Origin of the sequence: Ureibacillus suwonensis (genome assembly GCF_042655065.1) — a bacterium.
Lineage (GTDB): Bacteria > Bacillota > Bacilli > Bacillales_A > Planococcaceae > Ureibacillus > Ureibacillus suwonensis.
In genome coordinates this window covers 1-45171 of the sequence record NZ_JBHSNQ010000028.1, presented here as the reverse complement: position 1 = coordinate 45171, position 45171 = coordinate 1, and the positions used below count along the sequence as shown (strand labels likewise).

The 45171-nt window shown below is 39.2% G+C and carries 41 protein-coding genes and 5 pseudogenes; 39 read left to right on the top strand and 7 right to left on the bottom strand.

What is annotated here, in order from left to right:
- Window positions 1-248: 248 nt before the first annotated feature.
- Window positions 249-1145, bottom strand: coding sequence for an accessory Sec system S-layer assembly protein (locus ACFPOH_RS02175; protein WP_342581003.1), 897 nt, complete (start codon window positions 1143-1145; stop codon window positions 249-251).
- Window positions 1132-3504: an accessory Sec system translocase SecA2 gene (secA2, locus tag ACFPOH_RS02170; protein WP_390308752.1), complete on the bottom strand. Its 2373-nt coding sequence runs from the start codon at window positions 3502-3504 to the stop codon at window positions 1132-1134. The genes ACFPOH_RS02175 and secA2 overlap by 14 nt, the downstream gene beginning before the upstream one ends.
- A 271-nt stretch (window positions 3505-3775) precedes the next feature.
- On the opposite strand from secA2, the gene ACFPOH_RS02165 reads away from it, so the two are divergent.
- Together ACFPOH_RS02165 and ACFPOH_RS02160 are read left to right on the top strand one after the other, a co-directional pair.
- Window positions 3776-4840, top strand: a complete 1065-nt coding sequence (locus ACFPOH_RS02165) for a glycosyltransferase family 4 protein (RefSeq protein ID WP_342581005.1) — start codon at window positions 3776-3778, stop codon at window positions 4838-4840.
- A 208-nt stretch (window positions 4841-5048) separates the two neighbouring features.
- Entirely contained in the window at window positions 5049-6791 is a 1743-nt protein-coding gene (locus ACFPOH_RS02160; RefSeq protein ID WP_390308751.1) for a DUF4097 family beta strand repeat-containing protein, read from the top strand.
- Window positions 6792-7055: 264 nt separating this feature from the next.
- Here the strand turns inward: ACFPOH_RS02160 and ACFPOH_RS02155 are convergent, their stop codons facing one another.
- Both ACFPOH_RS02155 and ACFPOH_RS02150 read right to left on the bottom strand, forming a co-directional pair.
- Window positions 7056-8129: an LCP family protein gene (locus ACFPOH_RS02155; protein ID WP_390308750.1), complete on the bottom strand. Its 1074-nt coding sequence runs from the start codon at window positions 8127-8129 to the stop codon at window positions 7056-7058.
- Between the two features lie 216 nt (window positions 8130-8345).
- On the bottom strand, window positions 8346-8981 hold the full coding sequence (locus tag ACFPOH_RS02150; RefSeq protein WP_390308749.1) for a YigZ family protein: 636 nt from the start codon (window positions 8979-8981) through the stop codon (window positions 8346-8348).
- 168 nt (window positions 8982-9149) lie between these two features.
- Here ACFPOH_RS02150 and ACFPOH_RS02145 point away from each other — a divergent pair, with 168 nt between their 5' ends.
- From ACFPOH_RS02145 to ACFPOH_RS02130, 4 genes are all read left to right on the top strand, one after another.
- Window positions 9150-10304 (top strand): sensor histidine kinase, encoded by a 1155-nt coding sequence (locus ACFPOH_RS02145; protein WP_390308748.1) that lies wholly within the window; start codon window positions 9150-9152, stop codon window positions 10302-10304.
- Between the two features lie 40 nt (window positions 10305-10344).
- A complete protein-coding gene (locus tag ACFPOH_RS02140) occupies window positions 10345-11019 on the top strand; it encodes a response regulator transcription factor (protein WP_342470174.1) in 675 nt (224 codons plus the stop codon).
- Window positions 11020-11479: 460 nt separating this feature from the next.
- Window positions 11480-12025 (top strand): nuclear transport factor 2 family protein, encoded by a 546-nt coding sequence (locus ACFPOH_RS02135; protein ID WP_390308747.1) that lies wholly within the window; start codon window positions 11480-11482, stop codon window positions 12023-12025.
- A 439-nt stretch (window positions 12026-12464) separates the two neighbouring features.
- Window positions 12465-12821: a hypothetical protein gene (locus ACFPOH_RS02130; protein ID WP_390308746.1), complete on the top strand. Its 357-nt coding sequence runs from the start codon at window positions 12465-12467 to the stop codon at window positions 12819-12821.
- Window positions 12822-12908: 87 nt separating this feature from the next.
- On the opposite strand, the gene ACFPOH_RS02125 is transcribed toward ACFPOH_RS02130, so the two are convergent.
- Both ACFPOH_RS02125 and ACFPOH_RS02120 read right to left on the bottom strand, forming a co-directional pair.
- The gene (locus tag ACFPOH_RS02125) at window positions 12909-13532 is read right to left on the bottom strand and encodes a hypothetical protein (protein ID WP_390308745.1); all 624 of its coding nucleotides are present in this window, start codon (window positions 13530-13532) and stop codon (window positions 12909-12911) included.
- Between the two features lie 105 nt (window positions 13533-13637).
- Complete coding sequence (locus tag ACFPOH_RS02120) at window positions 13638-14504, bottom strand: HD domain-containing protein (protein WP_390308744.1); 867 nt, start codon at window positions 14502-14504, stop codon at window positions 13638-13640.
- A 220-nt stretch (window positions 14505-14724) separates the two neighbouring features.
- Here ACFPOH_RS02120 and ACFPOH_RS02115 point away from each other — a divergent pair.
- The 32 genes and pseudogenes from ACFPOH_RS02115 to ACFPOH_RS01960 form a co-directional block, all read left to right on the top strand.
- Window positions 14725-15582: pseudogene (locus tag ACFPOH_RS02115) on the top strand (DegV family protein).
- Between the two features lie 79 nt (window positions 15583-15661).
- The gene (locus tag ACFPOH_RS02110; RefSeq protein WP_390308743.1) at window positions 15662-17095 is read left to right on the top strand and encodes an ATP-dependent helicase ComFA; all 1434 of its coding nucleotides are present in this window, start codon (window positions 15662-15664) and stop codon (window positions 17093-17095) included.
- Window positions 17096-17212: 117 nt separating this feature from the next.
- Window positions 17213-17911 (top strand): ComF family protein, encoded by a 699-nt coding sequence (locus ACFPOH_RS02105; protein WP_342581014.1) that lies wholly within the window; start codon window positions 17213-17215, stop codon window positions 17909-17911.
- A 173-nt stretch (window positions 17912-18084) separates the two neighbouring features.
- Window positions 18085-18513 carry a TIGR03826 family flagellar region protein gene (locus ACFPOH_RS02100; protein WP_342470166.1) on the top strand — a complete coding sequence of 143 codons (429 nt, stop codon included), beginning with the start codon at window positions 18085-18087 and terminating at the stop codon, window positions 18511-18513.
- Between the two features lie 136 nt (window positions 18514-18649).
- Window positions 18650-18913 carry a flagellar biosynthesis anti-sigma factor FlgM gene (gene flgM / locus ACFPOH_RS02095; protein ID WP_342581015.1) on the top strand — a complete coding sequence of 88 codons (264 nt, stop codon included), beginning with the start codon at window positions 18650-18652 and terminating at the stop codon, window positions 18911-18913.
- A gap of 60 nt (window positions 18914-18973) precedes the next feature.
- Complete coding sequence (locus ACFPOH_RS02090) at window positions 18974-19471, top strand: flagellar protein FlgN (RefSeq protein ID WP_390308742.1); 498 nt, start codon at window positions 18974-18976, stop codon at window positions 19469-19471.
- Window positions 19472-19732: 261 nt separating this feature from the next.
- Window positions 19733-21400 carry a flagellar hook-associated protein FlgK gene (flgK, locus tag ACFPOH_RS02085; protein WP_390308741.1) on the top strand — a complete coding sequence of 556 codons (1668 nt, stop codon included), beginning with the start codon at window positions 19733-19735 and terminating at the stop codon, window positions 21398-21400.
- Window positions 21401-21441: 41 nt separating this feature from the next.
- On the top strand, window positions 21442-22317 hold the full coding sequence (gene flgL, locus ACFPOH_RS02080; protein ID WP_390308740.1) for a flagellar hook-associated protein FlgL: 876 nt from the start codon (window positions 21442-21444) through the stop codon (window positions 22315-22317).
- 82 nt (window positions 22318-22399) lie between these two features.
- Window positions 22400-22963, top strand: a complete 564-nt coding sequence (locus tag ACFPOH_RS02075; protein ID WP_390308739.1) for a DUF6470 family protein — start codon at window positions 22400-22402, stop codon at window positions 22961-22963.
- A 15-nt stretch (window positions 22964-22978) separates the two neighbouring features.
- Window positions 22979-23422: a flagellar assembly protein FliW gene (gene fliW, locus ACFPOH_RS02070; protein ID WP_390308738.1), complete on the top strand. Its 444-nt coding sequence runs from the start codon at window positions 22979-22981 to the stop codon at window positions 23420-23422.
- Window positions 23422-23643 carry a carbon storage regulator CsrA gene (gene csrA, locus ACFPOH_RS02065; RefSeq protein ID WP_208651731.1) on the top strand — a complete coding sequence of 74 codons (222 nt, stop codon included), beginning with the start codon at window positions 23422-23424 and terminating at the stop codon, window positions 23641-23643. The genes fliW and csrA overlap by 1 nt, the downstream gene beginning before the upstream one ends.
- 177 nt (window positions 23644-23820) lie before the next feature.
- A complete protein-coding gene (locus ACFPOH_RS02060; RefSeq protein WP_390308737.1) occupies window positions 23821-25068 on the top strand; it encodes a flagellin N-terminal helical domain-containing protein in 1248 nt (415 codons plus the stop codon).
- A 223-nt stretch (window positions 25069-25291) separates the two neighbouring features.
- Window positions 25292-25773, top strand: a pseudogene (gene tnpA, locus ACFPOH_RS02055) (IS200/IS605 family transposase).
- Between the two features lie 131 nt (window positions 25774-25904).
- Window positions 25905-27523, top strand: a pseudogene (locus tag ACFPOH_RS02050) (IS1182 family transposase).
- Window positions 27524-27760: 237 nt separating this feature from the next.
- Complete coding sequence (locus tag ACFPOH_RS02045; protein WP_390308736.1) at window positions 27761-28111, top strand: glutathione S-transferase family protein; 351 nt, start codon at window positions 27761-27763, stop codon at window positions 28109-28111.
- 15 nt (window positions 28112-28126) lie between these two features.
- The gene (locus ACFPOH_RS02040) at window positions 28127-29983 is read left to right on the top strand and encodes a motility associated factor glycosyltransferase family protein (protein WP_390308735.1); all 1857 of its coding nucleotides are present in this window, start codon (window positions 28127-28129) and stop codon (window positions 29981-29983) included.
- Complete coding sequence (locus ACFPOH_RS02035) at window positions 29980-30975, top strand: NAD-dependent 4,6-dehydratase LegB (protein WP_390308733.1); 996 nt, start codon at window positions 29980-29982, stop codon at window positions 30973-30975. Before ACFPOH_RS02040 ends, ACFPOH_RS02035 begins: the two co-directional genes overlap by 4 nt.
- Window positions 30972-32132 (top strand): LegC family aminotransferase, encoded by a 1161-nt coding sequence (locus ACFPOH_RS02030; protein WP_390308732.1) that lies wholly within the window; start codon window positions 30972-30974, stop codon window positions 32130-32132. Before ACFPOH_RS02035 ends, ACFPOH_RS02030 begins: the two co-directional genes overlap by 4 nt.
- Window positions 32133-32139: 7 nt before the next feature.
- Entirely contained in the window at window positions 32140-33354 is a 1215-nt protein-coding gene (locus tag ACFPOH_RS02025; RefSeq protein ID WP_390308731.1) for a polysaccharide pyruvyl transferase family protein, read from the top strand.
- 2 nt (window positions 33355-33356) lie between these two features.
- Entirely contained in the window at window positions 33357-34250 is an 894-nt protein-coding gene (locus ACFPOH_RS02020) for an ATP-grasp domain-containing protein (RefSeq protein WP_390308730.1), read from the top strand.
- A complete protein-coding gene (locus tag ACFPOH_RS02015) occupies window positions 34231-34884 on the top strand; it encodes an HAD family hydrolase (RefSeq protein WP_390308729.1) in 654 nt (217 codons plus the stop codon). The genes ACFPOH_RS02020 and ACFPOH_RS02015 overlap by 20 nt, the downstream gene beginning before the upstream one ends.
- Window positions 34881-36041 (top strand): UDP-N-acetylglucosamine 2-epimerase, encoded by a 1161-nt coding sequence (gene neuC, locus ACFPOH_RS02010; protein WP_390308728.1) that lies wholly within the window; start codon window positions 34881-34883, stop codon window positions 36039-36041. The genes ACFPOH_RS02015 and neuC overlap by 4 nt, the downstream gene beginning before the upstream one ends.
- Complete coding sequence (locus tag ACFPOH_RS02005; RefSeq protein ID WP_390308727.1) at window positions 36038-36706, top strand: PIG-L deacetylase family protein; 669 nt, start codon at window positions 36038-36040, stop codon at window positions 36704-36706. Before neuC ends, ACFPOH_RS02005 begins: the two co-directional genes overlap by 4 nt.
- Complete coding sequence (gene neuB / locus ACFPOH_RS02000) at window positions 36703-37779, top strand: N-acetylneuraminate synthase (RefSeq protein WP_390308726.1); 1077 nt, start codon at window positions 36703-36705, stop codon at window positions 37777-37779. Before ACFPOH_RS02005 ends, neuB begins: the two co-directional genes overlap by 4 nt.
- Complete coding sequence (locus ACFPOH_RS01995) at window positions 37772-38398, top strand: acetyltransferase (protein ID WP_390308725.1); 627 nt, start codon at window positions 37772-37774, stop codon at window positions 38396-38398. The genes neuB and ACFPOH_RS01995 overlap by 8 nt, the downstream gene beginning before the upstream one ends.
- Window positions 38399-39457, top strand: a complete 1059-nt coding sequence (locus tag ACFPOH_RS01990) for a nucleotidyltransferase family protein (RefSeq protein WP_342581026.1) — start codon at window positions 38399-38401, stop codon at window positions 39455-39457.
- Window positions 39439-40128 (top strand): acylneuraminate cytidylyltransferase family protein, encoded by a 690-nt coding sequence (locus tag ACFPOH_RS01985; protein WP_390308723.1) that lies wholly within the window; start codon window positions 39439-39441, stop codon window positions 40126-40128. The genes ACFPOH_RS01990 and ACFPOH_RS01985 overlap by 19 nt, the downstream gene beginning before the upstream one ends.
- A 269-nt stretch (window positions 40129-40397) precedes the next feature.
- The gene (gene flaG / locus ACFPOH_RS01980; protein ID WP_390308722.1) at window positions 40398-40757 is read left to right on the top strand and encodes a flagellar protein FlaG; all 360 of its coding nucleotides are present in this window, start codon (window positions 40398-40400) and stop codon (window positions 40755-40757) included.
- A gap of 12 nt (window positions 40758-40769) precedes the next feature.
- Window positions 40770-42620 (top strand): flagellar filament capping protein FliD, encoded by a 1851-nt coding sequence (gene fliD / locus ACFPOH_RS01975; protein WP_390308720.1) that lies wholly within the window; start codon window positions 40770-40772, stop codon window positions 42618-42620.
- Window positions 42621-42656: 36 nt separating this feature from the next.
- Entirely contained in the window at window positions 42657-43016 is a 360-nt protein-coding gene (fliT, locus tag ACFPOH_RS01970; protein ID WP_342470151.1) for a flagellar protein FliT, read from the top strand.
- A 52-nt stretch (window positions 43017-43068) separates the two neighbouring features.
- On the top strand, window positions 43069-43473 hold the full coding sequence (gene fliS / locus ACFPOH_RS01965) for a flagellar export chaperone FliS (protein WP_390308719.1): 405 nt from the start codon (window positions 43069-43071) through the stop codon (window positions 43471-43473).
- Between the two features lie 292 nt (window positions 43474-43765).
- Window positions 43766-43999 (top strand): annotated as a pseudogene (locus tag ACFPOH_RS01960) (flagellin N-terminal helical domain-containing protein); the annotation flags it as partial.
- A gap of 136 nt (window positions 44000-44135) precedes the next feature.
- Here the strand turns inward: ACFPOH_RS01960 and ACFPOH_RS01955 are convergent.
- On the bottom strand, window positions 44136-44675 hold the full coding sequence (locus ACFPOH_RS01955; protein WP_390308717.1) for a hypothetical protein: 540 nt from the start codon (window positions 44673-44675) through the stop codon (window positions 44136-44138).
- A gap of 105 nt (window positions 44676-44780) precedes the next feature.
- On the opposite strand from ACFPOH_RS01955, the pseudogene ACFPOH_RS01950 reads away from it, so the two are divergent.
- A pseudogene (locus ACFPOH_RS01950) lies at window positions 44781-45171 on the top strand (IS21 family transposase); the annotation flags it as partial.

Genomic DNA, 45171 nt, shown 5'->3' with positions numbered 1-45171 from the left:
GGAGGCAACCAGATGGTTGCCTACTAACTGTAAATTTTTGGTTCGATAACTTTATGACATTGGGCTCGAGCCTCCTCGGAGCTCAATCCTTCGCTCCTGCGGGGTCTCGAGAGGGCTCGTCGCAGGAGTCGCCCCGTCACTCCAATCAATTTTTTACAAAAATTCTTTTTGCAGCTCGTTCACTTTATTAGTTATGTCCCAGCCTCTTTTCAAACAAACTCCTATTGAACATGCCCATGCAATCCCTATTACTGCGGCACTACAGCTCTCCAGCGGGATAAATCCGCGCCATCCGCATCCACCAGTTCCGCCGGGAAGATGAATGACCATGGCTTCGTTGTGCGGGGTTGCACCGTCAAAGGCGGTTCAAATTTGAATGTTCCTTTGGCCACCCGCTTACCGTTTGCATCGATGATTTCCAATGGCAATTGCTCAAAATTGATGGCCCGGTCGCTTCCGTTCCGGATAAAGAGGGAAACCGTAAGACTCCGGTCATCCCGGAATTTCGCCTGGAAGCCCGTGAAATTCACTTCATTTTGTTTCAATTCAGGCAATTGGCTGACGATTTTTTCAAGATATTCCTGCTGCTCCGCGGACAGTTGGCTTTTCCAGGAATCATCCAAATCCAATGTGTGTTTTTTCAATGTATTCAAATTAAAAGCGAGTTTCCATCCTTCGCCAGGAAGTTCATCCGCCTGGATATGTTCCTTCTCGAACGTAAACACCCAAGGCCGGCAGCTTTCAGGAGGAATGGTCCCCAATTCTTTGAAATCAAACATTTTGGAAGCTATTGGATGATTGTCTTTATCCAATAAAATCAGCCCGACTTCCCCTAATTCAATCTCTTGGGGAAGGGATGAACGGAAGAAGGCGCGCACATACCAATTCCCTGTATTTTTATCCGCATCGATATCGATGGCGGCAAGGGATAATTGGTTTGGACGGAGCGGCGCCAATTGGTTCGCCAGGAAGCTGAACACATATTTCTGTTCTTGCGGCACGATCCAGTTTGGATGCAAGGAAAGTTTCGTTTTGACCAATTTTGTTTCGGTTGATGTTTCCGCATCTTCTATTAAATTGCTTGAGTCGATTGCACTGTCGGATTTCACTTTATCGTTTTTCTTAAAGAAATCAAATAGCCCCATTCTCTGTTTCCTCCTCGTTCCGGCGAATTTTAATAAATGCTGCCAATTCTGATACGATTTGACGGCGAAGTTCTTGGAAGTTTTTGCCGAATAATTTCAATCCTTCCCGTTGATAGATCCGCATCGGGTCTTCGCCTTGATAGCTGCGCAAGCCGATTCCTTCTTTTAAATAGGTCATTTGCGCCAAGTGGTTGATCCACATCCGATCGATGTAGTTCAGCATCACTTGTTGGGAAGTGGCAATGACACTTTCATCGTTTTCGAAGGATTGGATGAATTCCTTCAATTGTAAGTGACTCGGTTCGACTTGGTCAAATATTTGTTTTGTTTTTGTGACGGAGCGGTCCAAGACGATTTTTTCCGGGAAGATGGAATTCAAAGTGTTTTCGATTTCATCCCAATTCCATTCTTCATGGCCAAGCCCTTCGTCCGCATTTTCACGGATGGCAAAGTCGATGGCATCCGCAAGCAGTTTTTGAATGATGTCGATAATGTCTTCCTGATGGAGCACTTTGTTACGCAATGTATACATAATTTTCCGCTGGTCATTGATGACATCATCCAGCTGCAAGTTGTATTGGCGCATGGAGAATTGCGCACCTTCGACGATGCGTTGCGTGCGGTCGATCAATTCCTGCACATCTTTGTTGAGCACCAGCTTTTTCTCGTCCACCGTCATTTTCTTTTTGAATTTTTCCACATCCTCTTTGGCGAAGCGGCGGAACATATCGTCTTCCAATGAAATGATGAAGCGGGTTTCCCCAGGGTCCCCTTGTCGACCGGAGCGGCCACGAAGCTGATTGTCGATTCGGCGGCTTTCATGTTTTTCCGTTCCGATAACATAAAGTCCTCCAAGTTCATGGACGCCTTCGCCCAATTTGATGTCCGTACCGCGTCCTGCCATGTTGGTGGCAACGGTGATTCTTCCTTTTTGTCCCGCTTGGGAAATCAATTCCACTTCCTGCTCGACGGTCTTCGCGTTGAGCAATTGGTAATCCAATCCGTATTTATCCAAATATTTCGCCACTTCTTCCGATTGCAGAATGGAAGTGGTTCCGATCAAAATCGGTTGTCCTTTTTCATGGCGGCGTTTTGCTTCCTGGGCTACGAATTCATATTTGGCATCCCGCGTTTCAAACACCATGTCCGGCTGGTCGATACGGATGACCGGCCGGTTGGTAGGCACTTGGACAACCCGCATGTTGTACACTTCCTGGAATTCTTTTTCCTGGGTTTTGGCCGTACCGGTCATCCCGGAAAGAATCGGATACATGCGGAAGTAGTTCTGGATGGTGATTTGGGCTTGGGCTTTGTTTTCATCTGTAATCGTTACCCCTTCTTTTGCCTCGATGGCCTGGTGCAATCCATCAGACAAGGAACGCCCTTCCAGGATACGCCCGGTGAACATGTCCACCAGCTCGATTTTATCGTCCTTCACGATGTAGTCGACGTCGCGCTCAAACATCACGTGGGCGCGCACCGCCTGGATGACATAGTGGTACAATACTTGGTGATCCAAATCATACAAGTTGTCGACGCCGAACGCTTCTTCCACTTTATCGATGCCTTGATCGGTGAGGGAAGTCGCTTTTGTTTCTTCATCGTATTCGTAGTCTTCATCTTTTTTGAACGTTTTCGCAAGCATGGCGGCGATGCGGTGCAATTCTTCCTGGGAAGGGGTTTTTCCGGCGATGATGAGCGGTGTTTTCGCTTCGTCGATGAGAACGGAGTCCACTTCGTCAATGATGGCAAAATGATATGGGCGTTGCACTTTATCTTCCAATTTATAGGCCATGTTGTCGCGCAAATAGTCGAAGCCGAATTCCGTACCGACACCGTATGTGATATCCGCGTTGTAGGCTTTTTTCTTTTGCTCCAAATCCATCATTGGCAGGTTCAGGCCGACCGTCAATCCCAAAAATTGATGAATTTGTCCAATTAATTCGAAGTCCCGTTTTGCCAGGTAATCGTTGACGGTGATCACGTGTACCCCTTTTCCTTCGAGGGCTCTCACATAGGATGGCAGGGAAGCGACCAATGTTTTCCCTTCGCCGGTTGCCATTTCCGCAATGTTTCCTTCCGTCAAAACAAGACCACCAATTAATTGAACGTCAAAATGGCGCATGTCAAGAACGCGTTTGGAAGCTTCCCTTACGACCGCAAAGGCGTCAGGGATGATGTTTGTTAGCGGTTCGCCCTTCGCCAGGCGTTCTTTGAATTGAACGGTCATATGTTTAAGCTCATCGTCGGACATGGATGAGTATGTATGTTCCAATTGATTGATTTTATCCACTATTTTATAGTAATGTTTTAATTCCCGTTTACTCGTTCTTTCCTTGTTTTTGAAAATAGAGAACATTTTTTTACGCTCCTTCTAAAGGTCTAATATAGACACCCATGTTATTCTATCAAACTTTTGGGGGTATGACTACTTTAATCCCGGGGAAAATAAAGGATGAAAAGGGCTTTTGGAAATTAGTATCTTCGATGCAACGCCATTTGATTCTTCATTTGAAATTTATTGGATTTTTAATTACATTTTATAGTAAAGACTAGGTTTTCTTTTATAATCGTGCTATAATAGCATAGGTTTATATGATGGTACGTATCATTTTTTGAGGAGGATAGACATGGTTTACGTGTCTTTGGTAGTGGCGCTTGTTGCGTCCGTAGTACTGACTCCTATCGTTAGACGATTAGCGTTTCGCATAGGTGCAGTGGACGCACCGAATTATCGGAAAGTGCATCAGAAAATCATGCCACGTTTAGGTGGTTTAGCTATATTTATATCGTTTTTAATGGGACTGGCAATCCTGAGACCTGCCAGCCCTCCCTTTGAAAGTTCATTGATGCCTTTATCCCTTGTGTTGGGGGCAACGGTGATTGTGATTACGGGCATTTTGGATGACAAGTACGAGATCAGCGCGAAGGCGAAAATGTTGGGACAATTCATCGCCGCTTCGATTGTGGTGTTTTTGGGCGGTGTGCAAATCGATTTCATCAACTTGCCTTTCGATAATGGAATTTTGAATTTTGGATTTTTGAGTATTCCATTGACGCTGTTGTGGATTGTCGGAATCACGAATGCGGTAAACTTGATCGACGGTTTGGATGGACTGGCAGCGGGTGTGTCAACGATCGCGTTGATCACGCTTGCAACGATGGCCTTCATCATGGGCAACGGTTTCGTACTTGCCGTTGCTGCAATATTAGCATGTAGTACGATTGGATTTTTATTCTTTAACTTTCATCCTGCAAAAATTTTCATGGGAGATACAGGAGCCCTGTTTTTAGGGTTTATGATTGCGGTACTTTCTTTGTTGGGTTTCAAAAACTTGACGTTGGTATCATTCATCATCCCGGTTATTTTGTTGGGGGTTCCGATTTCAGATACATTCTTTGCCATCGTGCGTCGCGTACGCAATAAGCAAAAATGGTCCGATCCGGATAAATCCCACTTGCACCATTGTTTGATGAAAATGGGCTTCTCCCATCGTCAAACGGTGTTGATTATTTATGGAATTGCCGCAATGTTCGGTGTGGCGGCCATCATCTTCTCCATGGCGAAACTTTGGGGGGCCATTTTATTGATTACCGTGATTTTGGTTGCCCTCGAATTGTTCGTGGAAGTGATCGGGTTGGCGGGCAAAAACTACAGACCGCTGATTAATTTAGTGAAGATGTTCAGCAAGTAATTGGATAGCGTTTTTGAAATGGACGGGTTATATGACCGCTGCTTCGTGGGAAGTGGCGGTTTTTTAGTGTGGAAATGAATGTGAGGGACTCATCCGGCAAGTGGAATCTGCATTGGGGCAAAAGAGAGTTTTTTCTGTGCAAGAGTTGAAGTTATCCGCGCGTGAGGAGTAGTCATTCGCGCAAAGTGGTCGTATCCGAGCAAGAGGAGTGATTATCCGAGCAAGTAGTGGTCGTATCCGGGCAAGAGGAGTGATCGTCCGAGCAAGAGTAGTGCGTATCCGAGTAAGCAGTGGTCGTATCCGAGCAAGAGGAGTGATTATCCGAGCAAGTAGTGGTCGTATCCGGGCAAGAGGAGTGATTATCCGAGCAAGTAGTGGTCGTATCCGGGCAAGAGGAGTGATCGTCCGAGCAAGAGTAGTGCGTATCCGAGTAAGCAGTGGTCGTATCCGAGCAAGAGGAGTGCTTATCCGAGCAAGCAGTGGTCGTATCCGGGCAAGAGGAGTGATTATCCGAGCAAGCAGTGGTCGTATCCGAGCAAGAGGAGAGGTTATCCGAGCAAGAGAAGTAGTTATCCGAGCAAGAGAAGTAGTTATCCGGGCAAGAGGAGTGATTATCCGAGCAAGCAGTGGTCGTATCCGAGCAAGAGAAGGAATTATCCGAGCAAGAGTAGTGCTTATCCGAGTAAGCAGTGGTCGTATCCGAGCAAGAGGAGTGATTATCCGAGCAAGTAGTGGTCGTATCCGGGCAAGAGGAGTGATCGTCCGAGCAAGAGTAGTGCGTATCCGTGCAAGAAGGAGTACCATCCAAGCAAAAAGAGGAATCATTCGAGCAAGAGGGAGAGTCATCCACGCAGGAAGAGGAATCATCCGCACGAAAAGAAGTATCATCCGCACCAAAGAAGCCACCATCTGCACGAAAAGATGCCTCATCCGAACCAAAGAAGCCGCCATCTGCACAAAAAGAAGTCTCATCCGCACTAAAGAAGCCACCATCTGCACGAAAAGAAGTCTCATCCGCACCAAAGAAGCCGCCATCCGCACGAAAAGAAGTCTCATCCGCACTAAAGAAGCCACCATCCGCACTAAAGAAGCCACCATCCGCACGAAAAGAAGTCTCATCCGCACTAAAGAAGCCACCATCCGCACGAAAAGAAGTCTCATCCGCACTAAAGAAGCCACCATCCGCACGAAAAGAAGTCTCATCCGCACTAAAAGAAGTCTCATCCGCACGAAAAGAAGTCTCATCCGCACTAAAAGAAGTCTCATCCGCACTAAAGAAGCCACCATCCGCACCAAAGAAGCCGCCATCCGCACGAAAAGAAGTCTCATCCGCACTAAAGAAGCCACCATCCGCACGAAAAGAAGTCTCATCCGCACTAAAGAAGCCACCATCCGCACTAAAAGAAGTCTCATCCGCACTAAAGAAGCCACCATCTGCACGAAAAGAAGTCTCATCCGCACTAAAGAAGCCACCATCTGCACGAAAAGAAGTCTCATCCGCACTAAAGAAGCTGCCATCTGCACAAAAAGATGCCTCATCCGCACTAAAGAAGCCACCATCCGCACGAAAAGAAGTCTCATCCGCACTAAAGAAGCCACCATCCGCACGAAAAGAAGTCTCATCCGCACCAAAGAAGCCGCCATCCGCACGAAAAGAAGTCTCATCCGCACTAAAGAAGCCACCATCCGCACTAAAGAAGCCACCATCCGCACTAAAAGAAGCCTCATCCGCACTAAAGAAGCCACCATCCGCACGAAAAGAAGTCTCATCCGCACTAAAAGAAGTCTCATCCGCACTAAAGAAGCCACCATCTGCACGAAAAGAAGTATCATCCGCACTAAAGAAGCCACCATCCGCACGAAAAGAAGTCTCATCCGCACCAAACAAAACCTTGTCTACACTAAACGAAACACCATCCGCACCAAACGAATCCCCATGCACACTCAATGAAGCATCAACACCACCATATCCGCCCCCAATCCCCAGCGCCATCAAAATATCCATTTTTTTCAATGAATAGCTTTGAAAGTGCCCGTTCAAACTGGAAAATGAAAAAACTACTCCCCTTTCCAAAAATAAAAAAATACACTCTCAAGCAACATTGAGAGTGTATTTTGCTGATGGCCACTTTTTATTTTATCTCATGGTGAAGCAGATCATTCTGCCAATTTATCCGATAAGCCAGTCCATTTTTGATGAATCGAAACACTTCATTTACCGATTAAAACTGGATGAATAGGAAAATGAATCGGAATCGACTTGCTCTTCATCCCCGCTGCTGATTTCTGAGATGCTTGATTTCGATTTGCTTGGGATGAGGCCCAAATGACTTTTCAAAATTTGTGTTGTTTCTTCCAAAGATTCTTCATCCAACATGTAATAGTAAATTCCCGTTGACATGTCGCCTTGTCCTTGCAAGGTGAGTGTATCGATTTGTGGCATGCCGCCGGAGAAATAGGTCAAGAAAGATTTCATTTCATCAAAGGTCAAGTTGGTTTTCATGTTGTCACCGATCGCCAGGATGACATCATCATATTTTGAGATAGAGGATAAAGAAAGTGCTTTATTGGCAATGGCTTTCAAAATATCCTGCTGGCGTTCGCCGCGGGCAATATCCGTATCGTGTTTGCGGGTACGGGCAAGAGCCAACGCTTCACGGCCATCCAAATGGTGGTATCCTGGTTCCAAATAGATGGAATATTTGTCATTTTCGTCTTTTTCGTAGAAGGCATATGGAATATTCACATCCAGATCAATACCGCCGAGTGCATCCACCACATCAATGAATGCGTTGAAGTTCATTCGTACATAATAATCGACCGGAATGTCAAACAGTTCTTCCACCGTTTCGATTGTTGCCGCAGTGCCGCCAAAAGCATGGGCATGGGTGATTTTATCCTCATAGCCCACTTCCGGGATGTATACATATGAATCCCGTGGGATGCTGACCAATTTCACCGTTTTTTCCTCACGATTCAACGTCATCAACATCAATGCGTCGGAACGGGAATGATCGGAACCTTGCGCGCGCACCTCACTGTCATCGACGCCGATGAACAGGATCGATATGTTGTCGCTCAATGCTTCCGCTTTTGCGTCCCTTTTCGGGGAGGACTGTCTATCCTCAATCTCTTCGTATGATTTATTCGCCGCATATTCCGCTTTCTTCGTCAAATAAATTCCATAAGCAGTTGCGCAAATCAGGAATGAAGCCGCCAAAATTGCAAATACTTTAAGTACCAAAGAAAATTTTGTCGGCCGTTTCTTTCTTTTTTCCGTTCTTTTCATAAAAACTCTCCTCTATCGTACGTAGGAATGTTGGTTTTGTTAGGCTTATTATGGCTTCAAAAATAAGAATCATCACAGGGAAATCTTATGCGAAAAGCAAAATCATTCAATCCTTTAAATTATACTACTTTGTCGAATATCAGTAAATTACAAAAAAATGACAAAGTGTTTTTTACATAAAAATACATATTTTTTGTGAAATCGCACATAAACGGATCAGGAAACCACTTTTTCAATGAAAATTTTGTCGATGCATGCAATTTTTGCTTGCCCGTTTGTCAATTCCGTCATCCATTCCGTAAAGGCCTGTTCATCATCTTTCAATACATGGATGATCATATCCACATTCTCAGCATATTGTATGTCGGCTAACGTATATTTTGAATTGCGGACTTCATTCTCCACTTTGCCAAGCCAAGTGTAATCGATTGTCACTTTCATGACGTGATGCAGTCTTCTTTCCACCACTTGGGCGGCGGCAATCCCTTCCGATGTGGCTTTTCCGTATGCACGGACGAGGCCGCCTGCGCCAAGCTTGATGCCCCCAAAGTACCGTGTCACCACAACCACCGTATCTTGAAGGCCCTGTTTTTTCAGCACTTCCAACATAGGGACGCCGGCTGTTCCGCTAGGTTCCCCATCATCATTCGCTTTCTGAATTTGATTATGCTCGCCGATCAAGTAACATGAGCAATTGTGTGTTGCATTATAATGAAGTTTCTTTATTTTATTGATAAAATTAATGGCTTCCTCTTCCGTTTCAGCCCGATTCACATACGCGATAAAGCGGGATTTGGAAATGACAATTTCCTTTTCACCAAATCCTTTGACAGTTTTATAGTCCTTTCGCATTACAAATACTCCTTTATTTTCCAAAAAAACAATGTGCATGTAATAGAATTTTTTCTTAAATCTTCTTTGTAAAATGGTATAATAATGTTAAAATAATATACTCATTTAACTATTAAAACTGACTTATATAGTTTTATTATATTACACCAATTGGGTTGGGGACAAATTATGTATTTAGATGAAAAAAACAAAATTGACTTCCAATCAATTGATTTTATTTTTAATCGAATGATTGAGAACATCACCAATTCGAAAAATGATATTTTCGTCATTTGCGAACAAAGTCGCAGAACTTACGAAGAAATGAAAATTGAATTGGAACTGATCAAACAAAAATTGAAAGTCGTCATCGCGAAAAGTGATACTTTGGCCAGACAAACACAAATGGCCAAGCAACGGCTGGTGGAAGTCAGCAAGAATTTCGGCAAATATTCGGAAGAGCAAATCAGGGAGGCCTATGAATTGGCCCATGATTTGCAAATGCAGTTATCCCTGTCCGAAGCGGAAGAGAAAAGCTTGCGGGAAAAACGGGATGATCTTGAACGCCGGTTAAAAGCCCTGTACGATACGATCCAACGGGCGGATCATATTGTAAATCAAGTGAATGTCGTGTTAAATTATTTAACATCCGATCTGAAAAATGTAGGCGCCGCTTTGGAAGAAGCGAAAATCAAACATGATTTCGGCATCAAAATCATTGCGGCCCAAGAGGAAGAAAGAAAAAAATTGTCCCGGGAAATCCATGACGGCCCTGCCCAAATGATGGCGAACGTGTTGATGCGGGCGGATTTGATCGAACGAATCTATCGGGATAAAGGGATAGAAGAGGCGATGAAGGAAATTTCCGAGCTCAAAGCAACCGTTCGGGAAGCGTTGTCTGAAGTCAGAAGGATCATTTACGATTTGCGCCCGATGGCTTTGGATGATTTGGGAATTGTACCGACATTGAAAAAATATTTATCTACCATAATGGATTATAATAAAGGTGTGGACGTACATTTCCAGTCTTATAACAGCGAAATCCGTTTGCCGTCCAATTATGAAGTCGCCATATTCAGATTGGTGCAAGAATGTGTGAATAACGCTGTGAAGCATGGAAGCCCTACAGAAATTTGGGTGAAGCTTGAATGGAATAAAAAACACCTAAACGTGATTGTGAAAGATAACGGCCGTGGTTTCGACATTGACGAGAAAAGGGAACATTCCTTTGGCATTATCGGCATGAGAGAGAGAGTAGAAATTTTGGACGGTTCGATGGAAATTAAAACAAAAATTGGCAGTGGTACGATTGTAATATTTAAGATACCATATCCAAATAACTAACCGAATTTAAAACAGTCAAACGGTTGAGGGGGAATGCTTTGTGACAAAAATCATCATTATCGACGATCATCAATTGTTCCGTGAAGGGGTCAAACGGATTCTGGAGTTTGAAGAGTCTTTTGAGGTTGTTGCTGAGGGGGATGACGGCAGCGATATCATCGGTTTATATAAAGAACATATGCCGGATGTAGTCTTGATGGACATCAATATGCCAGGAAAAAATGGTGTGGAAGCGACTGCGGATTTGATTAAAGAATTCCCGGATGCAAAAGTTATCATGCTTTCCATTCACGATGATGAATCTTACGTTACACATGCATTAAAATCCGGTGCATTGGGCTATATGCTGAAAGAAATGGATGCGGATGAAATTGTGGAAGCCATCAAAGTGGTGGCCAATGGAGGTTCCTACTTGCATCCGAAAGTGACGAAAAACTTGGTGGCTGAATTCCGCCGCTTAAGCGAACATGAAAATAAAGGCAGCTTCCATCAAACAGAAGTGCGCCGTCCATTCCACTTGCTTACGAAACGTGAATGCGAAGTGTTGCAATTGTTGACGGATGGACAATCCAACCGCGCAATCGGCGAAACATTGTTCATCTCTGAGAAAACAGTGAAAAACCATGTTTCCAGCATTCTGCAAAAAATGAATGTAAACGACCGTACCCAAGCGGTGGTTACAGCAATCAAAAACGGCTGGGTGGAAGTAAGATAATTTGGTTTATGTAGGGTTGAAGATGGGATACTTGGCAGCAGGTTGCCGGGAGGAAGTAAGACATTCTACATAAGGTATGTTCAGGATCCAATTGACGATGAAACATCGTTGATTGGATTTTTTTATGCGGTGATTGATCCCGAAAAGGAGAGGCGCCCGATATCAACGTTCGACTGATTCGTCCGTTAGCATACCGTTTGAAGATTGATCCCGAAAAGGAGAAGCGCCCGAACATAAAGATATTTTTGTTGCACATTTTTTGCAACTAAATCGGAAGTGGTTTCGTCTTATGAACTGCGATTTCGACAAAAGCAGCCAGCAAGAGGCTGATCAGGATAGAAGATTGGGCAAATTGGTTAACTTCGGCATCCATGATGCGCAAGTTCCCGGACCAAAAATCAATGCTGATAGAAATGGCAGTTGCACTTATGCTACAATATTGCGCGGGGAGGTAAGAGTAATGAAGAACTGGCTAATCTTAACAGTTGCAGCACTATTCCTGCTAACTGCTTGTAGTAATACAAATTCAAAAGAGACACCGGAAGAAACTTCATCCGAAGAAAATACGAAAGTGCAGTCAGAAGATTCAGTCGGCTTTGAAATGATTGGCGATAAATTTGTGGAAGCCGAGAATGTTCCGGCAGATGAAAAAGTGAAAATTCTCGCTGCCTTTGATGAATATATCCATTCATTTAATGCGAAAGACATCGATCGCTACGGAAACGTTCTTTCCAAACATGCAACCGGTTTTGATTATGATGAAGAAATCGAAATGGTGAAAGCAACGTTTAAAAATCATGATGTGAAGTTGGTCGAATCGGATGCGACAATCATTAAATATAGTGAAAATGAAGCACAGGTGGCGGCCAATATCGACTATCATGTGAAAGAAAATGGCACCGATGCGACACTGAATCGAACAGTGAGACAAGTGACCATCTTCGTGAAAGAAAATGACGGCTGGAAAATCACCCGGATTGTGGGCATGGAGAAATTGGATCAGTAATGGTGGATCAGGAATCATTCAATCAGTTGATTGGATGATTTTTTATTTTGGACAGGTTTGGGGGAGGGGAGGAGATCCTGGGTGAGAGGGAGTGCATCTGGGGAAGGGGAGAGATATCTGAGCGAGAGGAATGCTTATCCGCGCAAGCATGGGTTGCATCCGGGTAGGGAGGGGATGTCCTGGGTGAGAGGGAGTGCATCTGGTTAAGAGGAAGGGGAGGGAGTATCTGAGTGAGAGGAATGCTTATCCGCGCAAGTATGGGTTGCATCCAGGTAGGGAGGGGATGTCCTGGGTGAGAGGAATTGCATCTGGGCAAGGGGAGGGGGGAGATCCTAGGGGAGAGGAATGCTTATCCGCGCAAGCATGGGTTGCATCCGGGTAAGGGAGGGGATGTCCTGGGTGAGAGGGAGTGAATCCGGGTAAGAGGGGGGAGTTAGGGATGCTATCCGAGCAAGAGGAGGAGTTATCCGAGCAAGAGAAGGAGTTATCCGAGCAAGAGGGAGTGCTATCAGAGAAAGAGGGAGTGCTATCAGAGAAAGAGGGAGTGCTATCCGCGCAAGAGGGAGTGCTATCCGAGCAAGAGGAGGAGTTATCCGAGCAAGCAGAGAGCGTATCCGAGCAAGAGGGAGTGTTATCCGAGCAAGAGGGGATGTTATCCGAGCGAGAGGGAGTGCTATCAGAGAAAGAGGGAGTGCTATCAGAGAAAGAGGGAGTGCTATCCGAGCAAGATGAGGGCTTATCCGAGCAAGAGGAGGAGCTATCCGAGCAAGCAGGGGCCGCATCTGAGCTGGAGTAGGAATCATCCGCACCAACCGAGGCCGTATCCACACTAAATGAAGTAGTATCCGCACCAAACGAGGCCCTATCTGCACCAAATGAAGTATCAACCGCACCAAACGAAGCCGTATCCACACAAAATAAAGCCGTATCCGCACCAACGAGGCCTATCTGCACCAAATGGAGTATCAACCGCACCAACCGAGGCCGTATCCACACAAAATGAAGTAGTATCCGCACCAACCGAGGCCCTATCTGCACCAAATGAAGTATCAACCGCACCAAACGAAGCCGTATCCACACAAAATGAAGCCGTATCCGCACCAACCGAGGCCCTATCTGCACCAAATGAAGTAGCAATCGCACCAAACGAGGCCGTATCCACACTAAATGAAGGAGTATCCGCACCAACCGAGGCCCTATCTGCACCAAATGAAGTAGCAATCGCACCAACCGAGGCCGTATCCACACTAAATGAAGGAGTATCCGCACCAACCGAGGCCGTATCCACACTAAATGAAGGAGTATCCGCACCAACCGAGGCCGTATCCACACTAAATGAAGGAGTATCCGCACCAAACGAGGCCCTATCTGCACCAAATGAAGTATCAACCGCACCAAACGAAGCCGTATCCACACTAAATAAAGCACCATCCGCACCAAGCCCACCCCAAATAAGGAGGTATCCCCACTGAATAAAGCAGCACCAAACCAAAAAGCACCCCCCCACCCCAAAGCACAACCTGCCACACAAATAAAAAAAGAGCGAATCATCACCATTCGCTCCAATCAAAAAGTGTGCGCAAAGCAGAGAAGCTCCGCGCCACCATCCACCTTATAACTTCGATTTATTTTTTTCCACATACTTGAACAGTTCCTGATCGGACCATTGCAATTTGTTTTGCAGCGCAATGAAAAATGCTGCCAGAATGAGCGGGCCTTCCGAATTCATTTCAAACTGCATTCCTTGGGAAGAGAGATCTTCCAACTTGTCCAAAAGATGTTCCTGTTCATCCCGATACAGTTGTTCCGCCTCTTCCACGATGCATTCCACAAACCGGAGCAATTGCCGGGACGCCAATTCTTTTCCGACACCTTCATTGATATGAAGATACGCGCATTCAAAAATCAGGGAAATTTCCTGCTCCGAAAGAAAATCAATGGAACCGAAAACCGCTTTCACTTCTTCCTCCAAATCGCCAATCAACGGAAATTCCCTCTTTCTTCGTGAAAGCGCCTTCACAATGCTTGAATAATACCAATGCTGCTCCCGCTTTCCCCGATTGAACCGTTGCCAAATGGCATCCCCCATCACATCCAAATCCTTATGAATCGTCTGCAAATTATGGAGTTTATCAGCCACAATGACTTGCAGTTCTTCCAAAGAAGCGTCTTTTATATGCTCAATTGTGTGCTGCTTTCTCACTTCCCAAGGCAAGCTTTTGTCCTGCTCGGAGGCTGATTGCACGAGAATTGCGATGCGGAGTCCGAATTCATCTTTCAATTCCTCAAATGTCGTATCTGTATCTTCCAGCGTATCATGCAAGATTCCGGCAGCAATCACTTCTTCGGAACAGTTCGCCCGCTGCAGCAACATCCCCACTGCAAAAGGGTGTGTTATGTATGGGATATCCGTCCCTTTCCGCACTTGATTTCTATGTACTTTCGCAGCAAATACAATCGCTTTGTCTACAATGTTCATTTTCACCCTCCTGTCAGTTTTAAGAATATACCAAAATTCGCTCCAATACAATTTGAGTGGTGAAATTCGGCCGTGAAAAAATTCCTAGTGGAAACCTTTTCCACTATTCACAGAAAATTTATAGGATTATCGAGAATGAAATAATCAATTCACAGAAAATTTTTTCGTATTAACAAGTAAGACATCTTTTTGTATGATAGGTTCATAGGAGAGTGGAAATATGAGCATTGCAGTCGTAACAGATAGTACTGCCTAATTATCGCCCGAAGAACGTAAGCGACACAATATTTACATGATTCCATTAAGTGTCACGCTGGAAGATGGCGTTTATGAAGAGGAAGTCGAAATCCAGGCAAAGGAATTTTACGATAAAGTTCGGAATGCCAAAGTGTTTCCAAAAACTTCTCAGCCGTCCATCGGCAAATTTGTCGAGTTGTTTGAAACGCTGGCAAAAGAGTATGAGTATGATGAAATCATTTGCATCCATTTATCCAGTGGAATCAGCGGGACATATCAAAGCGCGATGCAAGCCGGAAACATGGTGGAAGGCATCAAAGTGCACGTCTTTGACAGTGAGATTTCCTGTTCGCCGCAAGGATACTATGCTTTGCAGGCGGCAAAAATGGCGGGCCAAGGAAAATCGTCCGTGGAAATTATGGAAACTTTGGAAGCCTTGAAACGCCGGATGCGCGCTTACTTTATTGTGGATGATTTGTCCCACTTGCAACGGGGAGGAAGGCTTTCATCCGCGGCGGCCATCGTGGGCGGATTATTGCAAATCAAGCCGATTCTTCATTTTGAAAATAAAGTCATCGTTCCTTTTGAAAAAATCCGCACGAAGAAAAAGGCAATGAACCGCGTGGAGGAGCTGCTTGCACAGGATGCGGCCCAATATGATCGCATTTATGCCATGTTGATTCATGCCAATCGTGAGGAAGAAGCGCGGGATTGGATGGCGAAATTGCAGGAAAAGTTTCCAAACGTGGAATTTGCATTGAGTTATTTTGGCCCGGTAATCGGCACCCACTTGGGAGAAGGATCTTTAGGATTGGGATGGGTGCCGGAAATCAGTGAATAAAAGAAATACATGCAGCCTCTACTTGCCATAGTAGGGGCTTTTTTATTTGCTTAAGACAAATCCAGGAAAGGAGAATGCCATGAAATACATCTTAAAAAACAGTCAAGCCAAACGGTACAAAGGAATCATCGTGGAACCGGAAATCCGGGATTTCTTCATCGGGAAAATTTGGTCGAGAGAAAATCCCCCTTTTCCAAGAACGAAAATGGAACAATATATCAAGAAAAACTTTTTTAAAATAACACCTGCTATATCAATAAAACATTCCTCTTCCATATTCGCCAATAAGAAATATGTTTGCAATCGATGCCACAATGACAACCGGCATGAATTTGTGGAATTTGACTGTGCCCGATGCGGAAAAATTTGCGTTTATTGCAGACATTGCATCAACATGGGGAGGATGTGCAGCTGTACGGATCTCCTAAGTTGGAATGGGCCTGTCGGGAAATTAAATCGGCGCCACATTTTCGACTGGAGCGGCACTTTTACCGAATTGCAGCGGCAAGCTTCGGAAGAATTGTTGGAAAGTCTCAACCGGCAGAGGAATCACCTCGTCCATGCGGTTTGTGGCGCCGGGAAGACGGAGATCTTGTTTCCGGCCGTTTTTCATTGCTTGCGGAAAGGATGCAGAGTTTGTATTGCAACCCCAAGAACCGATGTTGTATTGGAATTATTTCCACGTTTTCAAAAGGTTTTCCCAAATACTATTATCCATGCTTATTATGGAGATGCCCCCAAACAAACGGGATTTGCGCAGCTGGTCATTGCAACGACCCACCAACTGTACCGTTTCGAGAAGGCGTTTGATGTTGTCATTGTGGATGAAGCGGATGCGTTTCCGTACACCTTCGATCTTTCTTTGCAAAAAGCCGTTTGGAAGGCGCGGAAGGAAGGGGCTCCCGTTGCGCTCGTCACTGCCACGCCGTCTGTCGGGATTTTGTCCAAAGTAAAAAAAGAGAATTGGGGTTATTCGTTCATCCCGAAAAGGTATCATGGCCACCCGCTCCCGGTGCCGCGTTTTGAGCCCCTTTGGTTTTATGAAAGGCAAATGATGAAAGGAAGAATCCCGAAAAAATTGGCTCAATGGACAAAAAAGCGGCTTGAGCGCGGGGAACCGTTTTTCATTTTCTTCCCGACGATTCAGCTAATGCAGAAGGCGGCACCTTCCTTTCAACATATTCACCCTGGCATTGTAAGCGTCCATGCAAATGATCCGGAGAGGAAAGAGAAAGTAATGCAACTGCGGAAGGAAGAAGTTCCCGGATTATTGACGACGACGATTTTGGAGAGGGGCGTGACAATCAAAAATGTGCAAGTGGCGGTCGTTGGGGCGGAGTCAAAGATATTCACTTCCAGCGCTTTGGTCCAAATCAGCGGCCGCGTCGGAAGGAATGCGGAATTTCCTGATGGGGAAATCGTCTTTTTCCATCATGGAATCTCCGCAGAAATGGACGCGGCCAGAAACGAAATCCTTCGATTGAACAGGGAAGCGTTCGGCGTTACGGAATGAATGGCACCGCTCCACTCAATCAGGATGGAATCAGGAAGGGCAATTAAAAATATGGAAGGGAGTTTAGAGGCAAAACCGCCTTCACCTGAAAAGAAATTCAGTCGAAAGGAGGATCCAATGAACCGTTCCGAGATAGAAAATTGCCTTCTTTGCAACTCTCCGTTAAACACCCAAATGGACTGGAAAGGGCTTTTCTTCAACCGGTTCCCAAAAACCATCTGCCATGAATGCGAAGAAAAATTTGTACGGTATAATCATGACAAAGATAAAGAAGTATTTTCATTATATGAATATAATAAACCGATGCAAGATTATTTGCATCGATATAAGTTCATGCATGATGTGCTGCTGGCCAAAGTATTCGCGGAACCGATCCATCAGTGCCTGAAAAACAGGAAAGAAATGATTGTGCCGATTCCAATGCATCCCCAAAAATTAAAGGACCGCACTTTTGCCCATGTGGATGAATTGCTGAAGCAGGCACAAATCCCTTTCGTCCACGTCCTTGAGAAAACCACGATGGAAACGCAAGGGGGAAAAACGCGGGAGGAGCGGATGAACACGCCCCAGATTTTCCGGTTAAAAGAGAATGCCCAAATCAAAGACAGGGACATTCTCCTGGTTGACGACATTTATACGACCGGAACGACCATCCGCCATGCCAAACGGGCGCTTATGGAGGGAGGGGCCAAATCGGTAAAAGCCTTTACGTTAATCAGGGTAAGCGGTTTCCATGACCAAACAATTGACCGGTCCAGCCCCGCAAATCAAAAAATCACATCGTCGCAAGTCCCGAAAAATATTAAAAAATGGTGAACAATATTTACAAATTTAGTTACTAAATAATAGTATGAATTTAACGAAATATGACAATTTTCATTGTTGGTGTATAATGAAAACAAGGAAATCCGGCTTATACGAAGCTCATTGGAATCCGTGTTTTTGAAAGCCGTTACATGAAGAAATTCTGCTTGAGAGGGGGACCGGTCATGGGAGAAATCCGAAATTGTCCGAGTTGCGGTGAATTTTTCAACTATGTGGGAATACGGGATGTTTGCTATAAGTGCGCCCAAAAGGAAGAGGAAATGTATCAAATCGTTTACCGTTTTTTGAGAAAACGGGAAAACCGCGCTGCGACAGTGGACCGAATTGTGGAAGCCACTGGTGTCGACCGGGAATTGTTGTATAAATGGGTCCGCAAAGGCCGCCTTCATCCCGCTGTTTTTCCGAACTTGGGCTACCCTTGCGACAACTGCGGACGATTAACGACGCAAGGGAAACTTTGTGAACGTTGTACGGAAGAATTAAAAACCGACTTGCGCACGTATGAAGCCGCGAAGGAATTCAGGGAAAATGTTCAGAAAAATGAACGCGCTACATATTTGGCGGATAAAGGGAAACATGCCAAAGAGAATTAATGGGTCAAAAGTTGCTCACATCACCATTATTGGTATACTGATAATGGTGCAATATGTGAGTTTTTTATTTTTTTATTTAACATTTTCGTGAACAAACCGAAATAAGAATTAGACAGGTTATGAAGGGGGCTAACTTGTGAAAATTAATCCAATCAATACGAATTCGGTAAATCCTTATACCAAACAGATTCGGAATATGAATGCTCCAAAAACAAAATCAACGAATATGGATAAAATCGAAATTTCGGATGCGGCGAAAGAATTGCAAGTGGTGTCCGACTACAGCACGGAACGCGCGGAAAAGGTCCAGCGCTTGAAACAGCAGATCCAGCTTGGCCAATATAAAGTGGATCCCCACAAAGTCGCGGAAGATATGTTGAAATTTTACCGTTTGAAATAAAAGGAAAGTTGTACGGAGCTTCATTCATGAAAACGAATTTATTCAAAGGAGTCCAAAACCATGTCAGTTCAACCGATCATAACAATATTGGAAAAGCTTGAAAAAATGCATAAAAGTTTGCTCGAACATGCATACAGAAAGACGGAGCTTGTGAAAAACAATGACATGGATGAACTGGATCAAATGTTGAAAATCGAGCAATCCCACGTCGCGGCGATCGAACAGTTGGAAGCGCAACGGCAGCAAAATGTCATGGAATATTTTCAGGAAAAAGGCATCGAAATGTCTAGTGTTCCAACGATTGCGGAGTTATTGGAAGCGGTGGAAGACGAAGAAGAGCGGCAAAAGTTAGCGGATGTTCGCAATCGATTATTGAAACTAGTTGAAAATTTAAAAATTCAAAATGATTTGAATCAGCAGCTGATTTTCAATTCGCTGCAGCTTGTGAACATCACGCTGAATATGTTGCGCCCTCAGCCTGAAGAAATTAACTATTCTGAGAAAACGGTGCGCGGTGGAAATGCTCCCCGTCATTCGCTGTTTGATTCGCAGGCGTAAGTGTCGGATTTGTTGAAACGCTAATGATTTGGTGATTCACGCTTTGCGGCGGGGCGCAACTTCTACAGTCCGCCGCAAGCTTTTATACATAGATTTGCAAAATTGGATGCAGGTGCATAAAGCTTCACCTGGGTTGAAAGAACATCATCCAATGGTATCACGAAATGTTTTCCCCCCTTTTTAAAAATTGATTGCGGAAGGGGACCTGAATTCCCTTCCTCCCATTTTTTCATACATAATTTTAGTAAGGAGGAGACCCTTATGCGCTCCACATTCATGGGACTGGAAGCAAGCAAACGAGGTTTGTTCACGCAACAGACAGCTTTATATACAACAGGCCATAACATTGCGAATGCCAATACGGAAGGGTATTCGAGACAAAGAATCATCATGTCGCCAACTTTGGGTTATCCCGGTGCAGGCTTAAATGCCCCGATGACACCCGGCTATATCGGAACAGGGGTAAAAGCGGAATCAGTACAGCGGGTCCGGGATGAATTCATCGACCGCCAGTACCGCCAAGAAACGAACAAACTCGGTTATTGGGAAACGAAAGCCAGCGCGATTTCACAAATGGAAGATGTTATGTCGGAGCCCTCTGAATATGGTTTGGATGAAGCATTCCGCCTGTTTTGGAGCGCCCTTCAAGACGTCAGCGCCAACCCGGACGATACAGCGGCCAGAAAAGTGGTCGTGCAACGGGCGATCCATTTGGCGGATTCCTTCAACTATATTGATACGCAACTGAAACAGATTCAAGGAAACCTGGGCAACGAAATCAAAGTTTCCGTTGAACAAATCAACTCCATCTTGGAACAAATCGCAAACATCAATAAAGAAATCCAAGCCGTTGAACCAAATGGCTATGTGCCGAACGATTTGTATGACAAACGGGATTTGTTGGTGGATCAATTAAGCGGGTATTTGCCGGTTTCCATCGAACGAGTGCCATCAGGCGGAAATGCGTCGAAAGTGGCGGAAGGAAGCTACACCATCAAGTTGAATGTCAAAGATAATAGTGGCAGCTATTCGGAAATTGTTTTGGTTGAGGGTGGAAACTATGCCACTCTGCGGGCACTTGATACAAGCGGAAAGCTTGTAGACGGGGACGAAGATACGGATCCTGCCAATCCCCAATTGGCATATCTGCCGTTCCATCAATTAGAGATCAGCATGGGCAACAAAACTCAAACGATAGGACAAGAAAATTTCCAAGAGTTCAAAGGAAAATTGCTGTCGCTGATCGATTCCTATGGGTATAGCACAGATGGCACCAACAACTCCATCAAAGGCTATTTCCCGGAAATGCTCCAAAGTTTGGATAAATTGGCGAGCGCTTTTGTACAAGCTTTCAATAAAGTCCATGAAGCAGGGTATACGTTGGGGAAAAGTGACGATCCGGACACATCTGTGAATAGAATTTCATTTTTTGATCCAGCCGGACTTACTGCGGGCACGATCAAAGTGAACGACGCGCTTGTAAAAGATCCGAACCTGGTGGCTGCATCCAGCGTTCAAGGGGAAGAAGGAAACGGCAAATGGGCGCTGATTCTGGCAAATCTGCAATCCATGCCGATCAATAATAAAGAATCCATCGGCAAGATCAAGGATAAAGACGGAAACGAAACAACGGTGGAATTGCCTGATAATCTGGGATTGGACGGCGCAACTTTCCAATCCTATTACCAAGGCCTCATCGGACAACTTGGGGTAGACGGGCAAAAGGCGAACTTGCTCAAAACGAACACTGAAACGATCCGTCTGACTGTTGAAAACAACCGTGCTTCGATGAGTTCAGTTTCCCTTGATGAAGAAATGACGGATATGATCCGTTTCCAGCAGGCTTACAGTGCAAATGCCCGGATGATCACGGTGATTGATGAATTGTTGGACAAAGTCATCAACGGCATGGGAAGAGCAGGATTATAACGGTTTAATGTTCTTCAACGAATGAAGAAAGGAGAAAGAACATGCGTGTAACTCAATCAATGTTATCGAATAATATGCTTCGAAATTTGAGCAACAGTTATTCCAAAATCGGGAAATATCAGGAACAAATCACGACCGGCAGAAAATTCACACGCCCGTCGGATGATCCTGTTTCTACGGTAAAAGGCATGGCTTTCCGCACAGATTTGAATAAAGCGGAACAATTCACCCGCAATATCCAGACGGTCAACAACTGGCTGGATACGACCGATGACGCCCTTGACCAAGCGGGTACCGCCCTGCACCGCATAAAAGAATTGTTGGTTCAAGCGGCGAATGATACAAACACATCAAGCGACCGGACAAAAATAAAAGAAGAAATCGAACAGATAAAACTGCAATTAAGAGACATAGCGAATACGAAAGTCGGAAATAAATACATATTCTCAGGAACAAAAACATTGGCACCCGTTTTTGACGAAAGTGACATGACGGGCCATATCAACGAAGAGATTGTCCAAATCGAGGTTTTTGACGGGATTAAACTGGATGTGAATATACCGGGAAAAACATTGTTTGGGAATATTGATAATTTTATGAGCAACCTTTCAAACCTTCTGAATGACGATACAAAAACCGGGGAAGATATTTCGGAGATGTTGGGTGATTTGGACCAGCTGTATGAAGAAGTTTTGGCGGCACGTGCGGATATCGGCGCCCGTCAAAACCGGGTGGAATTGATGACAAATCGTCTGGCATTGCATGAAACGAATGTGACAAAACAGCTTTCAGAAAATGAGGATGTCGATTATGCGAAAGCCATCACGGAAATGATCACAGCGGAATCCATTCACCAAGCCGCTCTGTCAGTCGGTGCAAAAATCATTCAGCAAACATTGGTAGATTTTATTCGATAATTAAACCACTTTATAAAAAGAAAAATCGATCAGCGTTTGGACGACCCGGTTCAAACGCTTTTCTTGAAATGCAGGTGATTTTATGAGGTTCCCCGAAATTCATATCCGCACATACGATATCATCATGGATTGGAACATTCAAGATCCGGTCCAAACGATCCGCCAACCGAGAGCGGATCAGCATATCGAGCAGCCGGCTGCAATTCTGGAAATCAACTCCACTCGCGCCCAATTGCATCTCGATACAACACAGGCCCGCCGTGATCTTGGTTTGGTGGGGCCATTAGAGTCCATTGACAATTATGCGAAAGAAGGAAAAAAAGCGGTTCTGGAAGGGATGGCAAGACGGGCAAAGGAAGGGCGCCAAATCATGGAGAATGCCGGAAAGGGCATGGGGCGTCAAATCATTCAAAACATTGCCAAAGAAAAATTTGGTCCGAAGCCATTGCAATTTAACTTGAAATTCGTGCCTTCCATCGGCTCGGTAAAAGTTGATTATATCCCTGGCGAAACGGAAATAAATATTACACCGCAGAAACCGAAGATTGATGTGCAGATGAATAAACCGATCCATGAATATACACCTGGAAAAATTACAGGTGAAGTACTACAATATCCTAAAGTGGAAATTGATGTAATTTTATAGATAGGAGATAGCTCAATGCAAATTCAAACAAAATTTTTAGGAGAAGTGGAAATCGAAGAAAAAGAAATTATTACATTAACAAGTGGCCTATTAGGATTAGAAGAATATACGAAATATGTACTCCTCCCATTAGAAAAAGATAGCCCATTGGCTTTTTTCCAATCCGTCGAAGAGTCACAAATTGGATTTGTCGTTGCCTATCCATTTGCTTTTAAAAAAGACTATGCATTTGATATTGGAGAAGATGATAAAGAGGAATTGCAAGTTGAAAAAGCAGAAGATCTCATTGCCTATTCCATTGTGACATTAAAAGAACCTTTTGAAACGTCAACATTGAATTTACTTGCCCCAATCGTAATCAATAGCGTAAAAAAATGCGGAAAACAAATTGTGTTGCAAGACAACGAAGCCTTTCCGCTGCGCTTCCCGATTGCTGAGCTAAAAGGAAGTGTAAAATAATGTTGGTCCTTTCAAGAAAACTCAATGAATCTATCATCATCGGCGAAAATATAGAAGTTAAAGTGCTCTCCATTGAAGGAGATCAAGTAAAATTGGGAATCGTGGCGCCAAAAAATATCAAAGTCCACCGCAGGGAAGTATATGAATCTATCCAAGAACAAAATAAAGCGGCATTAAATATTGATGCGAATTTAATTCAAAAATTAACAAAAAAGCGTTAAAAGAATTTAGGTTAAAAAATATGAGAGGAATTTTAAAAAATAAATAGAAAAAAGATGAAAAAAACATATTAAACTTTTTTTCTTTCTTACGATATATAAAGTGTAAGGCTTAAGAAGAAAGTTCTTGAGCCAATCCACATGGATGTGGAAAATCAAAATTTCAAGGAGGATTTCATAATGAGAATTCAACACAATATTTCAGCGTTAAACACACACCGTAACCTATCTTTCAACAACTCTCAAGCTGCGAAAAACCTTGAGAAATTATCTTCCGGTTACAAAATCAACCGTGCTGGCGATGATGCAGCAGGCTTGGCGATTTCCGAAAAAATGCGCGGACAAATCCGTGGTCTTGACATGGCATCTAAAAACTCTCAAGACGCAATTTCATTAATTCAAACAGCTGAAGGTGCTCTTAACGAAACTCACGCTATTTTACAACGTATGCGTGAACTAGCAGTACAATCTGCAAACGACACAAACGTTTCACAAGACCGTGAAGCATTACAACAAGAAATTGAGCAATTAACTAAAGAAATTGACCGAATTGCAGATACAACAGAGTTCAACACGCAAAAATTATTAAACGGTGGATTCAAAGGTACGTTCCAAATTGGTGCAAACGAAGGACAAAACATTAAACTAAATATCAATCAAATGGGAGCTGCAGCATTAGGTTTGACTGCTACATCTACTATTCAAGAAAATGTAACAGCAGCAAACAAACTACAAGATGGAACTTATAAAGTTTCAGGCACATATGTATATGATACTAATGGTAACCAAGTAGCAAAAGTTAGTGGTCAGAACATTTTTATAAATGGTCAAGCTAGCTATTCTTTCACAAATGTAAAAGGTTCTGTTTCTGCCGGTTCAATTATAACTGTTACTGATGGTGAAGCAACTTTAAAAGCTAAATTGTCTGGAGAAGCTAAAAAATTAGCTGCAGGTACTTATGAAATAGTAGGTAATAAAGTATACAAAGATAAAACAGAAGTTGGTTCTGTAACTGGAGGTACAGCAACAATTACAATTGGTTCTGAAACAGTAACAGTAAATGCATCAGGTTTAGGTTTGAGTGGTACACTAAGTGATAGCGGAGTTAAAGAATTTAAAATTAATGGCGTAGAAGTTTCTACTCGTGAACAAGCAGCTGCTACGATTTCAACTATTGATGAAGCGATTAAGCTTGTTTCAAATCAACGTTCTGCACTTGGTGCGGTTCAAAACCGTTTAGAACATACAATTAACAACTTAGGTACTGCTTCTGAAAACTTGACTGCAGCTGAATCTCGTATCCGTGATACAGATATGGCGAAAGAAATGATGGAATTCACTAAAAATAATATTTTAATGCAAGCTGCCCAATCTATGCTTGCTCAAGCAAATCAACAGCCACAAGGTGTACTTCAATTATTACAATAATTGATATACAAAAAAGTTACAAAAAGAGGCTGGGACAAAACCCGCCTCTAAACAAAAAATCGTAGACACTTTAAATGGTCTACGGTTTTTTTGTAGAAATGAAAACCCCCTGCTAGGCAGGGGTTCAGTATAGCTTACAGCGAGGTATTAAAAAAGATCCCTCCTGGTGTTAAAATAAATTTTGGTTCGCCAACCAAATTTATGCACCAAGGAGGGACCTAATATGTCTTCTGACATTAACAGTTTAGCACATACAAAATGGAATTGTAAGTATCACATTGTATTTGCACCAAAGTATAAAAGACAAATTATAAATGGAAAAATAAAAAAAGACATTGGTCAAATCTTAAGACAACTATGTGAAAGAAAAGGTGTGGAAATTATAGAGGCAACAGCATGAAAAGATCATATCCATATGCTGGTTAGTATCCCACCGAAACTTAGTGTATCCTCATTTGTTGGATATCTAAAAGGTAAAAGCAGTTTGATGATATTCGATCGACATGCCCATTTAAAATATAGATATGGAAATAGAAAATTATGGTGCAGAGAATTTTTTGTGGATACGGTAGGTAAAAAAGGTAATAGCCGATTTATATTCGAAATCAAATACAAGATGATATTATTGCAGATCAACTCAGTATGGAAGAATTCATTGATCCTTTTACAGGAGAAGAGATAAAAAGAAAACCTAGGAAAAAATAAAAGAGACCCTTTTAGGGTCAGCCGAAAAAGTAGTGCAGTTGGCGAACCATTCAGTGCCCTTTAGGGGCTGGCCAGTAACAAAGGCTTTCAGCCGTAGAACAAACCACCCGTTTATACAGGTGGTTTTGATTATGCATCAAAGATATTATAGCATGAATCAATTAGTTTTCCTTTAGATTTAGAGGTAAAATTACAAGAAAATGATTTTGCCTTCCACATTCATCATTTGGTTGAAAGTTTCACCGATGAAGCTTTCCAGCCATTTCTCCGAAATACAGGCTGTCCTGCATATCATCCACGCATGATGTTAGAAATTATTTTTTGTGCCTATTCACAATCGGTCTTTTCGAATTGAAGCGTTATTAAAGGACAGTAAACTAATGATGTGGTTCGCACAAGACTACGAACTAAGTTATCGGACCATCAACCGTTTCCGAGTGCATCCGGAAGTGAAAGAATTGAACCTCAATGTTTTGTCTAATTCCGTTGCCAACTGGTGGAAGAAAAGATAATCGATCAAGATGTTATCTTCATCGCTAGTACGAAGATCGAAGCGAATGCCAGTAAATTTACTTTTGTATAGAAGAAATCCAATTGAAAAATACAACAAAAATTTAATTGAAAAGTCCAATCAGCTCTACAACGAACTATTGGAAATAGAAATCATCCCTGAAATGGAACGGGAAAATGGGGGGGACTGTCTATCGAAGAACTCGCTTAAATGGTGCAACAAGTTAATGAAGTCATTATGGAATATGACCAAAAGATAGAGGCATCGCCCGATGCCACAGTATTGAAAGTATTAAGAAGTGAGCGGAAATATCCGAAGAGAGTGTACAAACAGTTGATTAACTTAATTTTACGTAAACAAAAGTATCAATAAGACTTCGAAATCTTGGGTGAATGGAACAGTTATTCCAAAACAGACCCTGATGCGACCTTCATGCGTAAGAAAGACGACTATATCAAAACGTTCAATTGAAAGCTGGATATAATCAACAAATCGCAATACATGGACAATACGTACTTGCTTATAGAATCTTCCCCAATCCTACAGATACACGTACACTCCTTCCATTTTTATTATAAATGAGATTGAACAACATTGTTATGAATTGCCAAAGCATATTGTGACAAATGCAGGGTACGGCAGTGAAGAAAACTATGGGGATCTCCTTTCCAATCACAAACGCGAGGCACTCATTCCATATATCATGTATGAGAAAGAACAAAAGAAGAAATATAAACAAAACCCATTTCATCCGGACAATTGGGAGTACAACGAAGAGAAGCATATATTTGCCCGAATCAGCAGCTGGTAACCTTCCGATTATCGTTCTGTACGTACGGATAAGACCGATTTCAATGAGTATTGAAAATCTATGAATGTGAAAACTGTTCAGGATGTCCATTCCGTTCATCATGAACAAATCAAAGGAAGGCAACCATCGCAAGGTCATGATAAACGAAAAATGGGAACGACAAAAAGAATATGTATTAGCAAAGCTTTCAGAAGAAAAAGTACGTTCTACTTTCAATCAACGTAAAATGGACGTGGAACCAGTTTTTTGGATTCTTGAAGGCTAATTTGCGTTTCATCCGATTTTCCTTGCGAGGAAAATCAAAGGTGGAAAATAAAATCGGCATTGCTTTAATAGCCGTGAATATAGTTGAGTTGGCTCAAATTCTCCTTTTTCCTAACTTGAAGCGAGTTTTGTCCCAGTCTCTTATTAAGTTTTTGATATTTTGAGTTGTAGAATAATTGATTCTAAAATAATTGGACATTACTTTTTAATATTATACATATATACTTTTTTAAGGCACAATTCCTTCTGTAGATTTAGTTTGAAAAGCATATCATTTAATCAAGAAATAAATTGTGGGGTTCATATTAATATTTAACAATGCATTGTTTATTTTTCTTTATATAAATTTATAGATTATAGCCGATATATTAATTAGTTTAGAAATTTATAGGAGTGTTTTTATGGAAAATTTATTAGAAGAGCTAAAACAATCGTATTATGAATATGTTCAAAAAATTGCCCCAGGATGTATTATTATTGCAAACGAATTTCGTACAGGAAATATAGCAGAAGCTTTGCAATCAATCGGTAATTTTGCTGAAGGGTTGGACTGGCTATTAACAGTTGAAACAAAAATGCTGGAGCATAATTTAAAAATAAAATCACGAATTTTTGAGGCCAAAAACTTTCTTAAGGAAATAAATAAAGCTCTTGAACAAAAGGACTACATTACGGTAGCCGATTTGTTTGAATACGAAATTGAGCCATTATTTAGCAGCTCAGTGGAATGGACTTTTGAAAAAGTCAAATAAATAGGAGGAATATATTTGTTAGCGGATAATCGTATCATCTTAAAAAGGAAAAATATAAATACGTATAATAGACTAATAAAAATAGAAAATGAAAAAACAAAATCTGTTGTAGTTAGTTCTTCAAAAAGTGGAGATGATACTCTAATTTTAACAATTGGTGAACTGGATTATTCTATTCATAGTAAATATAATCCTAAACAAGAAGCAAAAACATTAATTGAAAAGTACAAAAATCTTTCTAATCAAAAGCATGTTTTATTTATTGGAACGGGGCTCGGCTATCATATTGAATTACTTTTAGAAAATAACCCACATTTGTCATTTTCAATTTTTGAGCCAAATTTAGAAATTTTGAATGTTTTTTTAAATAGAATTAATTTAAAAAAATATAAAGAAGATAAAATTATAGATATTTTCACTAGTGTAGATGAAATTAATAATATTAATGAATTTATTGAAATATTTGGAAAAAGTTCGATTGTCATTGAGTTACCTATTTATAGTCAATTGTTCAATTCAGAGATAAATGAATTTCATTTAAGAATAAAAGATGCTTTGAATAAAAAAAAGTTAAGTTTAGTAGTTGATGTGTCGTTTCAAGAGCGATGGATTACGAACGCTATTATTAATTTTTCAGAAGTTATTAATACTCCAAACTTTTTTACTGATATTAAAAGTGATATTTTAAGGAACAAACCAATAATACTTGTCTCAGCAGGTCCATCATTATCTTACGAAATTGAAAATTTAAGAAAAATTAAAAATGAAGGTCGTGCTTATATATTTGCAGTAGGATCTGCTGTAAATGCATTAATTGAGTCTAACATATTACCTGATGCATTCTTTAGTTATGATCCAACTGCATTAAATGAAAGAGTGGCAGAAAGGATAAAAAGTAAACAGCTATCTATTCCTTTAATTTTTAGTAGTACGATAGCAAACGAAGTGTTAAAAAATTACCCAGGTAAAAAAATTCATTTTTTAACAAATCAAGATTCATTCTCCCACTATCTTTTAGGTGTGGATACAAGTAATACTGTTCCAGATGCAACATCAATAGCTGTGATTACTTTATACATACTTTTAAAATTGGAAGTGCAGACAATCATTTTAGTGGGACAAAATTTGGGATATTATGATAATAAGCGTTATGCAAATGAAATAAATTATGATTTTGTAAGTACGGAACTAAATGAACTAGAAAAAAGTAACTTATTGTTAATTGAAAGTGTTGAAGGCGAAACAATTGAAACTACTGAAGGTTTCTTGCAAATGAGAAATGATTTAGAAGTAATTATTAAAAATTTTAATACTCAATCCGAAATCATAAATACAACAAAACATGGTGCGGCTATCCATGGTACTAAATTCATGCATTTAGATAAAGTAATCGAAAATAAATTACTAGAACCTAATATAGTTACAAATGAATGGCTTGAAGGAGAAAGAAAAATTCAATCAAAAGAAATTTTGATGAAGTTCAAAGAATTGGAAAAATGCTTTGATGAAATGTTTTTAGCGTTTAAAGAAGCTAGTGAAATTCAAAACGAAATAATTGAAGATTATCAAAAAAATATATTTTCAAAGTTGGATTCACAGTTTAATCGGTTTGATCGTGCTTTTAATAAATTAGAACGGTCCTTATTTTTCACTTTAATAATTGGACCTGCTACAAGAGTTCAATATAAAGAATTTGTTCGGAGATCCCATGAAGTAAAAGCAGCTCGTTTGTCAAAACAAAAAGTAGAGAAATTTATTGATATTTTTGTTCGATATATGAGAACAATTTTAGTAACTATTGCAACTATTCAACCAGCGTTTAAACAATTAAAAGAATCAGGTATTTTTAATGTAAAGGAAAATGTGAAATGAAAATATTGGTGACGGGTGCTGATGGTTTTATCGGTTCTCATTTAACTGAAGGATTAGTTCGTTTAGGTTATAATGTAAAAGCATTCGTATATTACAACTCCTTTAACTCTTGGGGCTGGCTAGACCATTCTCCACAGGAAATCAAATCCCAATTAGATGTATTTGCCGGCGATATTCGTGATCCATATGGAGTAAAGGAGGCAATGAAAGGATGTACACATGTTCTCCATTTAGCCTCGCTTATTGCGATTCCATATTCTTATCATTCTCCGGCAACTTATGTTGAAACGAATATTAACGGAACATTAAATGTGGTACAGGCCGCTCGAGAATTAGGGGTTGAAAAAGTTGTCCATACTTCGACAAGTGAAGTTTATGGAACGGCACAATATGTACCAATTGATGAAAATCATCCGTTGCAAGGTCAGTCGCCTTATTCTGCATCAAAAATCGGAGCAGATCAAATTGCGTTATCATTTTATCGTTCCTTTGATACACCGGTTGCGATTATCCGACCATTTAATACTTATGGGCCGCGCCAATCAGCCCGGGCAGTAATTCCAACAATTATTACCCAACTAGCCAGTGGTAAAGAAACGATAAAACTTGGCGCTGTCAGCCCGACAAGAGACTTCAACTATGTGAAAGATACTGTCCAAGGCTTTATTTCGGTTATGAATTCACCAAATTCAATCGGTGAAGTGATCAATATCGGTTCAAATTATGAAGTATCCATCGGTGAAACTGCTGAAATGATTGCCGATATAATGGGGGTAGATTTGAAAATCGAAACGGATGAGCAACGATTACGCCCTGAAAAAAGCGAAGTAGAGCGATTATGGGCAGACAATAGTAAAGCTAAAGAATTGCTTGGCTGGGAGCCTCAATATGGCGGTAAAGAAGGCTTCCGTCGAGGATTAGAAGAAACGATTGAATGGTTTACTAATCCAAAAAACCTATCTCAATATAAGGCAGATGTTTATAATATATGAATGAACAATGGATTCAATTTGCAAATGAAATCAAAAAAATGTATGGAAAAGATGTTGTTCCTTTACATGAACCGACTTTTGATGAAAAAGAAATCGAATATGTGACAGAGTGTATTAAAACAGGTTGGGTATCATCAGTTGGTTCTTATGTTACTCGATTTGAAGAAGAATTAGCAAAATTTGTTGGAGCGAAGCGGGCAGTTGCCGTTGTAAATGGTACTGCCGCTTTGCATATTGCGCTTAAAATTGTAGGGGTAGAAGAAAATGATGAAGTCTTAATGCCATCATTAACATTTGTTGCGACTGCCAATGCAGCGTCTTATCTAGGAGCTATTCCACATTTTGTTGATGTTTCTTATGAAACTTTAGGAATGGACCCAATAAAATTGAATAAACATTTAGAAGAAATTGGTGTTCTAAGAAATGGAAAGCTCTATAATAAGCAAACTGGTAGACGGATTGCTGCTGTTGTTCCAATGCATACCTTTGGGCATCCTGTAGACTTGGACAGATTACTTGAAGTATGTGATAAATTCAACTTAGTGTTAGTGGAAGATGCTGCTGAGTCTTTGGGTTCATATTATAAAGGAAGACATACGGGTAGTTTCGGAAAAGTAAGTGCAATCAGTTTTAACGGAAATAAAATCATTACAACTGGTGGTGGGGGGGCAATAATAACAAATGATGAACATTTAGCTGATTATGCAAAACATCTTACTACAACAGCAAAAATTCCTCATCTTTGGGAATATGTTCATGATGAAATAGGTTATAATTATCGAATGCCAAACATTAATGCTGCATTGGGACTTGCTCAATTAGAAAAGTTACCACAATTAATTGAGAATAAGCGTAAATTAACATTAAAGTATGATAAGCTAGTTTCAAATTTAGATGATGTAAAATTGATTATGGAGAATATAAATTCTAAAAGTAATTATTGGTTACAAACATTAATTTTAGGAAATAGTTATGATATAAATGATGTTTTAAATTACTTAAATAATAATGGAATCATTAGTCGCCCTGTTTGGACCCCAATTCATAAGTTAAGCATGTATATAAATTGTCCAAAAGCAGATTTAAGTATTACAGAATCTTTAAAGAATAAACTTTTGAATATACCAAGTACACCATTAAATTTTAAAGAGAGTTGATAATTAGATGAAATTAGGTATATTAGGAGCTATTGGAGTAGATGATTTAGGAGATATAGTTTTATTACAAGAAAACATTCGTAAATTAGGAAATGAAATAGAGTTTACAGTGTTTACACAAGATGCTTCTAAAACTAGATACCAATTAGAGGAGTTATTTGAAGATTTTTCTATAGAAATAATAGAAGTACCGAAGCTAGAGAATGTTAATCATGATGATTTAATAGGTGAAAGCTCAGATTATTTAAATGAAAAGCTTTATTTCAAATATAAAAATATCTATAAAGATTATATTAAATGTGATGCTTTATATTTTATAGGAGGTGGTTATTTTAACAAATATTGGGAAAAAAAGATGGAAGTATACTTCGAATTACCAATAAGATTATTTAGTTACTTAAATAAACCAATATATATTAGTAGTGTTACAATTGGTCCCTTTGACAATGAAACTTATAAAATAAAATATGGCTTGTTTAAAAATTGTCACACAATTTGTTTGCGTGATCATATTCAATCGTTCAGAAATTTAAAAAAATTCGGTAACACTAATGGGAAAGTTTTATTAAATATGGATGACATCCTAATTTCAAATTCAGCTATTGAAAAAAAATCGTCGGAAAGATATGTAGTACTGCAACAGTTCTTTTGGGTTGAAGAATTTGCAGAAAATATTGATGAATATTATAAAATAATTGCAACATTTTTAGACTACCTAATAGATAATTTATTTATTGATAAAATATATTATATACCTTTTAATAATTTTAGAAATGGAGTAAAAGGCGGAGATTATCTTTATGGGGAAAAAATATTAAAAAATTATATTAAAAATAAAGAATCCTTTATACTATATAAACCCTTCTCCTCTTATCAAAAATTGAGAAAAGTAATTCGTAGAGCATTATTTGTTTTAGCAAATCGTTATCATCCATTAGTTTTTGCACATGGTGAGTATACTCCTGCTATAGGTTTATATGTTAATGATTTATATAAACAAAAATTACAGGGGGTATATGAGGTTTCAAATTTAGATCCAGAGTCACATACTTTTAATATTAATGAATTAAAAGTGGAAGACTTAATTAATTGGTTTAATCAGTATATCTTAAATGAAAAATATGAAATAAATTATGAAGATTTATACAATACTTATAGTGTTCAAAAAAGAAATAGTATAGATTCTTTTATTAAAGATGTCTTGTTTAATAAGGAGAAATAGACATGTGGTTTTTTACTGAAGCTTCCGGTAGCCTCACCTCTCATTATTTGATAAAAGCCATAAAAGAGGCTAATCATAAAGTTATTGCAACAGACATTGATGAAAATTGTTATGCTAAACGTCTCGCAGATAAGTTTTTTCTTTTACCAAAAGCTGACGATCCTAACTTATGGAAAGTGATTGATGATGTATTATATAAAGCTAGAGTAGATATCGTAATTCCTTCTTTAGATGAAACCTTGTATGAATGGTCTTTAAAGAAAGTAACTTATAAAGAAAAGAATATTAATATAATTATATCTGACTCTGATGTAATAAAGACTTTTCAGGATAAATGGTTAACTTATTTATTCTTTAAAGATAATAACATTCCTACACCAAAAACAAGTTTAGATCAAGAATATCCCTTAATAAAACCAAGATTGGGTCGTGGAAGTAAAGGAATTTTTAAAGCTACAGAAAAAGTTGAAATGAAAGGGAATATTTCCCAAGAGATAATTTATGGTACTGAATACACAATCGATGTATTTTGTGATTATAAACATAACCCAATCTATATCGTTCCTAGAAAAAGATTGAATGTAAAAGAAGGTAAGTCAACAGCAGGTATAGTAGTAAAACATGAAAAGATTGAAAATTATGTTCGAAAAATGTGTGAGGCAACTAAATTTATAGGTCCGATAAATATACAATGTTTTGAATTAGAAAATGGTGAAATTAAATTTATTGAAGTAAATCCTCGTATAGCTGGAGGGATGGCTTTAGGATTTGCTGCAACAGAGAATTGGATTCCACTTATTATTTCTAACCTAATAAATGGAGAGAAAATACAACCAGTAAAAATAAAGTATGGTTTAAAAATGATGAGGTATTACAGTGAAGTATTCACGTATTAATGATATATCATTAGATAAGTATCAAATTATAGGTTTTGATTTGGATGGTACGTTATACGATGAAAAAGAATTTGTTAAACAAGCTTATCACCAAGTAGCTATTTATTTCGAAAGAGTATCTAATACAATAGATAAGTATGATGTTTATAAATGGATGATTGAGCGTTGGATTGAAAAAGGGAGTAGTTACCCTTATATTTTTTCAGAGTGTATAGAAAAATTTCAAATTCGAAATGCTACCATTGAACAATGTTTATTTCATTATAGAAATGCTTATTTTCGTTTATTGTTGGATACTAAAATTAAAGAAATGTTAAAACAATTAAATATGTTAGAAAAGAAAATATTTTTAGTTACAGACGGAAATGCTAATTTACAAAAACGTAAATTTTATACTTTGGGGTTAATGGAATACTTCCATTTTGAAAATGTAGTTTTTACAGGGTTGTTAGGTAGTGAACATTATAAACCAGACACTACTGCTTTAAAATATATTGATTGTCTAAAGGAAAATAACGATAATAGTGTAATATATTTTGGCGATCGTAAAGTTGATGAACAATTTGCAACAAATGCAGGATTTGATTTTGCACACGTTTCTAATTTTTATGCTTTTTGGGGTGAGCTAGTTTGAAAAAGAGAAAAATATTGGCTGTTACAGGAATTAGATCAGATTACGATTTAATGACACCTGTATATGAAGCAATACATTCACATGAAGATTTAGAATTAGAAATTATTGTCACCGGTGCTCACTTATCAGAAGCATATGGTCTTACAGTAAAAGAAATTGAAAGTGATGGATTTAAAGTAGTTGACAAAATTGACAGTTTGTTAAATAGTGATCGTGCATCAGGTCGTGTAAAAGGACTAGCAATTCAATTACAGGGTATGGTACAAACTGTTGAAAGAGTTAATCCTGATTTTTTATTAGTACTTGGAGACCGTGAAGAGTCAATGTCAACAGCTTTAATAGGTGCATATATGAATATTCCAGTTGCTCATGTAGCTGGTGGCGATAGAGTCATTGGTAACGTTGATGATCAAGTACGACATGCTGTGAGTAAGTTATCACATATTCATTTTACAACTAACCAAGAAAGTGCAGAAAGATTAATAAAACTGGGAGAAGAGAGATTTAGAATATTTAATACAGGCAACCCAGGGCTAGATCGACTTAAAACGGTACCTTTTTTAACCAAGGAAGAATTATCTAGAAGGTTAAATTTTGAAATAAAAGAAAATGAACCATTAATTTTGCTAATTCAGCATGTAATTTCTACAGAAATTGATCAAGCATATTTACAAATGAAAATCACGATGGAAACTGTTAAAGAAATGGGGTATAAGACAATTATTAGTTACCCAAATTCAGACGCTGGTGGCCAACAAATTATTAAAGCGATAAATGAATATAAAGATTTACCATTTATTCATATTCAAAAAAATATCCCTCGTCTAGAATTTGTCAATATAATGAGACATGCAAGTTGCTTATTAGGAAATTCAAGTGCAGGTATTTTAGAAGCACCTTTTTTAAAGCTACCAGTTGTAAATATTGGGAATAGACAAAAAGGGAGACTACATGCAGAAAATGTACAATTCGTAAATCATAAAATAGCTGAAATAAAAGAAGCTGTTAATAAGGCAATCTTTGATGAGGAATATAGGCGTGTTGTAAATAACTGCAAAAATCCTTACGGCGATGGTAATACTGGTAAGAAAATTGCAAATATATTGTCAACTATTCCAATTGATAAAAAATTAATGATAAAGGAGATTACATATTGAGTAAGCGAATTATTGTTGTTACCCCTCATCCTGATGATGAGACACTTGGTTGTGGTGGTACTTTATTAAAATATAAGGAACAAAATAATCAATTATTTTGGTTAATTGTAACAAACATGAATGAAAAATTTCCAAAGCATTCTAAAGATAAACGTCAAAAAGAAATAAATAATGTGGCAAAACAATACCAATTCGATGAGGTTTTTTCATTAAATTATCCAGCTGCACAACTAGATGAAATACCGTTAGGTGAATTAGTTGAGAGTCTTAGTAAAGTTTTCTATCAAGTGAAACCACAAATTATTTTTACTGTCTATCCTGGAGATATTCATAGTGATCATAAAGTGGTATTTAATGCCACGGTTGCATGTACAAAATGGTTTAGATATCCGTTTGTAGAAAAAGTGTACCTATATGAAACATTATCAGAAACAGATTTTTCTATAGATCCAGATGTAAACGGTTTTAAACCAAATGTCTACATAAATATATCCAAGTATCTTGATAAGAAAATCGAAATCATGAAGATTTATGATTCAGAAATAAATGATTTTCCTTTTCCAAGAAGTGAAAAAGCTATTCGCTCCTTAGCTTATTTAAGGGGAGCAGCCAGTGGATTTGAAGCAGCTGAAGCTTTTATGCTCTTAAAGGAGAGAATTGAATGAGTAGAACTTTTATAATTGCCGAAGCAGGAGTAAATCATAACGGTTCACTTGATATTGCAAAAAAATTAGTGGATGTCGCAAAAGTAGCTGGTGCTGATGCAGTAAAATTTCAGACCTTCAAAGCTGAAAATTTAGTTACTAAATCAGCCCAACAAGCAAACTATCAAATTGAAAATTTAGGAGAAACAACTTCTCAGTTTGAAATGTTAAAAAAATTAGAATTGTCGTTCGATGAATTTAAACAGTTACAAGATTATTGTAAGTCTCAAAATATTGAATTTATATCGACACCCTTTGATTTTGAGAGTGTCGATTTTCTTTTCGATGATTTGAAGATTTCAATTGCCAAAATACCTTCTGGAGAGTTAACAAATTTACCGCTTATTTATCATATTGCAACAAAACAAAAACCTATAATTTTATCCACCGGAATGGCGACGATAGATGAAATTCATGAAGCTTTGGCATTTATTGCATTTGGTCTTGCCAATCCAAATGATTCTGTTTCATTAGAACGAGTCAATGAATTTTATACAACACAAGAAGCAAAAGATATTTTGAAAACATATGTAACAATTTTGCATTGTACCACTGAATATCCAGCACCATTTGAAACTATCAATTTAAAGGCAATGGAGCAAATGGAAAAGGAATTTGAATTACCAGTGGGATTATCGGATCATTCGAAAGGAATATCGGTTCCGATTGCTGCAACAGCATTAGGTGCAAGAGTGATTGAAAAACATTTTACCCTTGATCGAACAATGGAAGGTCCAGATCATCTTGCTTCATTGGAGCCGGATGAATTAAAAGAAATGGTAAAAAGTATAAGAGAAGTAGAATTGGCATTAGGAACAGGAAAAAAAGAACCATCATTTATCGAGCTCGAAAACAGGAAAGCAGCTCGAAAAAGTTTAGTGGCTAAAAAATCAATTAAAGCTGGTGAAGTTTTTAATGAAGGCAATTTAACTATTAAACGACCTGGCAGCGGAATTCCTTCTAAATACTATTGGTCTTATATGGGAAAAGTTTCTAAAAAATCATATGAAAAGGACGATTTAATTGATGAATAAGCCCATAATCATGCTTGGAAATGGTGGTCATGCTTCTGTATTAACAGAGATATTATTGAGTCAAAATCGCAACATTATTGGTTTTACATCCCCAAAAAAAGAAGAAAATCAGTTTGGTATACCTTATTTAGGAAACGATGAAATGATTTTAAAATATGATTCAAAAGAAGTGGAATTGGTATTAGGAATTGGATCTGTTTGTGTTAATGATTTTAGACGGAAAATATTTGAATTATTTATAAATGAGGATTATACCTTTGTTAACGTAATTCACCCATCTGCAATTCTTGCTCCATCCGTAAAGTTGGGACAAGGCGTGCAAATTATGGCAGGTGCTATTATTCAAACAAATACTACTATTGACGATAATACTATTGTAAACACAGGTTCAAAAATTGATCACGATTGTGAAATTGGTGCCCACGTACATTTAGCACCAGGAACGACTCTTTCTGGTGGAGTAAAAATAGGAAATGGAACCCATGTGGGAACAGGAGCTTCGATTATTCAAAATATTCGTATAGGAAATAATTGTTTGGTTGGTGCTGGAGCTGTTGTTATTCATGATATTAATCATGATGTAAAAGCGGTAGGTGTGCCTGCAAAGGAAGTGAGATGAATGAAAGATTGGAAGTCAATTATTGTTAGTGAAAACAATACCCTTTTAGAAACAATGAAAATAATTGATCAGTCTACGCTACAATTTGCAGTAGTAGTAGATGTAAATGGTAGACTATTAGGAACTGTGACGGATGGAGATATACGTAGAAGTATTTTACGGGGGGATTCTTTAGATGTGAAAATTACAGAAGTAATGAATCCTTCCCCTATTACTGCTTTAGTTGGACAATCTAGAAATAAATATTTTCGAGTAATGAGGGAAAAAAAACTTAAACAGCTTCCTATTGTTGATAAAAACAATAGAATTATCGATATTTTATTCCTTGATAAAGCAGTTTCTAATAATGATAATTTAGTAGTATTAATGGTTGGCGGTTTAGGGACTAGATTAAGACCTCTAACAAATGAAATCCCTAAACCAATGTTGCAAGTTGGGGGGAAACCCATTTTGGAAACAATTATAGAAGGATTTAAACAATGTGGATTTACAAATTTTATTTTAAGTGTCAACTATAAAAAAGAAGTGATTCAAAATTACTTTCAAAATGGTGGAGCATTTGATGTGAATATTTCTTATATAGAAGAAACAAAAAGAATGGGGACTGCTGGCGCTCTATCATTATTACCTATAAAACCATTAAAACCTTTTTTTGTAATGAACGGAGATTTATTAACACAAGTAAATTTTGAACAATTGATTCATTATCATATGGAGAATGAATCTTTGGCAACAATGTGTGTACGAGAATATGAATACCAAATACCATATGGTGTAATTGAAACTGATGGAGCAAGATTAATATCCATAAAAGAAAAACCAATACATAAAAGTTTTGTAAATGCTGGTATTTATGTTTTAAATCCCGAAACATTAGAATACATACCTAAAAATCAATTTTATGATATGCCGGAGTTATTTCAAAAATTATTAGACGAAGAAAAAAAGACAACGGTTTTTCCAATTAGAGAATATTGGTTGGACATCGGGAGAATGGATGATTTTGAAAGAGCCAATTTAGAATTTAAGGAGCGTTATGAATGCAGCCGAAAATTTTAGCTATTATTCCAGCTCGTGGAGGTTCAAAAGGTGTACCACGCAAAAATATCCGAGATTTAGCAGGTAAGCCCTTAATCGCTTGGACTATTGAAGAAGCAAAGAAATCCAAATATATTACGCGTTTAATATTATCGTCAGAAGATGAAGAAATCATTGAAGCGGCCAAAAAATATGGTTGTGAAGTTCCTTTTGTTCGACCAATTGAATTAGCTCAGGATAATACACCTGGTATAGAACCAGTTCTTCATGCAATTGAAAAATGTCCAGGGTATGATTATGTGTTATTATTACAGCCTACATCTCCTCTAAGAACTGTTGAGGATATTGATGGTTGTATTGAATTCCTATTAAATAAAAAATTAGACTTTTGTGTCAGTGTAACACATGCTGAAAAAAGTCCTTATTGGATGTACAATGTAGAAAAAAGTGGTCAAATGAATCCTTTAATAAAACAAGAGGAAGTGGCAACTAGAAGACAAGATTTGCCTCCAGTTTATATGTTAAATGGAGCATTATATATTGCGAAGGTAGAGAAGTTATTAGAGGAAAAATCATTCCTGACCCAAAATACAAAAGCATTTATTATGTGTAGAGAAAATTCATTTGATATTGATACCGAATTAGATTTTTTGATTTGTGAACAATTATTGAAACAAAGAGAAAAAACTTAGTAATACGAAAGATGTAGCAATTATTGAAACTGAGCAATAAGGTAATAGGCATTTAAAAGCAATAATAAAAAATAAAGATGATTCTTGTATTGTTGAACCTTCTGAGCATTTTTTAGGACAGACTACATATTGGTAATGCGTACGATAGATTGTACGCATTTTATTTTTTTATCCACTTTTTTGTCAAACAGTATAAATTTTTGTGAACCATCCGATATAACTATTAGAAAAATTCTCTTTTGTTCGGTTTCATTCAAGGAGGAAGATGTATGCAAATTTCAGCAAAATCAGCTGTTGAAGTTTCACAGGTTGTAAAAACGAACGATAATGCCCCTTTGGAAAAAGTCGGAGCGCAAGTAGATTCGGAAAATCCGGGCATTGCGAAAGAAGACCGTATCGAAATTTCAAAAGAAAAAATCGAGCAGGCAGTCAATTCCATGAACGAATTTCTGGAAATCAATCATCGCAGCACTAGATTTGTTTACCATGATGAGTTGGAACGCTACTATGTTACGGTTATCGATCAGCAAACACAGGAAGTCATCAAAGAAATTCCGCCGAAAAAGCTGCTTGATGCCTTTTATGAAATGCAAAAACTCGTGGGAATGATCATAGACGAAAAAATTTAAGGAGGGGTTACAATGGCAGACTCAGTTTCTTCAACGTCATCTTATTCCTATTTGCAGACAGCCAATAAACGTTTGTCTGGACTTTCTTCAGGGATGGATATCGATTCGATTGTAGAAAAGCTCATGAAAGCTGAAAGTGCCAAAATGGAAAAACTTCAGCAACAAAAACAAAAATACGAATGGCAACGGGATGCTTATCGTGAGATCGACTTGAAGTTGGAGACATTTTCCAAAAACCTTTTCGACCAATTCGGTTTGCAAAAAAGTTTGCTTGTCCGCAAAACATCCGTCAGCGACGAAAGCAAAGTCAGCGTCACAGCAGACAATACGGCTGTCGGAACGTTGAATCTCTCTTCCGTTTCCCAACTGGCGACATCCGCATCCAAATTGGGAAGTCAATTGATGACATCCGCCATTAACGGCCAACATAAATTATCCGATTTCGGAATTAATGGAAGCTCCGAAGGCACAGGCAGCTTTACGATCAAATTGAATGGAGAAGATGAAGGGAAAACGATTACTTATACAAAAGACGATACCATTGATACGCTGCTTTCCAAATTAAAAGATGCAGGCTTAACAAATGCAAAAATAACTAATGGAAAATTATACCTTGGAAGCGATTCGGTAATAGTCGAAAACAACCCTAATTTTTTTATGAAACTGGGATTTTCGGTTGATGGCAATACGTTATCCGAAAGCAACGAGGAAGCAACAATCAACATTAAAGCCAATTCCGCTACGCTTTTAAAAGATATAAAAAATTTTAGTGAAACCAATGGATCGTTCACTTTAAGTGTCATCCAAAGTGATGGCTCGATGAAGGATACAAAAATCAACTATTCCAGCTCGGATACCATCGAAGATTTGGTGAAGTCCATCAATACTTCCGGTGCAGGGGTTACGGTTGTATTCGGCAACGGCCAGATGTCCATCACTGCCAATGCTACAGGCAGTGTGGCAGGAGGCGCCATTCAGATCAAAGAGGATAATGAAAATTTATTTAACGTTCTTGGATTCACTTCAGGCTCTTCAAAATTCGTTGCTAATGGAACGAATGCCATCTACACAATCAACGGCATCCAAAAGGAAAGCACATCCAATTCCATCAAAGAGTCGGGATATTCAATTACATTGAAACAGACATTCAATCAGGCCAATGATCCAAATTATAATGGCACGGTTACCATTTCTTCTTCCATTGATACGGACGGCATGGTTGAAAAAATCAAATCATTCGTTAACATGTATAACGAAATTATTGAAAGTATCAACACGCCGTTAAAAGAAAAGAAAAATTTGAATTATCCGCCGTTGACTGATGCGCAGAAAGCGGAAATGACCGAAGAGCAGATTAAAAAATGGGAAGAGAAGGCAAAACAAGGGTTGTTGCGGAATGACACCATCCTCAGCACGGCGCTTTCCGGAATGCGGAATGCGATTTATACGGTCAGTGAAAATAATCCATTCAAAGGTTTGTTCAATATCGGTGTTACAACCACTGCCACTTATACGGATGGCGGAAAACTTCAATTGGATGAGGACAAACTGAAAGAAGCCATTGCCAAGGATCCGGAAGCGGTGGTAAAACTTTTCACCGATTCCGAAAATGGCGTTGTTGCAAAATTGCGTACAGCCGTGGATACGGCAAGTAAACAAATTGATGACAAAGCGGGTAAAACTTCTTTTGCCGATAATACTTATTCCCTTGGCAGAACCATCAGTTCGTTGGATGATCAAATTGAAGCATGGAAAGACCGTTTAAAAGCTATCGAAGAACGTTATTATAATCAATTTACAAGAATGGAAGAAGCCATCAATAAAGCCAATATGCAATCGAGTCTGTTTATGCCATCGTACTAATCAGATACTTATGCTTTTTGTCAGGAGAGTCGTTCAATGGACTTAATTCAACAATTGCTGCAAGTGTCAGCGAAACTTTACAAGCATTTATCCGCGTTCCCTTCCGGCGAGGAAAGGACCGAATACATTGATGAAGTCAATGGGTTGCTGGATGAACGGGGAACACTTGTGAAGCAACTGCGGGAACAAAATTTTCAATATGATGAAACCGATGAAACCCATGTCACTTTATATAAGTTGGACAAAGGGATCCGGGAAAGGTTGGATCTTTTGTTCAATGAAGTCAAGGCGGATTTAAAAAAATTCAACGATACCAAGAAATATGAAAAGCAATATATCAATCCATATGCGAGTGTACAGGCAATGGATGGCAGATATTACGACAAAAGAAAATAATGCGGATTGCTTTTTATAGCAATCCGGTTATTTCCAAAAAGGAGAGTCTTACATGGCATTACAAAATACTGCATACAACGCTTATAAACAAAACAGCATCAACACCGCTTCCCCAGGCGAATTGACGCTTATGCTATACAATGGCTGCATTAAATTTTTGAATGTGGCAAAAAAAGCCATCGAAGAAAAACACATGGAAGAAAAAAATGTCAATCTTCAGAAAGCCCAAAATATCATTATCGAACTGATGGTTACACTCAATATGGATTATGAAATTTCAAAACAAATTCTTCCATTATATGAATATATGAATCGCCGATTAGTGGAAGCAAACATCAAAAATGATCCGGAGATTGTGGAAGAAGTGATCGGGCTTGCTACTGAGTTCCGTGACACTTGGAAAGAGGTCATTAAATTGAATCGCCAACAGCATTATCAAAATGTACAACAAGTGTAAGTTGTTTTTGAAACAGTTCCTTATTTTATTTCCCCTCAAAGACCCCTTACATTCGACTTTAGGATGTAAGGGGTTTTTCTATTGAATCCAATGCGTATCGGTGGATTATGGGGCAAATTTTATTCATTCGATTCACCTTGTAAGGGAATATCGCTTTTCCAACTTTTTTAATGTTGTGCCCTTTTATTCAAACAAATTTTTATAACAAAATACACGAATTCGCACAGGTATCATATCAGTTTAACTTGTACATGGGATGGGCGTTGTTTCATATTCGAAGGGGAGAATGCATTTGATTATTCATCATAATATTGTGTCAATCAACATTATCGGGCACCAGACTCGGAATCATAGTGCCCAATCGAAAGTGTTGGAGAAATTATCGTCCGGTTTCCAGGTAAACAGGGCTGGAGACGATGCGGCAGGATTGGCCATTTCAGAAAAAATGAGAGGGCAAATCCGCGGCCTCCAAATGGCAAGCAAAAATATTCAAGATGGAATCTCCCTTGTTGATGTAGCGGAAGGCGGNTAGCAAAATAGCCCTCAATCTGAAAAAATTCAAGATTGTAGGGCTATTTGTCATGCGTACTAATAGGTACGCTTTTTTAATCCCTGTTTTAAGTTTTTCAATGCGTCATTTGAATTCGGGCTTACGATGATATCTAGTTATCTGAGACTTTAATCAAAACTTCTTCTCTTTTCCGTTTTATCTCGTTTCCAAAAATACGGACAAGTGAAGAATAAGCACTTTTAGCTTGTTCGCTTTTAACTGCTCTTTCTAAGTATTTTACCATCTTTTCGCCGCTATCTTCGTTTTCTTGTGGGGATAATAGATCCATCTCCTTCTGATATCGAAGCAAGACGCGATGAATGAATTTGATCCTTTCTCTTTCTTTTTCTGCATTGATTAGTTCATATATATCCTTTGATTTATGAATATCCTCAAGCAGTTTCTCAAATTCTTTCGATTCCTCATCGTTTAAATAATTATACGGCAGTTGGCAGCGTCTATCTTTAGAAACAATGCGCTCAAACTCTTCTGATGAAATATTCGTTATATCTAGAATTTCATCTCGGCTTAGACCGTGTTCGATTAATTTTTGAATGGTGGGTACTAGAGGTATCGTTCTTTTATTAACTGATTTAATTGTTCGACTAAATGCCCTTTGTTTATGGCAAACTAAAAATGTAACGTTTGGCAATTAATTTATGCAGGTCCTATAAAACAAAAAACCACTTGCCAACATTCCCCAAATACACTACCCTCCTAGTTGGACAAAACAGTTCAACGGGAGGTATTCAAGGAGATGTTAGCAGTGGCTGAAATTCATTATATCAGATATGAAGCAAACCAAAAAGGATGTTCCTATTCCGATATTGCCAAAAGAATGAATCGTGATCCAAGAACAGTGAAGAAGTATGCGGAAATGGAAGACTTCAATCCCTCAAAAGTTAAACAAACGAGAAAAGCGAAAGTGATGGATCCAGTGAAACCGATATTGGATCAATGGATTAAAGAGGACTTGACAAAGAAGAAAAAATATCGAAGAACTGCGAAACGAATGTATGAAATCTTAAAAGAAGAATATGGATTTACAGGTTCAGATCGTTCTGTTCGGCTCTATGTATCAAAAAGAAAACAAGAACTGCTCGAACAAAGTGAACCAGCTGCGTTACCTTTAGAATCGAAACCTGCAA

Bases quoted from the DNA above. Each gene is read 5' to 3' on its own strand.
- csrA (WP_208651731.1), top strand. From the start codon at position 23,422: ATGTTGGTCCTTTCAAGAAAACTCAATGAATCTATCATCATCGGCGAA.
- ACFPOH_RS02110 (WP_390308743.1), top strand. From the start codon at position 15,662: ATGAAATACATCTTAAAAAACAGTCAAGCCAAACGGTACAAAGGAATC.
- ACFPOH_RS01990 (WP_342581026.1), top strand. From the start codon at position 38,399: ATGAAAGATTGGAAGTCAATTATTGTTAGTGAAAACAATACCCTTTTA.
- ACFPOH_RS02165 (WP_342581005.1), top strand. From the start codon at position 3,776: ATGGTTTACGTGTCTTTGGTAGTGGCGCTTGTTGCGTCCGTAGTACTG.
- ACFPOH_RS02060 (WP_390308737.1), top strand. From the start codon at position 23,821: ATGAGAATTCAACACAATATTTCAGCGTTAAACACACACCGTAACCTA.
- ACFPOH_RS02155 (WP_390308750.1), bottom strand. From the start codon at position 8,129: ATGAAAAGAACGGAAAAAAGAAAGAAACGGCCGACAAAATTTTCTTTG.
- fliD (WP_390308720.1), top strand. From the start codon at position 40,770: ATGGCAGACTCAGTTTCTTCAACGTCATCTTATTCCTATTTGCAGACA.
- ACFPOH_RS02120 (WP_390308744.1), bottom strand. From the start codon at position 14,504: ATGAACATTGTAGACAAAGCGATTGTATTTGCTGCGAAAGTACATAGA.
- ACFPOH_RS02045 (WP_390308736.1), top strand. From the start codon at position 27,761: ATGGAAAATTTATTAGAAGAGCTAAAACAATCGTATTATGAATATGTT.
- fliW (WP_390308738.1), top strand. From the start codon at position 22,979: ATGCAAATTCAAACAAAATTTTTAGGAGAAGTGGAAATCGAAGAAAAA.
- ACFPOH_RS02030 (WP_390308732.1), top strand. From the start codon at position 30,972: ATGAATGAACAATGGATTCAATTTGCAAATGAAATCAAAAAAATGTAT.
- ACFPOH_RS01995 (WP_390308725.1), top strand. From the start codon at position 37,772: ATGAATAAGCCCATAATCATGCTTGGAAATGGTGGTCATGCTTCTGTA.
- ACFPOH_RS02075 (WP_390308739.1), top strand. From the start codon at position 22,400: ATGAGGTTCCCCGAAATTCATATCCGCACATACGATATCATCATGGAT.
- flgL (WP_390308740.1), top strand. From the start codon at position 21,442: ATGCGTGTAACTCAATCAATGTTATCGAATAATATGCTTCGAAATTTG.
- ACFPOH_RS02020 (WP_390308730.1), top strand. From the start codon at position 33,357: ATGTGGTTTTTTACTGAAGCTTCCGGTAGCCTCACCTCTCATTATTTG.
- ACFPOH_RS02105 (WP_342581014.1), top strand. From the start codon at position 17,213: ATGAACCGTTCCGAGATAGAAAATTGCCTTCTTTGCAACTCTCCGTTA.
- ACFPOH_RS01985 (WP_390308723.1), top strand. From the start codon at position 39,439: ATGCAGCCGAAAATTTTAGCTATTATTCCAGCTCGTGGAGGTTCAAAA.
- flgK (WP_390308741.1), top strand. From the start codon at position 19,733: ATGCGCTCCACATTCATGGGACTGGAAGCAAGCAAACGAGGTTTGTTC.
- ACFPOH_RS02025 (WP_390308731.1), top strand. From the start codon at position 32,140: ATGAAATTAGGTATATTAGGAGCTATTGGAGTAGATGATTTAGGAGAT.
- ACFPOH_RS02090 (WP_390308742.1), top strand. From the start codon at position 18,974: ATGTCAGTTCAACCGATCATAACAATATTGGAAAAGCTTGAAAAAATG.
- flaG (WP_390308722.1), top strand. From the start codon at position 40,398: ATGCAAATTTCAGCAAAATCAGCTGTTGAAGTTTCACAGGTTGTAAAA.
- fliS (WP_390308719.1), top strand. From the start codon at position 43,069: ATGGCATTACAAAATACTGCATACAACGCTTATAAACAAAACAGCATC.
- ACFPOH_RS02100 (WP_342470166.1), top strand. From the start codon at position 18,085: ATGGGAGAAATCCGAAATTGTCCGAGTTGCGGTGAATTTTTCAACTAT.
- ACFPOH_RS02130 (WP_390308746.1), top strand. From the start codon at position 12,465: ATGCTATCCGAGCAAGAGGAGGAGTTATCCGAGCAAGAGAAGGAGTTA.
- ACFPOH_RS02035 (WP_390308733.1), top strand. From the start codon at position 29,980: ATGAAAATATTGGTGACGGGTGCTGATGGTTTTATCGGTTCTCATTTA.
- neuB (WP_390308726.1), top strand. From the start codon at position 36,703: ATGAGTAGAACTTTTATAATTGCCGAAGCAGGAGTAAATCATAACGGT.
- ACFPOH_RS02175 (WP_342581003.1), bottom strand. From the start codon at position 1,145: ATGGGGCTATTTGATTTCTTTAAGAAAAACGATAAAGTGAAATCCGAC.
- ACFPOH_RS02145 (WP_390308748.1), top strand. From the start codon at position 9,150: ATGTATTTAGATGAAAAAAACAAAATTGACTTCCAATCAATTGATTTT.
- fliT (WP_342470151.1), top strand. From the start codon at position 42,657: ATGGACTTAATTCAACAATTGCTGCAAGTGTCAGCGAAACTTTACAAG.
- secA2 (WP_390308752.1), bottom strand. From the start codon at position 3,504: ATGTTCTCTATTTTCAAAAACAAGGAAAGAACGAGTAAACGGGAATTA.
- ACFPOH_RS02135 (WP_390308747.1), top strand. From the start codon at position 11,480: ATGAAGAACTGGCTAATCTTAACAGTTGCAGCACTATTCCTGCTAACT.
- ACFPOH_RS02150 (WP_390308749.1), bottom strand. From the start codon at position 8,981: ATGCGAAAGGACTATAAAACTGTCAAAGGATTTGGTGAAAAGGAAATT.